The organism is Streptomyces sp. NPDC127038 (genome assembly GCF_042725875.1).
GTDB lineage: Bacteria > Actinomycetota > Actinomycetes > Streptomycetales > Streptomycetaceae > Streptomyces.
Map to the genome: position 1 here is coordinate 1 of NZ_JBHXDQ010000028.1, position 55,984 is coordinate 55,984.

Genomic DNA, 55,984 nt, shown 5'->3' on the forward strand with positions numbered 1-55,984 from the left:
GGAGTCCGCGGCGGCGGAACCGGTGGGCGGGCCCGGCGCGGCGAGCCCCCGGGCCTCACCCGCCCAGTCCGGCCTCACCGCCCGGTCCAGGAGCACCACCGGCAGCAGCGGGCCGTGCGCGTCGCGCGGAGCCGTCCGGGAGCAGGAGCCGGGCGAGCCAGTCGGTACGGGTCCGGCGGGCCGTCGCCGAGATGTCCGCCCGCGGATACAGGGCGTCGAAGCCGTGGAAGCCGCCCGCCCAGACGTGGAGTTCGGCCTGGCCGCCGGCCGCCCATATACGGGTGGCGTAGTCGGTGTCCTCGTCGCGGAAGACTTCGGCGGAGCCGACGTCGATGTAGGCGGCCGGCAGACCCGAGAGGTCATCGGCCCGGGCGGGGGAGACGTACGCGGGCACCTCGTCGACGCCGAGGCCGCCGAGAACGGCGCGCCAGCCGAACGCGTTCATCAGGTTTCCTTCGTGGATACCCCGGCCTTCAGGCTGGGGAGGAGACGAAGCTCCTGCGGAGCAGGGCAGGGCAGGGAAAGTCGGGTTCGCCCCTGGGTGGACCGGTGTTGTCGGTGGTGGCCGTTAGGTTGGTCGCGTGTATCTGCGGTATTCCTTCCGGCTCGAGCCGACGCCGGGTCAGCGCATCGTGCTGGCCCGTACGTTCGGTTGTGCCCGGGTGGTCTACAACGATGCGCTGGCCGCGAGGAAGGCCGCCTACCGGGCGGACGGGTCGCGGATCGCGACGGGTGTGCTGGCGAAGCGGGTGATCACCGACGCGAAGAAGACGCCTGAGCGGGCGTGGCTGGCGGAGGTGTCGGTGGACGCCTTGCAGTCTTCTCTGCGTGATCTCGATACGGCGTACGCGAACTTTTTCGCGTCGGTGTCGGGGAAGCGGCCAGGGCGCCGTATGGGGCTTCCGGTGTTCAAGTCGAAGAAGGACAGCCGGCAGGCCGTCCGTTTCTCCAGGAACGGGTTCCGGCTGCGGGACAGCGGGCGACTGAACCTCGCGAAGATCGGGGACGTCCGGGTCCGCTGGTCGCGTTCGCTGCCGTCGGCTCCGTCCTCGGTGACTGTGGTCAAGGACGCTTCGGGCCGGTACTTCGCGAGCTTCGTGGTGGACGTCGAGCCCGAAACGCTGCCGCCCGTGGATGCCGAGGTCGGTATCGACCTGGGGCTGATGCATTACGCCGTTCTGTCCGACGGCGAGGTGATCGACAATCCCCGCTTCCTGCGGCGTGCCGAGCGTCGGCTGAACAAGGCGCAGCAGGCGTTGAGCCGCAAGGCGAAGGGGTCGAGGAACCGGGCCAAGGCCCGGCTGAAGGTCGCCCGGGCGCACGCCCGGGTGGCCGATGCGCGCAGAAACTGGTGTCACCAGAACGCTTCGAGGCTGGTCCGCGACAACCAAGCGGTCTACCTCGAAGACCTGGCGGTCTCCGGCCTGGCCCGCACCCGCCTCGCCAAGTCTGTGCACGACGCCGCATGGGGCATGTTCCGCCGCGTGCTGGAGGAGAAGGCGGCCCGCTACGGCCGGCACATGGGCATCGTCTCCCGCTGGCTGCCCTCCTCCCGGACATGCTCGGTCTGCTGGGTCGTGGACGGGAAGAAACCGCTGCACGTGCGTATCTGGCGGTGCGAAGGCTGTGGCACCGAACATGATCGCGACCTCAACGCGTCGCAAGTGATCCTCGCCGCCGGGCAGGCGGAGAGGCTAAACGCCCCTGGAGGGCCGGTCAGTCCTGGAGTGGAAATCCCACGCCAGGCACGGCCCGGTGAACGGGGAACCCACCCGAAGGCCCAGCCGGTCACCACCGGCAGCCAGGCGGCAATCCCCGCCCTTTAGGGCGGGGAGGATGTCAAGGCGTGGGCCTTTCGCGGTGGGGTGCTGTACGAACGAGGACGGGGAGTCTGACCAGGCAACCAGGTGGCGGTTCGGCAGATCGGCAGTTCGGCGGATCTGTCCGGGGGTTCAGAAGGCGGTCTTGCCGAGGACCGGGACGTAGTCGGTGTACTCGGACTCCTTGGCCAGCAGCCCGGCGACCTGCGCCACGATGGCCTGGGCGGCCTCGCCGGCGAAGACCCGGTGATGCTCCTCCTCGCTGGTCCAGCCCTCGGTGACATGGACGACGTCGGGGTCGGAGGCGGAACGGGAGACGAGATAGACGACGCAGTGTTCGCTCGCGCCGGGGCTGCCCTCGTCCAGGCCGGTCAGCAGCAGATCGACCAGTTGGCCGCCCATCTCGGGCCTGGCGGTCAGGGTGGCGCTGAATCCGTATGAGGCAAGCACGACCATTCTCCTTCGCATCGATGAAGTGGACTGATGACTGACTCCATTCAATGCTTCTGACCTGCTGAAATGTTAGAACGATGCTCGCGAGCACTTGCACGATCCTCGCGACTTCGGGAGCAGGGCGGCACACGGGTGCTGCAATGGGCGCATGTCCCTGGAAGAGTTCCGAACCCTGCTGGACCGGCATGCCCGGCCCGACTGGACCACCGCCATCGACGGCGTCCTGATCTCGAAGGTCGACCGGCCGGATCCGCCGGCGCCCTCCACGTCCGGCACGGTCCTCGCCGTCATCGCCCAGGGCGCCAAGCGGCTCGCGCTGGGCGAGAGGGTCTACGAGTACGGTCCCGGCCAGTACCTGGTCGCGTCCGTCGACCTGCCCGTCACCGGGCAGTTCACCCGGGCCGACCCCGAACGGCCCGCCCTCGGCTTCGGCCTCACCCTGGAACCGTCCGCCGTCGCCGAACTGCTGCTGCAGGCCGGTCCGGGCGACCTCCCCCGCACCGGCGCGGGCGCACCGCCCGGGATCGCCGTCAGCGACGCCCCGCCCGCCCTGCTCGACGCGGTGGTCCGGCTCCTGCGCTTGCTCGACCAGCCCCGCGACCGGGCCGTACTGGCCCCGCTGGCCAAGCGCGAGATCCTGTGGCGCCTGATCACCGGCGAGCAGGGCGCGACCGTACGCCAGCTCGGCCTGGCCGACAGCGGCCTCAGTCACATCTCCCGGGCCGTGCGCTGGATCCGCGAGCACTACGCGCAGCCCTTCCGCGTCGAGGACGTGGCGCGGATGTCGGGCATGAGCGTCTCCGCCTTCTACCGCAGCTTCCAGGCGGTGACCGCGATGAGCCCCATCCAGTTCCAGAAACAGATCCGCCTCCAGGAGGCCCGGCTGCTGCTCGCCACCCACCCCGGGGACGTCACCGGCGTCGGACACCGCGTCGGCTACGACAACCCGTCGCAGTTCAGCCGCGAGTACCGCCGCCAGTTCGGCGAACCCCCGAGCAGGGACGCGGCCCGCCTGCGGAGCACCGCGCGCACCCCCGTGGGCGTCCTGCCCTGAACGGAACCGGCGCACGGAAGAGGATCGTGCAAGCACAAGGGAGAATAGTTCTACTGTTTATGCAGGTCACGGCGATTCACTGGGATGAGTAGTTCTTCCGCCGGGCAGGAAAATGCCTGCCCGTCGCGGATCCCACCCCATCGCGAGGATCGCAATCATGAATACAGTCATGAAGACAGCCGTGAAGACGGTTCTGATCACCGGCGCCTCATCCGGATACGGGCGGGAGACCGCCCTGCACTTCCACGCGCGGGGGTGGAACGTCATCGCCACGATGCGCACCCCGCGTACGGGAATCCTTCCCGAGTCGGACCGGCTGCGCGTCGTCGAACTCGACGTGACCAGGCCCGAGACCATCACCGCCGCGCTCGAGACGGCCGGGCCCGCCGACGTCCTGGTCAACAACGCGGGCGTCCCCTCGATCGGCGTGTTCGAGGGCACCCCCATGACCCGGGTGCGGGAGGTGTTCGAGACCAACACCTTCGGCGTGATGGCCACGACGCAGGCGGTGCTGCCCCAGTTCCGCGAGCGCGGCTCCGGCGTGGTGGTCAACGTGACCTCCAGCGTGGTGCTCGGCCACATGCCCCTCTCCGCCGTCTACAAGGCGAGCAAGATGGCCGTCGAGGGGTTCACCGCGTCCCTCGCGCTCGAACTCGCCCCCTTCGGCGTGCAGGCCAAGACGGTCGAGCCGGGCGCCTGCCTGACCACCAACTTCGCGGCCGGCGCGACCAACGGCGCCCCGGTGGACGAGCTGGTCCCGGCGCCCTACGCACCGTGGGCGAGGAAGACCATGGAGGACTTCACGGGCCAGGACCTGTTCACCAAGGAGAGCGACGTCGCCGAGACGGTGTGGCGCGCCGTCCACGACACGACCGGCCAACTGCGCTTCCCGGCGGGCCCCGACGCGGTCCGGCTCGCCCAGGCGAGGTGACCGACCGGCAGTCGGCCGCAAGTGTGTGCAGGTTCACCAACTTGCCTTCACCGTAGGGTGCTTCGAAACCGTCGGCGATTCGGGGAAGTGCCGCCGCATCACGGACGCGACGGCGGGTACTCGCGCATGAGCCCTTCCCGGGCGCCCACAGGAGGCTGAACCAGCCATGGTGACCCATTTTCTGGAGCGCGGCGTGCTGGTCCTGACCCTGGACGACGATCCAGGGTCCCGGGATCAGAACGATCTCCCCAGGCGCATCAGCGATCTCGTTCATGCTCACGACCCGAGGCCCGTCGTCATCATCGTCGGAGGCGTCGCGCCCGCCACGGCGACCAGCGCGGTTCTGCGCGCCCGCCGTATGTGCAGCGACACCGGCGTGCTGATGTCCGTGGCCGCCCACAGTGCCGCCGTTCGGCGCAGGCTCCAGGCTCAGCCCCCTGCCGTGGGCACACCTCTGGTCGTCCACGCCCGCACCGATACCGCCATCGCCACGGCCGTCACCGCCGCATGACCCTCGGATCCTGAAACCGGACGCACCGAACCCCAAGGGCCCGGCCCTGCGTCGGGCCCCGCGGTCTCCATCCCTCTTCCGGTACAAGGCGCGGCCGACGGCGCGACGCGAGCCGACCCGCCCCGGTCAGGGAGGCTGGTACGGGCCGGCCCACGCGTCTCGCTGAGCCGGCGCAGCGAGTGCCTCCTGGACCCGCTGTCCAGGAGCTTCCTCCACGGCCCCCACAGCCGCAGGGCATGAGTAGCCACCTTCCTGTCGGTAAAACCCGCTTCGCGGACTTTGCTCGCGGCGGGCAGTACCCGGGCGCGGAGCCGGACACTCACAACAGCGGGGCCCCGGAGGTTCGTTGCCAGGGCCGAGTCGCCCCAGGACCCCGCCGGGGGCACGCTGGAGAACGCGAGCAGTGCGCCCATCGTCGTGCACCCGCCGTCTCGTACAGGGGCAGAATGACGGCCCGCGCGCCTTGAGCGAAGCGCACCGGAGCAGCGGCGGGACGGGCAGGTTCCCCAGGTGTCGCGAACAGTGCCGAGGGACACGGGCCCCAGGACTGCCCCCGTGGGGCGCGAGGAGGACGTTCGGAACCGTACCCGCCCTTCGGGCAGGGGTGCCACGGCCGGCCCGAGCGGACTGCTTGTCTGCACATTCCGTGCCCCGGACCGCCGTCTCGCCCGAGGCTCGGAAAGCGGCAGGGACGGCATCCGTGTACAGACGTGGGGTCCGGGTACCCGGCCCCAGTGCTTCGGACTGGAGGCGCATGCCTCGCGGCGACGATCCTGTCGGCTGCGGCTGCCTCCAGCGGTCCGGCTCCTCCGCCCGGCACCCCCGACATCCTTCGGGGCGCGCTCGGATTCCTCGTCCGTGCCTGCCCCGAACTTGCCGTTCAGGAGTGGTAGTACGTGCCGACCGACACCACCGCAAACAACCAGCCGCCCGCGCAAGGGGGATCCGTTTCCCCCTGCTCCGTCTCCGCGCCTCGTACGTCAGCACGCCGTCCTTACGACGACTCACCGCGGACAGGAGGGCTCTTTGCCCGGCTGGCGCAGCTGGAGGACGGGCCGGAACGTGAGGTGGTGCGTGATGAGCTGGTCAACGCGTGGCTTCCCATGGCGTACCGGGTCGCGGGCCGGTTCCACGGTCGTGGCGAAGCGTTGGAGGACCTGCGGCAGGTCGCCGCAGTCGGTCTGATCAAGGCCGTCGACCGCTTCGATGCCGATCGGGGCGCGTTCGAAAGCTATGCGGTCCCGACCATCACCGGCGAGGTGAAGCGGCACTTCCGGGACCGGACCTGGGCGGTAAGAGTGCCCCGCCGGGTCCAGGAGTTGCGCAACCAGGTCCGGATCGCCCGCCGGGAACTCGCTGCTCGCCCCGGCCCCCATGAGCCCACCAACGCCGAGATCGCCGTGCACGCCCACCTCAGTGAGGAAGAGGTGGCTACCGGTATGGGAGCGCTGGAAAGCTACAGTTCTCTCTCCCTGGACGCGGAGCTGGCGGCGGCCGACGAGGGCTACAGTCTTGCGGACACGATGGGGGAGACCGACTCTTCTTTTGACCTTGCCGTCGATCGTGAAGCGACCAAGAAGGCTCTGAGCCGGCTGTCCGAACGCGAGCGGACCGTTCTGTACCTGCGCTTCTTCGAAGACATGACACAAAGTCGGATCGCCGAACGGTTCGGTATCTCCCAGATGCACGTCTCCCGCATCATCTCCCGCACGTGCGCCCGCGTCCGAGCGGATGTGATGCCGCCGCTTTGACTCCCTCTTTCGTCTGAAGATGCAGGAATTCCAGCGGTCGCACCGCTGGAATTCTCCCTTCAGCGACGGCTGGACCCGTCCGGGAGGACTCCCGCCGGGGCTTGCCCGCCTCCCGCGACAGCTTCGCTCTGGATCGCGGCGCAGGTTCCCTAGGCGAATCCGGCGGCGGGCGAGTGAAACGGGGCGAGGCGGGGACCCGCTGAATAGGCGAACTACTGAATCGTCCTGCGAGGAGCGTGGAGTCATGTCGACGGGAACTCTGCTGGCCATCGTCGTTCCGCTCGTCGTGGTGATCGCCCTGATCGTGGCGGCCGTCCTCGTGATCCGGCGCCGTCGCCTGCAGGAGCGTTTCGGGCCGGAGTACGACCGGACCCTCGAGCAAGCCGGCGGCCGGCATGCCGCCGAGCGGGAACTGCGGGAGCGTCAGCGCCGCCACGACGCGCTGGACATCCGGCCCCTGTCCGGCGGTGCGCGTGACCGCTACGCGCGCGAGTGGACGAACGTCCAGGACGAGTTCGTGGACCGGCCGGAGGACGCCGTGCACGACGCGGACCGACTGGTGACGGCCCTCATGCGGGATCGCGGCTACCCCACGGAGGGGTTCGACCAGCAGATGCAGGACCTGTCGGTCGATCACGGTCAGACCCTCCAGCACTACCGGGCCGCGCACCAGGTGGAATCCCTCAGCACCCGCCACCAGGCGACGACCGAGCAACTGCGCGGCGCGATGGTGCACTACCGCACGCTCTTCGACGAGCTCCTCTCCGACGGCAGCCGGGCACGTCCAGCCGCGTCCTGATCACGGTCATCACCACCCCGCCAGGAGGACCACGATGCACAGCAACCACGACAGGGGCACGATCCCCGGAAATCTGAGCACCGAGGATCTGGCCCGTCCCACCGGCACCCCGGCGGAAGCCGGCACCTCCCGGGCGCCGGTCTACCCCGGTGAAGCCACAAAGACGCCAGGGTCGGACGGCTTGGACGATCGGGCGGGCACGACCGCCGCCAGGGGCACGGGGACGGCCCGGGCCGACGAGGGGCCGGGCAACGACGCCTCTGCCACGGCCGAGGCCGGAACATCTGGCGGGACCAGAGCGCCGACGGGCGGCGCGGCCGACTCCGGACCGGGCCGCCCGCCTGCCGAGGCCGACCCGAACGGGCCCGCAGCGGGGGACGAAGCCCCCGAGTTGCTGACGGCCGACGACGACCGTCGCTTCCGGAACCACTGGCGTGCGATCCAGAACCAGTTCGTGGACGACCCGCGTGAGGCCGTGCACGCCGCAGACGCCCTCGTTGCCGAGCTGATGCAGACCCTGGCGACCACGTTCGCCCAGCACAAGCAGGGGCTGGAGGCACGGTGGGGGCATGACAAGCGAGTGGATACCGAGGAGCTGCGCAGGGCCTTGCGCAGCTACCGCTCCTTCTTCAACCGCCTCCTGAACACTTGATCGTGAAATGTGAGCGATGCGCAGGGGGCACCGGCAGCCGCCGCGGCACGGCCGCCTCATCCGGCGGACGAGGAACCGGTTCCATGGCGGGACCGGTCGCCCCGGCGGGCCGCTGCCTCCTGTGAACGACGGCGGCGCGAAGCGCGCGGCTTTCGACGGTGAGAGAGCGACGGCATGTGAGGCCGGTACGTATCCACGCGCGGCCTGCAGGAGCTGACCCCGCTCTTCCACCTGCCCGATGCGTTCGGCGGTACCGACCCGCGCGTAAGCAGTCGTACTTCATGCACCCCGAGGACGGCCAGGTGATGGTGCTCGCGCGGCTGTACGCAACGGGCCCGACCAGAGGGCCCAGCGGGACGACGACGGACTCGGGCGACCAGCCGGCTTGCAGACTTAAAAGGCGCAACATGTGACCAATGGGTTTGAATGCCGAAAATGCGTCTACGCGCTTGATATGGCTCGTTCTACGCGAGAGACAGAACGCAAGTACGCCGTGCCCGATTCCGGGATCTCCTGGCTGCCCGACCTGGCCGGTGCCGGCTGCGTGGCCGCCGTAGCGGATCAGGGAGTACAGGAGCTGGACGCCGTCTACTACGACAGCGGCGACCTGCGACTGACCCGCACCCGTGCCTCCCTGCGACGCAGGACAGGCGGCACCGATCCCGGCTGGCACCTGAAATTCCCCCTCCCGGGCGACAGCCGTGAGGAGATCCAGGCCCCTCTCGGCTCAAAGAACGTTCCTGAGGAACTGCGGGATCTCACGCTCTCCCGCACCTACGGCGCAGCGCTGCGGCCCGTGATACGGATCCGTTCCAGCCGCTCTCTGCACCATCTGCTCGACGGGAAAGGTGTCGTCCTGGCAGAACTGAGCGTGGACGACGTGTCCGCCGAAGCTCTCCTCGACGACGAACGGCGCACGACCTGGACGGAGATGGAGGTCGAACTTGTCCAGGGCAGCGACCCGGCTCTCCTGGACAGCGTCGAAAAGGCCGTGCGAAAGCACGGCCTCCATCGGGCGCATAACCCCTCCAAGGTGCTCCGCGCCCTGACGGAGACGACGTCCATCCTGCAACGCACGCCTGACGCGCACGCCGACACCGACACGGGAACGGCCGGCTCGTACGTGCTCGCCTACATGAACCGACTCACCGACGCACTCACCGACCTCGACCCCGCGGTCCGCCGCGACGCCCCCGACTCCGTCCACCGGATGCGCACCACAGCGCGCCGTCTGCGCGGCTGCCTGCGTTCCTACCGCTCCGTTCTCGACAGGGAAGCCACCGGCCCCATCCGGCGTGACCTGAAGTGGCTCGCCAACGAACTCGGGGCGGAACGCGACCACGAAGTGCTGCGCGAGCGGCTCACCTCGCAACTGCGGGAACTGCCCGGTGAACTGGTCCTGGGCCCGGTCGAGGCGCGGCTCACGGCCTGGGACGTGACGCGGCGGACCCAGGCCCGCCGCCGCACGCTCGAGGTGCTCTCATCGCGCCGCTACCTGAACCTGCTGCAGGACCTGAAATCCCTCACCGAAGCACCACCCATGCATGCCGCGAAGGCGGCCGGCAAGCCCGGGAAGGTCCTCGGCAAGGCACTGCGCAAGGAGTACCGCCGCCTCGCCGGGCGCATGGAACCGGCTCTCGACATGACGCCGGGTCACGAGCGCGACACCGCGATCCACAACGCCCGCAAGGCCGCCAAAAGGCTTCGCTACGCCGCGGAGGCGGCCCAGCCGGCACTGGGCGGGTCGGCGCGGCGACTCGGCAAGCGCGTCAAGGCTGTGCAGCAGGTGAGCGGAGCCCAGCACGACAGTGTGGTGACGCGGGAGGCCCTGCGTCGGCTCGCCGTCTCCGCACACGCGGCGGGAGAGTCCGGATTCACCTGGGGCGTCCTGCACGGTCGGGAGGGAGCCGCGGCCGGCGCCCGGGAACGACAGCTTCCCCATGCTTGGGCCAAGGCCCGCGCGGCGGCGCGCAGCAGGGCTCCCTGGTCCTGACGCGCCCGGACCGAGCCCACGCGAGAGCCCCCGGGACAAGTCCCGGGGGCTCATCTGCAGGCGACCTGACGAGGGAACGCTCCGCTGAAGTACGGGGTTGCCCTTCTGCCGCTGCTGAAACCCCGTGTCTCGCCTGCCAGGCACGCTGAGCCGCCCCGGGGTTCGACCACACACATCTGTGCGGTCACGGACGGCCAGGGGACCGGCCGCCGCGACCGCGCGGGCGCCCGGACCCCTGCTCGTATCAGGCCTTGCCCTGCATGCTCCAGCGTGCCGGGTTGCCCTGCTCCGAGGCCTTGGGGTCCTTCTCGCCGGCCTTGGCGCGCACCCCCTGCTCGATGCGTTCACCGATCGACTTGTCGATGTTCGACCAGTACTCGAAGGCCCGCTGCAGCACGGGCTCGGTGACACCGTTGAGCAGATGGCCGACGACGTTGTCCACGAGCCGGTCCCGCGCCGCGTCGTCCAGGACCTCACGCACCATCGTGCCTGCCTGGCCCCAGTCGTCGTCCTCACGATGGGAGACGTAGGCGGCGCGGGTGATCTCCCCGTCGGCGTGCCAGCTCGGAGTACTGCCGAACCGGACGGTGTCCGCCGCAGGGCCGCCCTTCGAGTTCGGTGCGTAGACGGGGTCGCTGGTCTTGCGGTAAGCCATCGCCCCGTCCTTGGAGTACGTGTGCACCGGACTGACGGGGGCGTTCACCGGCAGCTGCTGGTAGTTGGCTCCGATGCGGTAGCGGTGCGCGTCCGCGTAGGAGAACAGTCGCGCCAGCAGCATGCGGTCGGGGCTGGGGCCGATGCCCGGGACGAGGTTGTTCGGCTGGAAGGCGGCCTGCTCGATCTCCGCGTGGTTGTCCGTGGGATTGCGGTCCAGGGTCATCCGTCCGACCTCGATCAGAGGGTAGTCGCCGTGCGGCCACACCTTGGTCAGATCGAAGGGGTTGAAGCGGTAGTCGACCGCTTCCTCGTACGGCATGACCTGCACATACAGCGTCCAGCTCGGATAATCGCCGTCACGGATGTGCTCGAAGAGGTCCCGTGTGTGGTAGTCGGTGTCCACCGCCGCCATCTGGTCGCCCTCGTGCTGGGTGAAGAACTCGATGCCCTGGTCGGTCTTGAAGTGGTACTTCACCCAGAACCTCGTGCCCTGGGCGTTGATCCACATGTAGGTGTGCGAGGTGTAGCCGTTCATGTGACGCCAACTGCGCGGGATACCTCGGTCGCCCATCAGCCAGGTGACCTGGTGAGCGGATTCGGGGGAGAGGGTCCAGAAGTCCCACTGCATGTCGTGGTCACGCAGGTTGTTGTCCGCGCGGCGCTTCTGGGACCGGATGAAGTGCTGGAACTTCATCGGGTCCTTCATGAAGAACACGGGGGTGTTGTTGCCCACCATGTCGTAGTTGCCTTCGCTGGTGTAGAACTTCACCGCGAAGCCGCGCGGGTCGCGCCAGGTGTCCGGGCTTCCCCGCTCGCCGGCGACGGTGGAGAACCGGGTGACCAGCTCAGTGGTGGTACCAGGCTGGAAGACCGCGGCCTTGGTGTAGCCGCTGACATCCGCGGTGACCTCGAAACGACCGAACGCGCCGCTGCCTTTCGCGTGCGGCTGACGCTCGGGAATGCGCTCCCGATTGAACTGGGCCATCTGCTCGATGAGGTAGGAATCCTGCAGCAGAACGGGCCCGCCCGGGCCGACAGTGAGCGAATGCTCGTCGCTCTCCACCGGAATGCCCGCGTCGCTGGTGGTCGGTTCGGGTGTGGTGTCGGTCATTCTCGATTCCCCTTTTGACGGCGCGTGCGGGTACGGAACTGTGGTCTCGGCCGGGGCCCCTTGGCTCAGGACTCGGGACATCACCGCCGAGGACTGGACCTCACGACGACACGGCCGAGCCGCTGCCGCCCCTGATCCGACAGCGAGGCACGGGTAACCCGTCATCGACGCCGTAAAACGCCCATGAAACGGCTGAAAGTGTCATTTCGCCGCGTGCCGCTCCGCGATCCGGCGCCGGACTCCACGAACGGCCGTGGTGCCGGGACCGGACGGGCCCTGGCTCGGCGGCAGCGCGGTCAGCCGGCCCGCCGACGGCGGCCCCTACCCCGTCACCCGTTCGGCCGCCGGCGACGAAGGCAGGACCGGGTGCGGCATGGACGGAGCCGACGGGCTCCGTCCCAGACGGGCAGGCCGGCGCCTCGACGCAGAGTGACGGTCTGCAGGTCCGTCAACAAGCCGGTCTCTGAATCCTCAATCCGGGTGGCGAGCAGGCCAGTTTCCCTCACCTCAAGATCAGCGGCGATGACACTCGCGACGTGAACGATCCCGAACCTCGCCCCGTCACCAGCGAGCCGACCGCCGCGCCGGCGCGCGTCGGATTTCCGGTAGAACGCTGGATCCTCGCGCCGCGCACGACCTGGCGGGCCTGGCGTATCGCCGCCGCCTTCGGCCCTGGCACAGACGCGAGGACAGCGTGGGCGATGGCGCGGGTGCAACGGCATCCCGATGAGTACCCGTACATGAATCATCACCTGGACGGCGAGCGAACCTCCTGACGCGCGACAGCCGTGCCCGGTCTGGGCCACACTAGGGACGGCATTCGCATCCCAGGAGGTGGAGCACGTGAGCGTTGCCACGGATCACACCGGCCCCTGGACGATCGATGACGTTCTGGCGCTGCCTGAAGACCGCACCACCCGCTATGAGCTGCTGGGAGAGTCCCTGGTGATGTCGCCTGCGCCTGGGGTCCGCCACCAGCGGGCATCGTTCCGGCTCCACGTCATCCTCGAGGCCGCAGCCCGCGCGGCCGGCGCCCCGGTGGAGGTCCTGGAGGCCATCAACGTCGTCCTGCCGTCCGGGCTGGTCGTGCCCGACCTGGTGGTCACCGACGCGGGCGCCACCGCGGAAGACACCGTCAGCGTGGACGCTGACGCGGTCCAGCTCGTGGTCGAACTCGTCTCGCCCGGCAACAAGACCATGGACCGCAAGTTCAAGCCCTTGCTCTACGCCGAAGCCGCGATCCCGCACTTCTGGCGCCTGGAGTTCGAGCCCGCCCCGCGTCTGATCGTCAGCGAACTGCAGGGCGGCCGGTACGTAGAGACGCTCACCGCTCTCGCCGGCGCCACTACGCGCATCGACGCGCCGTTCCTGGTGGACATCGATCCGGCCGGCCTGGCCCGTCAGTAGACCATCGGCGGGTAGGGCCGGACACCGCCGACTTCGACGACCAGCACCCCGCGTTGCTCGACAAGAAGCTGCTCACCCGCTTCTACCGGCCCTCGACGCCGGCCGGTGACCAGGCCAGGCACGGATGGACCGAACCCGACCTCACCCCGTTCCCCTGGCAGCGGCGTGATGGGGGCCGGCGACCTCTTGTCGACGGGCCCGGGCGTGCCGGGGGCAGGGGCCGGCCGTCGTCCGCCCCCGTCCCCGGGCGCCCGGTCCGCCGTCAAGGCACCGCCCGGCCCGCACGCCCCTCGGGCCGGTCCGCTCAGAGCACCGCCGGTTTGACGGTGGGCTGGGGGGATCCCTGCGTGCGGGCTGCCGGCGGCTGGGTGTGCCCCGACTGCCCCGTGGTGGCGTTCGGAGAGGTGAGGCTCGCGGCGTTGGCGACGTACTGCACCTCACCGGACTGAACTTGCTTCGAGCCGCGCGTGGTGCCGTCCCTGGCCGTCATTCCCGCTTCGACCAGGGCCGTCCCGGCGTTCTCCCAGGTGTAGCCCTTCAGCACGTCGTGCAGTTCATGGGCGCCGATCTTGCGGTCCACCCAGTTGTCCTGGACGTCGCTGATGGCGTTCGCCCAGGCGATGTGCCGCTGCGAGGTGTCGTCGGGTGTGATGACCACGCTGTTCTTGCCGAGGTGGGCCGCACCACGGTCGGGGTCCTGGAGGAACGCGGCCGCGCCGCTGTCCCGGTTCACCAGGATCGGAATGCAGTGCGCGGCGGCCTCGGTGGCGACCAGGCCGAAGCCCTCGGTCTTGGACGGCATGATCACTACATGGTTGGTGTGCATGTCGTCGACGAGGTCCTGCTTCTCCTTGGTGAAGGGCTTGACCGTGACCCTGTCCGCTCCGCCGGCGAGCTCGGCCGCCTCGTCCTGCGTCGCCTGGAGCGTGGCCTGATCCGCGCCGCGGATGGTGAGATGCACCTTCCTGCCGTTGTCGTTGAGATGCTTCACCGCGGCCAGGGCGTCGCCGCCCCCCTTCATGGGGTCACTCATGCGCCCCATCAGCAGAACGTTGAACTGTTCCTTCGGCGAGGGCGGACTGAAGGTCTTGACCGTTTCGCCACCGGGCATGAGGTCGTGCCAGTTCTTGGCACCCTCGTTCATCGCCTGAATCCGCCGGACGTCCGCGGCCAGGGATCCGCCGACACCGACACCGACGTGGGCCGTCCTGAGAATGTCCTTCTCGATCTTCACCTTGGCCAGGCCTGCCTCCGTCCGGATCCTGACCATTTCTGCGTCGTCCGGCTTGGTGATCTTGGCCTGCTCCAGCTTCTCGGGAGAGGTGTGGAGAAAGTTCATGTGCACGGCGTCCGGATACCAGGCGGACTGCATGGCGGACGCCGCGGGCCCGGAGAACCGGCTGTGCCCGATGACGATGTCGTACTGGTTCTCTCCCCTGGCCGGGAGGCCGAACTCCTGCGGATCCCGCTTCGCCGCGTCGAGGATCGTCTTCATCTTGTTCTCGCCCTCGACCGGGGGAACCGTGTGAACGGTCGCGGCCCCGTGGTCCTGCTTTTCGTTCGCGTTCGTCACATAGAGCAGGTCCACTTTGTGGTTCGGGTTCGCCGCGAGCCCCTCGGTGAGGAGCTTGTTGAACACGGGCACTCCGCCGAGCCCCATGCCACTCTCGTTGGAGACGACAAGGATGCGTGCCATGCCGGATTCTCTTCTCTCGTGTGCTCGGAAGGTATGCGGTGGGGATCAGGATCCGGATCAGCCGTCGTACACGTCGACCCGTGGCGGGTCCTTGGGCCGGTGGTTTCCGGGCTTGCATCCCGAGAACGGGCCCGAGGGGTCGCGCAGAAACGTCATCGCCGGTATCAGGAAGTCGCGGTGCCACATGGCGGGCCCGTTCATGCCGGCCTTGACGGACGTCATCTCCTGCCAGGCCATCCACAGGCCGTAGAGGTGGGCCATCGCGTCGGGGTGCTCCCACCAGCGCGGGCACCACGGGGCGCGGGACGACTCCTCTCCGGCGTAGACCGGCAGCAGAAGGTTGTGCACCCAGATGGCGAGGCTGCGCCGAGCCGTCGTCAGGTCGTCACCCTGCTGGTAGAGGATGAACGGAGGCGGGCCCTGTTCCGTTTCCTCGCCGCCGGTGGTGTCGTCGTTCATCCGGTACGCCTCTCCTCTGTCGGCGCGGTACTCGCGATCCCTCGGGTTCGCGTGCCGCCCCATGTGGTGCGAGGCGCCCTCGAAGGATCACAACGGGGCCGTGGTACGAGGGGGTTCAACGCCCGGAGGGGATTTCTTCGGTCCTCCCGCACCCCGCGACGGCCGCCGAACCGGCATCCCGGCGGACCCGGACGGCCGGCCGGAAGGGCGGGGACAGCCGCGAGGCCGCCCGGGTGTCCGTCACCCGGGCGGCCTCGCGCAGAACTCTGGTTCAGCCGTCCGATCCGGCCGGGACCGTGGTCGTCGTGAAGCCCTGGGCCTTGTTGGCCTTGATGGCGAACTCGTTGGTGAACGTCTTGCCGAGGTCGACCGACGAGGTCGCGTGGCCGACCAGTTCCTCCGTCGCCAGAACGGTCTTGGGGCCGCCCGCCGGCATGATGCCGTCCGGGAGGAACTGACCCTTGTCCTCGGACAGCGCCTTGATGTAGTCGGCCTTGGTCACCAGCTGGTTCGACACGAACGACGAGGGCAGCTTGTCCGCGATGTCGGCCGCGCTGTGGGTGCTGATCCAGTGCATGGTGGCGACGAGCGCGTCGACGACCTTCTGCACGGCAGCCTTGTGCGCGTTCACCCAGTCGGTACGGGCGATGACACTCGCGGCCGGCCAGGTGCCGCCCAGCGCGGCCTTCGCGCCCTCCGTGGTGGCCAGGTCGATCGCCGAGGAGGCCACGCCCTTCTTCTGCATCGCGGCGACCGACGGCTGCGTCGTCATGACACAGGCGGTCTTGCCGTTCTGCAGCGCGGCGACGGCGGTGGAACCCGCGCCGACCGCGATCCGGTTGAACTCCTTGAGCTTGACGTTCTTCTGCGCGGCCAGGAACTGGGTGAGGGTGTCGGTGCCCGAACCCAGGTCGGTGACGCCGAGTGTCTTGCCCTTGAAGTCGGCGGCCGAACGCACACCGCTCTTCGCGGTGCACATCTCCCGCTCTCCCGGCGCGCCGGACAGCTGGACGACATCCTCGATCGCCTTGCCCTTCGCCTGGAGGTCGATCGTGTGGTTGTACCAGGCACCGGCCATGTCCACCTGGCCCGAGATCATGGCGTCCTCGGCGCCGACACCGCCGTCCTGCTCGGTGCTCAACTGGACGTCGACGCCGTACTTCTTGTAGAAGCCGAGGTTCTGGGCGAGCTGGTACGGCAGGTAGATCTGCTTGTCGATGCCGCCGACCATGAGCTTGACCGTCGGGGTACCGCCCGAGCCACCGGAGCCGGTGGAGCTCCCGGAACTGCTGGAACAGGCGCTGGCGCCGAGGGTGAGAACGGTGAGGACGGACACGGCGAGGGCAACGGATCGTCTGGACATGGAGGGCCACATTTCCTTTCGGGGGTGGAACAGCGGGAAGCGGAACAGCGCGGAGCGGAGCAGCGCGAAGGCGGGACGAGAGGAGAGGCGGGACGAGAGGAGAGGGGAGGGCGCGGCGTCAGAGGCTGTTCGCCTCGGACGGGGAGGGCGGGCGCCAGGAGAGCAGCCGGCGCTCGACCTTGCCGATCAGCCACTCGGCGCCGAGCACGATGACCGAGATGACGAGCATCGCGGCGAACACGCCGTTGGGGTCGAAGTTGTTCTGCGCGGTCTTGATGACCAGGCCGAGACCGCTCTGCGCGCCGAGCACCTCACCGACCAGCGCGCCCACGATGGCGAAGCCGAAGGCGCTGTGCAGACTGGCGATGATCCAGGTGAGCGCGGACGGGACGACGACGTGCCGGATGATCTGCGTCTGCGAGGCGCCGAGCACCTTGGCGTTGGCGAGGATGTTGCGGTCGACCTCCCGGACGCCCTGGAAGGCGTTGAAGAAGACGATGAAGAACACCAGGACCGCGGCGAGCAGGATCTTGGGGAGCATGCCGATGCCGAACGCGACGATGAAGATCGAGCCCAGGACGATGCGCGGGATCGCGTTCACCATCTTGATGTAGGGGCCGAACACCTCGGACAGGAAGCGGCTCTGGCCCAGCGCGACACCGACGACCACCCCGGTGGCGGCCCCGAGGGCGAATCCGGCGAGCGCCTCCTGGATCGTGGTCCAGATGTTCTCGTAGAAGGACCCGAACTCGGTGCCGTGCTGAAGGAGTTCGACCAGCCGCTTGGCGATGCCGGACGGCTGTCCGAAGAAGAACGGGTCGACGATCCCCCAGGTGGTGAACGCCTGCCAGCCGCCGACGACGAGGGCCGCCAGACCGACGCGGGCCGCCCACACCCGTGCGATGTGCCGCCGGCGGGCGCGCCGGGCGAGGACGGTGGCCGGGACCTGTGCACTGTCCTCGACCGGAACGGGGACGACGGTGGATGCGGTGCTCATGCCTCACCTCCGGTGGTGCGGGCGTAGGCGCGCTCCACCTCCTCGCGCAGGGTTTCCCAGATCTGGTGCTGGAGTTCGATGAAGCGGGGCTGGAAGCGGATCTCCTGGACCGAACCGCGCGGGCGGGGCAGGTCGATGTCGAAGACCGCCTTGACCGACCCGGGGCCGGACGTCATGACGACCACCCGGTCGGCCAGCGCCACCGCCTCGTCGAGGTCGTGGGTGATGAAGATGACCGTCGGACGGATCTGCTCCCACAGGCCGAGCAGTTCGGTCGACATGATCGCCTTGGTCTGCACGTCCAGGGCGCCGAACGGCTCGTCCATGATCAGGATCTTGGGTTCGTTGATCAGCGCCGCGGCCATCGCCACCCGCTTGCGCATGCCGCCGGAGAGCTGGTGCGGGTAGCGGTCCTCGAACCCGGTCAGGCCGACCCGGCGCAGCCAGTCGCGTGCGGAGGCATGAGCCTCCTGCTTGGGGACCTTGCGGAAGACCGGGCCCATGAGCACGTTGCCGAGAACGGTCTTCCAGGGCAGCAGCGCGTCGGTCTGGAACATGAAGCTGACCCCGTCGGTGACGCCGTCCACCTCGTGCCCACCGACCTTGACCGATCCCTCGCTGGGCCGGTCGAGCCCGGAGACCATGCTCAGGGTTGTCGACTTGCCGCAGCCGGTCGGGCCCACCACCGCGCAGAACTGGCCCGGCTCCACCGTGAACGAGACGTCCCGCAGTGCCGTGAACACCTCACCGGCGGGAGTCAGAAACCGTTTGGTGAGCCCTGAGATCTCGACTCGCGCGTCGTCCCGGCCGTCCCTGTCGGCGACCGGGCCCGTCGCGGTGTCGTTTCGTGAAGGCATCTGATGCCGTCTCCTTCCTGACCTCGGAGGTCGAGGAAGGCAGACGCTAGAGGCGGCCCGGTGTCACGTCGCTGTTTCAGATGTATCCCGCGTTAGCCGTGTAACCAGGGGTTCTGCTCATTCTGCTCAAGGGGCCCGGGGTGGGCAGAGCGTTTTCACTGGGGCACAATCACGCCACCACGGGTACGGCGAAGGGGCCGGGCCCGGCTGCACGACAAGGGCGAAAGCACCCGTGATGCCCCTCCGGATCGGCCGCGGCGCCAGGGGCCGGCTCTCCGCGCGGATTCTGGCCAGCCAGCTCGTCATCCTGGCCCTCACCGGAGCCATCGGCTTCGTCCTGTTCGCGTTCGCCCAGCGGGCCGGGATCGACCGCTCCTACGAGCAGCGGGCCCTGGCCATCGCCAAGACCGCGGCCGCCGAGCCGCGGATACGGCAGGCCGTGGAGTACGGCGGTGGCGGCGACATCGTGCAGACCGTCGCCGAACGGATCCGCAGGGCGTCGGGGGCGTCGTACGTGGTCGTCATCGACCTGAACGGCATCCGCCACTCGCATCCCCACGGAGGGCTGATCGGCGAACCGGTGGGCGATCCCATCGTCGTGCTCGACGGCCGGACACACGTCGGCTCCGACCAAGGCGCCACCGGACGGTCCGCCAACGGCAAGGCTCCGTTGTACGGGCCCTCGGGCAAGCTGGTCGGCGAGGTGTCGGCGGGCATCCCCGAACACGACGTGCTCGGCGAACTGTGGCGCGAGATGCCCACCTTCGGCCTGTACGCCGCGATCGCCACCGCGATCGGCTCCACGGCCGCGTTCGTACTGGCCGGGCGGCTCAAGCGGTCCACCTTCGGACTGGAGCTCGAGGAGATCGCCGGACTGCTCCAGGACCGCGAGGCGATGCTCCACGGCATCCGCGAGGGCGTGGTCGCCTTCGACCCCGACGGCAGGATCAGCGTGGTCAACGACGAGGCCCGTCATCTGCTCGGCCTCGGCACCGCGCTCGGCAGCAGGCTGGAGGACGTCCTGCCCGACGGGAGACTGCGCCGCGCTCTCGACGGCACCCTCACCGACCCCGACCTCAGCGTGCTGACCGACGACCACTGTCTGGTGGTGAACCGGATGCCGGTGGCCCTGCACGGCCGTGAACTGGGCGCGGTGGTCACCGTACGCGACCGCACCGAACTCGTCGGGCTGCTGCGCGAACTGGACTCCGTACGCGGACTGACCGACGCCCTGCGCGCGCAGCAGCACGAGTTCACCAACCGCATGCACACGGTGGCCGGCCTGCTGGACATCGGCGACCACGACGCCGCCTACGAGTACGCCGTGGAGTCGGCCGGCGCCGACCAGGCCCTGACCGAGTCCGTACGCGAGCGGATCGGCAACCCGCAGCTCGTCGGGCTCGTCGTGGCCAAGGCGACGGTCGCCGCGGAACGCGGGGTCCGTATCGAGCTGAGCGAGGACTCCGCGCTCGGCGACGATCCGCCGGACCTGCGGCGGCTGCTGACCGTCGTCGGCAACCTGCTGGACAACGCGATCGACGCCGCCGTCGGCGGACCGGCCCCCGAGGGCGGCCGCGAGGTGCGGCTCTGCCTGATCGAGGCCTTCGACCAGGTGCTGGTGCGGGTCGAGGACAGCGGCCCCGGCATCCCGCCGGGCTGCGCCGAGTCGATCTTCGAGGACGGCTGGTCGACACGGCCCGGACGGGGCACCGCGCGGCGCGGCCTGGGGCTGGCCCTCGTCCACCGGCTGGTGCAGCGTGACGGCGGGACGGTCACGGTGAGCGAGGGCCCGGGGGCGGTCTTCACCGTCGTCCTGCCGCTGCCGGCCACCCCTTCCGCCCCGCGGGGGACACAGCTCGCGACAGCCTCGCCGGCAGGAGAGGACCGAGGATGATCCGGACCCTGGTCGTGGACGACGACTTCCGCGTCAGCCACATCCACTGCGACTACGTCTCCCGCGTCGAGGGCTACGACGTGGTCGGCCGGGTGGCCACGGTGGCGGAGGCCCTGACAGCGGTACGCACCCTGAGCCCGGATCTGCTGCTGCTCGACGTCTTCCTGCCGGACGGCAGCGGCCTTGAGGTGCTGCGGCAGCTCAGCGGGGACGAGGGAGGCGCCCGCCCCGACGCCATCATGATCACCGCCGACCGCGACATCACCTCGGTACGCAGCGCCATGAAACTCGGCGTGGTCGGCTACGTGGTCAAGCCCTTCCGCTCCACCGACCTGGCCGAACGGCTCACGGCGTACCGGGAGTTCCAGTGCCGTATGGACGTTCTCGGCCGGGCGGCCGAGACCAGCCAGACCGACGTGGACGCCCTCTTCAGCGCCACCCGGCCGCCCACCGTGCCCCGGGTCCCGACCAAGGGCCACTCCGCGCCCACGCTCGCCCTGCTGCACGAAACCCTGCGCGCCACGGCCCCGGAGGCACTGTCGGCGGCCGAGGCCGCCGAACGCACCGGCGTCTCCCGCGCCACCGCGCAGCGCTACCTCTCCTACCTCGTAAGGGAAGGCGTCGTCCGCCTCGAACTCCGCTACGGCCTCGCCGGCCGCCCCGAGCACCTCTACCGGATCATCCACTGACCCCGAACGCCGCCGGAAGGGCCGGCGGTGCACGGTCGACTCGCTTTGCGATGAGCGGCCAAGACGCTGAGGCACAGAAGCATGACTGACCGGGATCAGTGATCCAGCCACTGCCGGGCCCCGCCGGGACTTCCGTCCCGGCGGGGCCTCCCACATCCGCAATCCGGTGCCGTTCGCCACAGCGGCAGAGGACTCGCCTCGGCGCCACCAAGACGGACGTGGGCCAGGGCTCAGACCGAAACTGGGTCGTCATGGCAGACCCCGAGGGCAACGAGTTCGACGTCCTGAGCACCCTGGCCCCGCAGACCCAGGCCGCACGCCGGGGGAGAGGCAAGAACCTCCCTGGCCAGGACCGGCGTTCGTTCCCGGAGACGGGACTCGTCGCCCCGCGGCGCGGTCGTCCGTACGTCAGCCGGTCACCTGTAGATCTTGCCTGGCTCGGCCTTCGACGGAGCGAGCAGCTGGGAGACCGTCACGAACGTGTAGCCCTGCTTGCTGAGCGACTTCAGGATGGAAGGCATGGCCGGCACGGTGCCCTTGTGCAACGGGTGGAGCAGGATGATCCCGTCGCGGCCGGCGCCCGCGAGCACGCGCCTGGTGATCAGCGCGGCATCGTCGGTCTCGTAGTCCTTCGCGGTCACCGTCCACAGCACCTGCGCCATCCCCAGCTCCTTCGAGACCTTGGAGACGCGGTCGTCGGTGCGGCCCTGGGGCGGGCGCATCAGCGTCGGCTCGGTGCCGGTGATACGGGAGACGGCCCGTGCCGTGCGGCGCAGCTCGTCGCGGATCTGCGCGTCAGAGACATCGGTCAGCACCGCATGCGTCCAGGTGTGGTCCCCGATCTCGTGGCCCTCCCTGGCCATTCGCCGCACCACGTACGGGAATTCATGGATCCGGCGGCCCTCGAGGAAGAACGTCGACGACGCCTTGTACTCCTTCAGGAGGTCCATCAGCCGGTCAGTGGGTTCGCCGGGATTGCCGTCGAAGGTGAGCGCGATGCACTTGACCTTCCGGCAGTCCACCTGCCCCGACGGTACGACGGCTCCCGACGCGGCACGGTCACGCTCCTCACGCGGGGAGAGCGTCTGCATCCTGTTCGCCTGGACGACCATGGCGGCGATCATCGTCACGGCCGCCACCACGGTCAGGAGTATCAGTAAGTGAGGCCGCCTCTTGAAGATCTTCATCTCAAGGAGAAGATCCCGACGCCGGAAGCGTTGCCCAGCGGGCTCAACAGTGAGGCAGGACACGCGTGTACAGCCTCACTTGGAAGTCCGGAACAGCGTGACCGCGCTCCTCACAATCTGAGCGAGCTGCTCATCGCAGAGGTGCGGCGTCTTCAGGGGGAGCGGATCGCGGCTCTCCTGGGCAGGGAGGAGATGGCCAAGGCGGAGAAGGAGACGGCCGCCGTCAAGCGGTCCGAGGCCGCCGCGCACAAGAAGAACGCCGAGTCCCAGGCCACGAAGGCGAAGGACGCCAAGGACAAGGCCGAGACCGCGGAGAAGACCGCCCAGGACCGGCGCGACGACGCGGTCAAGGCGAAGGACCACGCCAAATCCCTGCGCGACGACGCCTGGGACGCCGAGCAGAAGGCCGACGCCGCCCGTGCCAAGGCCGACGCCAAGGACGCCTACGCCGACTCCCTGGACTCCGGCGACGCGGCGACCGCGGCCCGCACCGCCGCGAACGACGCCGACCAGGCGGCCGACGACGCCGGGACGGCGGCGACCAAGGCCCGCTCCGAGGCCGACGCCGCCACCAAGGCGGCAGCCGACGCGGACGCCGCGGCCACCCGCGCCGAGGCCGCCGCCAAACGCGCCCGCTCCGACGCGGACGCCGCCCAGGCCGACAAGCTGAAGGCCGACGCCGCCGTCAAGACCGCCACCAGCGCGGTCGCCGACGCCATCAAGGCATCCCAGGACGCCTCCGACCAGGCCAAGACCGCGGTCAAACTCGCCGACGAAGCCGAACAGCACGCCAAGGACGCCAAGACCCAGGCCAACAGCGCCGCCACGGAGGCGGCCAAGGCACTCGCGGCATCCGCCAAAGCCGCCGGCTACGCCCACGTCACCGCCCAGGCGGCAGTCGACGCTGGCGCAGCCGCCCAACGCGTCGCCGACCCGGCCAACGACGCCGTCCAGCTCGGCTCCGCCTACCTCGACACCGACTCCGCCGCCGGCCTCGTCGTCCTGACCGGACAGGGCTCCAAGACGATCGCCGAACAGCAGCAGGCGGTCGCCCAGGCACACGCCACCAACGCCGCCGCCGAGGCCCAGGCCGCCAAGAACCTCGCCGACCAGGCCAAGGGCGACTCCAAGGAGGCCTACCAGCACGCGGCCAACGCCGCCGGATACGCCGCCGACGCCCGCACCTACGCCAAGGACGCCCTCGGCTACGCCGCGGACGCCGCCAAGGCCGCCTCCGCAGCCGCGTCCTCACTGGCCCGCACCATCGACTACGACACCCAGGCCACCACCGACGCAGCCGCCGCCGACACGGCCGCCGGCAACGCCGAGGGCTACGCCAAGGACGCCCGCGACGCCGCCGACGCCGCCGAACTCGACGCCTCCGCCGCCCGCTCAGCCGCCACCCAGGCCGAACAGGACTCCAAGGACGCCCAAGCGGCAGCCACCCGCGCCGACACGGCCGCCACGGAGGCCGAACAGGCGGCCAAGGACGCCGACAAGTACGCCACGGAGGCCCAGGACGCGGTGGACAGGGCCGAGAAGGCCGAGAAGGCCAAGCAGATCAACACCGGAACCGTCCCCGACGAGAACGGCCATCCGATCGGCAACGTCTTCCACGTCATCGACCACATCGAGAAGACCGGTGCCCCGGAGGTCGTCAACAAGTCCGACGGCTGCGACCACTGGTGGACCAACCTCACCTACACCGGCAACTGCACGATCACCTCGAAGATCAAGTACAAGGCCGTCGTCGACCTGTACCTGTGCAGCGCCGAGGGCATCGACCCGGAAAAACTCATGTGTCCCCCGGGCGCGACGCATTACCTCAAGACGGTCACAACCGACGAACTGTCCCAGGAGGTCACGCACACCATCACGATCGCCGAGTGGCAGGACGGCGTCGATCCCGTCGACATCCTCTTCGGCAGCTGGATCAAGTGCGCCCAGAAGTTCACCTCCGGTTTTCAGAGCGGCAGCTGGAGCGGCTGCGCCTGGGCATCCCTGGACGTCGCGAGCCTGTTCGCCGGCAAACTCATCCGACCCATCGCAGACGCCGTCAAGGCGGCGGACGCTTCTCTGAGGCTTGGCATCGGATTTGCCGACGCCTACAGGGCACTGCGTGTCGCCGGACTGTCGGAAGAGGTCATCGCTGGTATTACCGGTAGGGCGTTTCAAAAGCTGCGCGAACTCTGCGTGAAGGGTCGCGTCCCAGCCGGGGTGCCTGCGTCTCTGGTCGGTGGGAAAGGCACGTCGATCGCAGCGGTCGACGTCGGGAACCGCGCGTTCGTCACCGACTCGAAGATCAGCATCGCCGGCTTGAACCCAAGAAGCGATCCAGAGTGCGGTACGAAATGGATAGCGGCCGACAAGCTCCCTCATCACTACATGTGCGAGAGTAACCAGGGAGTCATGCACGCCGCGGACTTCGGCATAAACGGCCCTTACAACAAAATGAATGGACAGGCTTTCATCCTTGCTATTGAGCAGCTTGTGAAGAACCCGTCAACGAAGGTGATCAAGGGTGCATGGAGGAACACGCAGGAAGCTATTCACTACGTGGATGACACGGGACTCCATGCGTCATTCGCCGCGAACGGACCGAACGTTGGGGAGTACCTCGGCGGGTGGCGATCTTCTGGGGATCAGCTAACCTATCTGCTGCGCGACGGGAAGCTCTAGGAAAATGGGCGCCGGAGTGAAACCTGCGACCGAAGAGAGACCTCTGTGCAGATTGAATTGACAGACGACCAGGCGCTCGTTTTGTCCGACTGGCTGGACCGAGTTATGCATCGGAAGGATTTTTCGGCGGTGGTCGATGACCGTGCTGTCTGGTCTGCCCTATTTAAGATCAGCGGGGCACTGGAAACGCAATTGTCGTCAATCTTTGACCCTTCCTACTCTGGCCAGCTGGCGGCGGCACGCCAGCGGCTGATCGGTCAGCTTGGAGAATTCGGAGAGGAGTGATTTGGCGCGCGTTCTGTGATGCCCAAGCCTTCGGCGCCACGGCGGCTTCAGCGGGCGTCTGGTCGGCTCAGGCACGCTTGTCGTCCCCGAGGTCGTTCGTGAGGCAGTCGGCGCAGTCACCTCGCAGCGATCAAGAGAACCGCGGCCGGCGTGGACGCGGTCCAGCCTGAAGCGTCCCCCGGGTGTTTTCTACTTGTAGAAAACACCCGGGCGACAACCCAGTCCGTGGTTCCGCCGGAGAGCCCGCCGAGGGGTCTGAAGCATGATCACGCGGCGTCCCTCGCCGGGGCGGGGCGCACCCGGGGCACGTCACACCGCGAACGCCGGGACTCGGGGAGTATGGGTCACACCGCACGCCCCTCGTGCCCGCGAGGGCGCCGCGGCCGGCGTTGCGAGGGCCGGGCCGATCAGTGGCATGACGGCCGCCGGTATCTCCGCATCGCTCGCGGTCCCGTTTACGACCAGATCGGCCGCCGCCCGGGGCAGGAGCCGACACGTCAAACCGCCCTGCTCGCCGGGCAGGCGAGTCCTCCGCCGCTCCGTGGTGACCGCTTACCGGGCCGTGCGGCCATCGGTTCCGGGGCGGCTCCAAGGCATGTGAAGGGCCAGTGCGGCCGCACCGGCTTCAGGGACGAATGGGGGACGGCTGGTGTTCGCGCGTCACGCTGCGAGAAGGGGATCCACGACAACCCGGTACGGAAGTAACGTCACAGCGCGTGTCTGGGCTCCCGAACTGCCCACCTTTTTCGCAGGTGCCCAGGGGAGCGCCGAGAGGGCGCGTGCCCCGCGAAGCGCAACGTGATGCACGCCTGGTGCGCCAGGAGGCACGGAGGGTATGGCGCGGTGGGTTGGAGGTGCTCTGCTCAGGAGTTGGACGTCCGGTAGGGGTTGCTGAGGCTCATGGGTGTGTGTGCGGTGTCGAGGGCGTCTTGGGGGAATTGTGGTCCGGCGGTGTAGTAGCGGGCGCGGGTGCGGCCCACGGGTTGCAGGATGTGGGCGGTGGTGAGGTCGCGCAGGTCGCGCTGGGCCTGCTGGAGGCTGAGGGCTTCGGCGCCCTGGTAGCGGGTGCGGCGTACGCGTCCGGCCATGGCGACGTCGTGCAGTGCGGTGACTGTGCGTTCGTCAAGGCCGCTGGAGTTGGCGAAGTCGGCGAGGGTGCTCCACACGCGGCCGGAACGCGCCAGGCGGCCTTGGACGGTCTGGGCTTGTTGGTGGTAAGCGATCAGGCTGAACCGGATCCAACTGGAGACGTCCTGCTCGGGTTGGTAGTGGCTGCCGCGGTCGTTGAGTTCGCGGTAGTACTCCCAAGTGTTGCCCGGCCGGCCCAGCCAGCTTTCGATGGAGGAGAACTCGGGGGCCAGGACGCCTTCCCGGGCAATCATGAGGGTCTGCAGGGAACGCGACAGGCGGCCGTTGCCGTCGGCCCAGGGGTGGATGGAGACGAGGTGCAGGTGGGCCATCGCGGCCCGTACCAGGGGGTGGCTGGCATCGTCGCTGTTGAGCCAGTCGACGAGTTCTTGCATCAGGCCGGGCACCAGTGCGGGGTCGGGGGCGGTGTAGGCGGCGATGCTGGAGTCACGGGCGTCGGTTACATAGACCGGGCCCCTGCGCCACTGCCCGGCGGGCCGGCGGGGGCTGTGCCGGTGGCCTTGCAGCATCCAGTGCAGGCCATTGAGCAGTGCCTTGCTGTAGGTGAAGTCCTCGACATCGTGGAGGGTCTGGATGTAGGTCATCATCCGCTGGTAGGCAAGGGTCTCCTCCCGATTCTCCTCGGAGACCTCAACCTCGTTCTCTCCCTCCATTAGATCCTCGACGTCCACGGTGGCCACTTTGAAACCCTCGATGGAGTTGGAGGCCGCCACGGCATCTGCGGTGAGGAATTTCCGCAGCCCGGACGTCCATTTCGTGGGGGAGTTCTGCACCTGGTGGCGCAGGGTGGCACGCATGCTGTCGATCTCGTCGAGCACGCGGCAGTCGGCTTCGGTGAGGCCCGGCGTGGGGAAGAGCATGAAGCGACGATAGAATGACGCAATCATAGCGTCAAGCTCGGCTCTCTGTGAGACGAGGGCGGGCGGCCGCGAGACCTCCCGTTGAAACAGGGCACGCGAATCTGCTCGCGCTGGAGCACGTGCTGTCGACCGCGGACAACGTCGTCGATGACCCACCCACGCCGTTCCCCGAGTACGCGATGGACCTCCCGGGACCTTCTGATCGTTCTGGTCCTACGGCTTAACGATGGCTGCGAGGGGCGCCCGCCCCGGCGGACCATAGAGCCCACCGCGAAGCCTCGCCCGGCCGGCAGCCCGTGCCGCCATGGCCCCCTGCCACGTGGCTGCCGGGGCCGCGTAAGCGTCCGGCAGCTACGACCGCGGCCCTCGCGAACGGGGTCAGGACACCACGGGAGCGGTGTCCGTGACCTCGCTCAGCCGGACCGTGCACAGCCCGCGGGCCTCGCTCTTGACCTCCGTCACCTTGAGCTGGGTACCCGGCGTGAGGATGTACTCCTCCTCGCCGGTGAAGGCCGAGAACCGCTTGATCCCGACCGCCCGGGCCGGCGTCACCTCGAACAGCGTCCGCTTGCCCCGAGCGCCCAGGAACGCCCTGGCCACCTTCAGCTCGGAGGTGCAGGAGGAGACACCCCACCAGGTCACCGTCCGGCCCACCGGGTACTGCGACCGAAGGTCCAGCGACACCCCGCGCCACAGCGGCTGCGTGTAGGCCGGCAGCTTGGAGACCGCCGAGAACAGCAGCCGCAGATACGGCAGGTAGGGCGTGACCCGGGTGCGGTCGGGGGAGCGCAGAACGCTGTTGATCTCACGGTAGAAGGCCGACTCGCAGGTGTAGAGGTGCAGCGCGGCGATCGCGTCGGCGGACGGCCCGCCGTCGGCCACCTGGTCCGCACGCCGCTTGCCGAAGTCGCGGGAGCGCTGGATGTGCCCGGCGAGCCCGGACAGCGCCGCGGAGACCGGGGCGACGGCGTCGTGGAAGTCCATCAGCGGGGTGTCGAACACCCCGGTGATCGCGGGCAGGACCAGGCCCTCGTCCTTGACGCTGGTGAGGCGCTCCAGATACAGCTGGTGCAGGTTCATGGTCGACTCGATGAAAGCGCCCATGCGCGCCGCGGCACCCGCGTCCCCACCGCCCGCGCCGGCCGCCGTCTCGTTCCAACCCTTGCTCGGCAGCCAGTCGACGCCGTCGGCGCCCACCGACGCCAGAGCGTCGTTGACCTGCGCGAAATGCTCGCCCTCGCAGAAGAGGTCGCCCTGCGCCGCCGGGTTGGCGTGGTCCAGATGCCGCACCTCGACGTCCGGGTACTTCTGCTGGAGCCGCAGCACGACCCGCTTCAGGCTGCGGGCGTGCGCACCCCACCACGCGAACACGACCCCGCGGTCCTCCTCGGCTGCGTCCTGCTTGGCCCTGAGGATCTCCTCGACGATCCGCTCGGCGACCGGCCGCCAGAACGCCGTGTGCTGGTCGGCCCCCATCGCCCCGTCACCGCTCGCGGTCAGCGACGCGTTCAGCAGCAGCACACCCTGCGTCAGCATCGCCTGGAACCACTCCGGCGGCTGGACCGTGTCCCGCTCCTTCAGCAGCGCCCGCACCTCCGCGATCGGGGTCTTCTTGACGATGCCGTACTTCCACATCGCCGCCGCCTTGATGAGGCACCGGATGCTGACGACCCGGCCGAACTGGCTGTCCTTCCAGTCACTGAAGGTGTTGTCGAACATGGCGATGCCGGTGGCGCTCTCCGGCCGCGGATACGGGTTCTGACCGAAGACCACCACCTTCCACTTGTGCGGCGGGTTCGGCTTGAGCGCCTGGAACGTCAGCTCACGGACCGGGACCACCTCGGGACTGCGGCCCTTCCCGATGAACCGCGCGGCGTCCGGCTGCGCCTCGATGACCGGCTTCAGCAGCGGGAGCCAGGACTCCCCGCCGCCCTCGAAGAGCCCGGTCAGGGCGAGGGGGTCGTCCGCACCGGGCTGGGGCTGCGACGGCTGCCCCGCAGCCGGGACACCGGCCGTCGACGCAGCCGGGACACCGGCCGTCGACGCAGCCGGGACACCGGCCGTCGATCCGGGCACCGGCACGGCGGCCGCCGGCGGCACGATACGGACCCGCTGGTCCAGGGGCGCGTTCTCGATCCCGTGCAGCTGGGAGACGATCGTGGAGCGCAGCTCGTCGTCGTCCTCGAAGCAGTGGTCCCGGAAGAGCGTGTAGCCGGTCCACATCAGATTGGCGCACACCCGCGCCGGCACCTGTCCGGTCTGCGCCCCCAGCCCGACCAGCGCCACGGACCGGATGCTGCCCGGCTTCTTCCGGTTCTGCCGGTGCACGGCCTGGAAGGCGGCCGCGCACGCCAGCGCCACGTTCAGCGTGGCACTCACGTTCTGCGAGGAGCGCACCATCGTCGGCGTCGATATCAGGTACCGGGGAACGGTCGCGCCGGAGGGGACGCAGACCGCGCTGCCCACCGGCAGGGGCCCGGCGAACCGGTCCCGGATCGCCCGCTGGACGCGCACTTGGATGCCGGACCCCAGATACCGCTTGATGACGGCGTCGACCCCGCCGTCCATCCGGCCAAGGGAGTTGGTGGGGGTGACCCAGGCGTCGACGTCCTCGTCGAGGATCGAGCCCTTGCGGATCTCGATGCCGGGAGTGTCGGCGAACGCGGCGCGCCACGCCTCCACGACACGCTCGTTGACGTCCGTCAGCACCACCCTGAGCGCGGGCAGCACATTGCTCTCGGTCATCGTCCACTCCTGTCGTGCTGTCGTGCACCAGCGGTTCCAAGACCTCGAACGTATCGCCCACCACTGACAACGCAGCCCCGCCAAGGGGCCCATGACCTGCCGTCATGTTCTGTCCGGACCCGGCACCGACCGAAGGGACGGACGGCAGAAGGGACTTGAGGTTCCCTCACTTCCCCGTGACAAACCCCACCGTGCACCAAACACGATCGCAACAGAACAAAACGCCCGCCAGGTGATGTGTCCGCACCAGCCAGGCACTACCTTGACGACTCCTTGATCACTACCAGGCCGTCCGGCCAAAGGGTCGGGCTCCGCCCGAAGGCGAGGTCCTGACCATGACACGCAAGACAAGACGCACCCGCATCACCCTGGCCGCCGTCGTCGCGGCCGGACTGCTGACGGGCTGCACGTCGGACGACGAATCCCTGACCTACCAGACGGACTACAGCAATCACCGGCCGCTGCGGGTCGTCGGCTACCCCTCCACGGGAAGCCTCGAGGCGGTGCAGAAAGCCGTGTGGCGGCTCGCCGACAACGACGCCGACGGACTGGCCGCGCTCGCCGTCGACGACACGGACGCCGACGCCACGGCCCGCAACTGGGTCAAGGCCTTCGGCGCCGCCGCCAGGGGAGAGGTGACGGCGGACTTCTACGACGAGGGCTCCGTACGGCAGGTCGTGGTCCTCTACTTCGCCGAGAGCGGCCAGATCAAGGAGATCGAGGCCCGCATGGGAGACCACGACTCCTGGGGACTCACCCTGGCCGAGCCCGACCTGGCCGAGGCGACGGCCAAACCGACCTGGGCCCCGTCGAAGCCGGGCCACTCCAACTCCCGCACCTCCGGCACCTCGTCGTCCCAGGACCAGCACTCACGTCGAGATCCCCGGCAGAGTCGCCTCAGAGATACGACCTGACCACCACGACCGAGACGAACTCGCCAGCGGCAGAGCGGCCCAGCCACACCGGCCACGTTCCGTCGCCGCCCGTGTAGAACAACACCAGGCCGGCGCCGGTGGCCTCGTCGACTGCGCGCACGTAACCGTCGCCGACCGGCTCGCACGCTTCCTCGTCCCGATCCTCGTAATAGCGCCTGACCCTGCCGGCCAGCGTCTCCCAGGCCGCGGCGTCCGCGAAACCGCCGGCCGCCCCGTCGGTGCCGAAGCCGTAGGCGTGGCCGTCGAGGAGCAGGCGGGGGTCCTCGTCCTGGCTCAGCGCCAACTCCCAGGACACGGCGGGCTCTTCCCGGATCCGCAGGCGTACGGCGGGCTCCTCGGCGACCGGGAATCGGCGCCCCTCGTACTCGCCGGAGATCACGGCGCTCTCCAGCGGGTATTCACCGGGGGGTATGCGCTCGGCGAGCTCGCGGGGCTCGTCCTGCAGCGGGTCCGAGACGGCCAGGCGCCCGCTCGGGATCCGTATCAGGGCGATGTGCCGCGGTTCGGCTGTCTCCGTCTTGGTCCAGGGTTCCATGGGGATGGAATGGCCGGGCTGGAAAAGGGCGTTGAGCGACACCTTCGGACGCATGGGCTTCGGCGGGCGCCACAGGGTCGAAGACTCCTCACCGCCCGCGAAGGCCGCCTGCGCCGTTATGACCTCATCGGCCATGACCTCATCGGCCGTGACCTCATCCGGCTCGGGCGCCTCCGGCTCGGGTGCCCCCGACAGCCCGGACGCAGGGTCGACTGCCCTCACTCCGAACCCGGACCGATCGTGCCAGCGCAGATCCTCCGGTACGTCGGCCGGGGAGTGGAGCGACCCGCCGCCGTCGCCGCGTTCCTCCAGGATCTTCCTGCCCGCTCGCCCCGGGAGAAGTTCCAGCGTGACCCGCCAGGCGTCGGATGCCAGGTCCGGTTGCTTCGGCGAGACGTAACGCCGTTCCATGTACTGCCGCAGGAACAGGCGGCCGTCCTCCAGCAGCCGCAGGTCGACGTCACGGACGCGCCGCCCCAGCTCGTCGTAGACCCACTGCCCGACGAAATGGTCACGCCAGGCGACGAGATGCACCTCCGCGGGGACCGCGCGCCCCGGAATCCGGTGCAGCACCACGTAGGGCTCCCCGGCTCCGTCCCGTTCCTCCGCCTCGGCCCGGCTCAGCGGCCCGACCGCGCGACGGGAACCGGCGTCCCACCCTTCGGCGTACGAAATCACCACCGCGTTCTCGCCCACGCCCCGGCCCCTCCGCCGCCCCTCAAGATCCACCGATCGCCGGCCACGATACGTGGGCGCGTGCCGCCAGCGGCGTGGGACCCCTGGGTGTGAGGGGTCAGGGGCGCGGCGGCAGCCAGCCCTGCTGGACGGCGCGTACACCGGCCTCGAAACGGCTGCGGGCGTCGAGGCGTTCCATCAGTTCGGAGGCGATCCGGCGGGCCGTGCGGAGCACGCCTGGCCGATGATCAGGGACACGGCGCAGGGGACAGCGGCGCACCCCCACTGACATCGCGCAGGCGGCCAGACGCACGGGCGCATGGGCGGCCGGGCAGCCAAGTGGCCAGGCAGAAGGCGTCCGCATCGCCCGCCGGACGGAGCATCCGCCACCACACTGCCGGGGCCGAGCGCAACGTTTCAGCCCGTGACGTCGGCGCCCGCCCGCCCGTGATGCCTCCTGCGATGCCGGGACGCGAGGCCGCGGTGCGACGCGGCCCGTCCGCGCAGGAGATGGCCGCCCAGGAGCACCAGCTTCGCCAGGACGAGGACCAGGACGGCGGTGACGGCCCAGCCGGTCCACTTCGCGCCGGCCAGCGCCGCGCCGCCGATCCCGAGGTGTACCGCGACGATCAGCGCCCCGCCTGCCGCCATGGCCAGGGCGGTTCCCCGCGGACCGTGCCTCCCGCCCGCCTCGCCGGTACGGCCCTGCGTGGCGGCCCCCGCCTGCGGCGGCTCGCCAGCCGCGGCCGGTCCCCAGTGCACCCGCAGCCCGTCGCGCCGGCCGATCTTCTCGATCCGTGCGGCGATTCCGTCCTGGAGACGCCGCAGGGCCTCGTCGTCGTCGGCGTCGACGCGCAGCGTGAGAGCGTCGGCCGTGGCGTCCAGGGTCCACACGCCGTCGGCGAAGCGGACGGTGCCGTGGGTGTCGGTGAACTCGACATGCCCCACCTCGGGCGGTGTCCTTCCCTCGCCGTGACCGCCGCCGCCGGGCGGGCGGTGGCCGATGCGGGGCATCTGACGCAGATGGCGGCAGAGCTGGACGAGGTAGCGGCTCGCGCGGTCGGTGGTGAGGCGGGTTTCCGCGGTCGGCATGACCGCTCCTTTCTCAGGTACGGGCTGTGTCACGGGCGGGCCGGGCCGGTGCGCCGGACATCGGTGCCTCTCTTCCCCGCCCGGAGCAGCACGTCAAGATTTATCGATACAGAGTGTCTCTGTCAATACAGAATGTCGCACCCTCGTCGTTGCGTATCCTTGAGTCATGCCGAAGCTGTGGGACGAGACGATGGACGCGCATCGCCGCGCCGTGCAGGACGCTGTTCTGGAGGCCGCCGTCGCACTCGTGGGCCGGGACGGTCTGGCGTCGGTGACGATGTCGCAGATCGCGAAACAGGCCGGGATCGGGCGCGCGACGCTGTACAAGTACTTCCCTGACGTCCAGTCGATCCTGATCGCCTGGCACGAGCGTCATGTCGCAGCCCATCTGAGCCGGTTGACCCTGGCCCGGGACCACGCTGACAGTCCCGCGGCACGGCTCGAAGCGGTCCTGCGCGGGTACGCGCACATCACGTACCAGCGGCGCCGGGACGGAGAGGTCGCCGCCTTCGTCCACCGGGACCAGCACGTCGTCGAGGCGCAGCGGCAGCTGCGCGATCTCGTGAGCGGTGTCATCACCGAAGCCGCCGAAACGGGCGCCGTCCGCGACGACATCTCCCCGGACGAGCTGGCCGACTACTGCCTGCACGCCCTGTCCGCCGCCCTTGGGCTGTCGTCCGAGGAAGCCGTGGACCGCCTCGTCGACGTCACCCTCTCCGGCCTCCGGCCGCCGCACGCAAAAGGCCGAGCGTAAGCCGCCGCCGACGGCCGGTCGGCGCGGGTGTGTCTGTCCCCGAATTCAGTCACGTTCCTTCAGGAATTCGAGCCAAGCAAGCTTCTTGAGCCGCGCACTCTGAAAAGGACGGATGGCCGGAGGTGCCGTGTCGGAGGGCCATGGTTCCTGGCGTCACGGCCGCCTCCGGCCATGACCTTCCGGCTACCCCGAACCGGAGGGATCACCACTTTCATCCTGCGGTCACCGGGACGAGACATGGGTGGGGCCCGACGCCATGACGTCGGGCCCCACCCATGATTGCGCTGCTGTTGTTGCTGCTGTCTACCAGCGGTACCAGCGGCCGCGCTTGCCGCCGCCTGACGTCGGGCGGATCACGAAGCCGAGAACCCAGACGACCAGCACGATGACGGCGATCCACCACAGTGCCTTGAGTGCGAAACCGGCACCGAAAAGGATCAGGGCGAGCAGAAGAACAAGAAGAATGGGAACCATAGTTATCAACCTCCGGACCGTCGTGTGCCCTGCGGTCCGATCTTCATTCCTGCGGAACTTATGTAGGTCTTAGGCGGCCCGCGGCCGCGAAAGCGTGGCGGTCATCGTGCTGGTTTGAGGATGCGTTCCGTGGTGACACGGAGGACGTACGTGAGTTCCGATGCGAGGCAGGGGTGAATGGTTGTGGCTGCGGACGAGAAGGCACAGGCCAAGGGCGAGCAGATCGAGGGCAAGGCCAAGAAGGTCGTCGGCGGTGCGGTCGACAACGAGTCCCTGAAGGCCAAGGGGCAGGCCGAGGAGTCCAAGGGCGACCTGCGTGAGGCCAAGGAGAAGGCCAAGGACGCCATCAAGCCCAAGTAGGCGCATCACCCCGGATCCCGGCAGTCGGTCGGCTGCCGGGATCTGTGCTGTCCGGCCCCGCAGCCGTCCGCGCCGCGCACTCGAGGGTGCCTCCTGGTGAGTTCGGGAGTCGCTGTGCCGTCGTGTCGGATGCCGCCGTCCTGGGTTCGGGTGATGCAGGTGCCGGGGGCGCGGCCCGCTCGACCCGGCGATGACAGCTCTGCTCCTTGTTCCGTAGCTGTCCGGGGCCGACTGTCTCTCCCTCCGACACACGAAAATCTATGTTGGACAGAGTAGACATTGGGTGGTGGCGTAATTATGGTTTCTCTCGTAGCCAGAAGGACTGCAGGGTCCGGCAGACACGAACTGCCGGTAGCGGTACACGCAGTTGCAGCGCGCAGGACGGTGCGGTGGTGGAGTTTCGAAGCCAGGGCTGTTGCAGGACGGCGAGGGGACTGACAACCGGACCGGGTGGCCCGCGGTGATCAGGGGCCACCGGAGCAGGACCGCAGTTGACGCAGTGGTAGTACCCGCACGTGCAGTTCGCGGTACCCGGCAGTGAAGTCAGTGAGCAGTACCTCGGTAAAGGCGCCGGCTGCGGGCGCGCGTACCGGGAAGTTCGGCAGTGGGGTTCCAAGCCAGAGCAGACGCAGGACGGGCGACGGGGCTGGCTGCCGAAGCGCGGCGCTGTCACAGGCCGCCGAGCAGTTCGTAACACCAGCAGGCCGCAGTTGAGCAGTATCAGCAGTGCGCAGTCCCCGCTCAGCAATAGTTGACCAACGAGGGAAGAACGGAGGGGCCAAGCGCCATCAGGATCGCCCGGGCGCAAGTGTCGAGCCCGGGTACCGCAGGACATCGATAGTGAGGTGGTCTCCGGTCAAGCAACCGCGATCCCCGCGCCCCCGACAGCATCTCGGTCGGGTCCGCGGAAACACGAGCCCGGCGCAGTATCAGAGCCGGCAGATGGTGTAGCTGTTCCTTCGGGGCCCTGGCGCTACTGACGCCAGGGCCCCCTCCATGCGTTTCACAGAGAGGTGCAATGACCGCAGACGACTCGTTCGGCCGTCTCGATGACGACGACTACCCCGCCTACACCATGGGCCGGGCCGCCGAGATGCTCGGCACCACCCAGGGCTTCCTGCGCGCCATCGGCGAAGCCCGCCTCATCACCCCGCTGCGCTCCGCGGGCGGACACCGCCGCTACTCCCGCTACCAGCTGCGCATCGCCGCCCGCGCCCGGGAACTCGTCGACCAGGGCACCCCCATCGAGGCCGCCTGCCGCATCGTCATCCTCGAGGACCAGCTGGAAGAAGCGCAGCGCATCAATGCCGAATACCGCCGCGCCGCGGACAGCGGACCGGCTGCCGGGACCTGAGGCGGCTTCGGCAGGGTGGCCCCGACCGGCGCGTACCGGTGGGGCCCGCACTGCGTGTGCGGCGGATTCCTGCCGCAGTGGTTGCTCAGTGGTCGGAGTAGCTGAAGTCGCCCATGGTCCAGGCGCCGACGTCGGCGATCGCGACGCGGTACATCCCGCCCGTCTCGGGGATTCCGACCGTGCCCTGCAGGATGCGGGCGACATGGAAGTGCAGATGCGTGGGCGGTCCGTCGTTCTTCGCGGGGGTGTCGAAGACGGCGGAGAACTCGCCCAGGTGGGCGGAGTCCGTCAGCACGTCCGACACCCTCTGCCTCCACACTGCTTCGGGAGCCAGCCGGCCGGTGATGACCGCACCACCGGTGACCACGGTCAGGGACATCTGGTTGCTCTGCCCGGACTCCACCACGGTGGCGATGTCAACGAGCAGCTCGTCAGGCTTGGACATGGGAAAGATTGTATTGAGTGGCCGTCTGGCCCTTTGAGCGGTGGCGGCTGCCGGATCGGCGAACCCGACAGTCCTGGCATGAGGCGGATGGGTCCTGCGCCTTCCCCGCGGGGATTCGCGGCTGCCGCCCCTGTGCGGGACTGCCCGGAACGCAAGCGTTCCGGGCAGTCCCGCCTGCCAAAAGATCTGGGGTCGGTCGGGAGCGATCCGAGGTACGGAGAGTTATGCTCACCGGAATCCGCTGCTGTACCGCTGGGGCGCCATGTGCTGGCGTTCGTGATGCCGCCGTACTGCTCGGGCCGGCACGACGGCCACTCGGACGTGCGGGCCGGGTCCTTGTCCGGCAACGGTGCTGGATTCCGGCCCGGTTGTCAGGCGGCCCGGGCGAGCTGCGCCCGTCCGAACAGCAGAGCGTATCCGTCAGGGAGCTGGGCGATGATCCGGGCGATGAGGTCGTCTCCGGCCAGGCGGGCGACGACGCCAAGGACCGAACCGGTATCCCAGCGGGTGGTCGCCGGAGTGTCGCCGGTCCGTTCGGCGAGGTCCTTCACGAAACCCCAGCCGGTCAGTGGCCTGCCGGCGGGGGTCTGGGAGACGAGGTAGCCGGCTGCTTCCCGGGGCAGGCGGGCGGCCAGCTCCGCCCGTTCGTCGTCCGTCAACTGGCGGCCCAGGGCCTCGAGCACCCGGCGTACGACGTTGTGCGCCTGGCGGCGAGTGGGGTAAACGCCTTCGTATCGCACCTTCTCCAGCATCTGGTCGAAGGTGACTGCCGTCGGAACAGAGGGCGCGGGGGGAGAGAGAAGAGTCATCGTGACGACTTTCCTTACGTGAACCGTTATTCCTGCTGCGGTGAACCGATTGCCCCGTGCGAACAGCGCGAACCGTGCACCTCGCGGAATCAGTTCTCCGGTGTGGATGTGGGAGCCGGCGCCGCCGGGGCCCAAGGCGGAAGGCGTGGGCGAACAGGCCCTGGGCTCCGGTCGGCGGACGTGCAGCCGGAGAATCAGCTGTCGAGCTCTCTGCGGTCGCCGGTGCTGTTGACGCTGATCTTGCGGGGCTTGGCCCGCTCGGCGATCGGGATGCTCAGAGTCAGGACGCCGGCCTCGTAATCGGCGGCGATGCGCTCGGTGTCGAGGGTGTCGGCCAGGACGATCTGGCGGGAGAAGAAGCCCAGAGGCCGTTCGGACAGTTCCGTCTGGGCGTTCTCGGACTTCGGCAGGGGGCGGCGCTCCGCCTTCACGGTGAGCATGTTCCGCTCGACGTCGATGTCGAGCGCGTCGGGATCGATGCCCGGCAGGTCGAAGGCGATGACGTACTGGTCGCCGTCACGGAAGGCGTCCATCGGCATCGCGGAGGGACGGGACCACGTTCCCGGACCCATCAGATGCTGGGCCAGGCGATCGAGTTCACGGAACGGGTCGGTGCGCATCAACACGGGAAACACCTCCAGATGAGTTCAGGCAGTTGCTGCCAATGCGCTTCACCTGACTCCGTTGTAGCATGTCATCCGAACGACGACAAACTCACACGTCATCCAAACGATGACAAACGCACCGCCCGGGAAGGAGAAGGGATGAGTGACGACCCGCCCGCGGCACCGACTTCCTTCGCGGCAACAGCCAGCGCGCTCGAGGCCATTGCCCAGGCCATCCAGACGGCACGAACCGCCGACGCCGCCTCCACCGATGTCCCGGAGTCGGCCATAGCCGCACTGCTGCTCCTGCGCGAAGTGCGGGAACAACTGGCCCACTGGGAGCCCGCGCTGATCGAGACGGCCCGGGGGGCCGGCGCAAGCTGGTCCGACCTGGCCCACCCCCTCGGCGTCTCCAGCCGCCAGGCCGCCGAGCGCCGCTATCTGCGCGTGCGCCCCGGAGAAGCCGGCACCACCAAGGAACAGCGCGTGCAGGCCACCCGAGGCCGACGTGCCGCGGACCGGTCCGTCATGTCCTGGGCCAACGACCACGCCGCCTCGCTGCGCCAGCTCGCCGGGGCCATCACTGCCCTGCCGGATCTTCCCGCCACCGCGACGGACGCGCTCGCGGCCCTGCACTCCGCACTGGGAGACAGCGACCCGGTCCACCTCCTGGGCCCCCTCTCCGAGACGGCCCCTCACTTGCGGCCCGCTCATCCCGACCTCGCGGACCGGGTCACCGACATCGGCCGCCACACCGGCGAGATGCGCGAGAGCGAGCAGCGTCAGCGCTCCAGCGGGCAGTGACGGTCCTCGCGGAACGCGAACGTGCGTGAACGAATCCGTCCCGGCTGACGATCGAGCCCATCCGGCCCAGAGGAAAGACGTCGTCGTCGGCCCCGCACGTAGTCCGGTCTCATCAGGAGGCCGCGGGACCACGCTCGGGACATACTTCCGCGATGCCGGCCGATGCCGGTGGAACGGTACCGCTCATGATCACCTCCCGACCTTCACCACCTCTCGGGAAAGCGCTGCGCGCCACGGCGTCCGGCCGGTCGCTCAACCGCCCGTCCTGGAGCGGGCGCAGGCCACCCGATGCCGCGAACGATGGCCTATGCACCGATCCGCGCGAGCGTGACGGGTAATCCAGCTCCCTGGGGGTACCTGCTTGCGGCGGCGGTCGGCCACGGCTCGCCAGGGGCATCCGCCCCTCGACGCAGTGGGAGAGGGAAATGAGGCTTCGTGACTCGGCCCGGGCCGTCGCGTCCCGGTGCTCCGCCGACATACTCAACGGCCGGTACCGCCTGGACGCCCTCCTCGGATCGGGCGGCGCCGCTGATGTCCACCGAGGCTTTGACCTGCGGCTGAGGCGGCCTGTGGCGGTCAAGGTCTTCCGGCCCGAAACCGGCTTCGACACGCAGGAGACCTCACAGGGCGAAGCTGCGATCCTGGCCCGCCTCAACCACCCAGGACTCGTCACCGCCTTCGACGCCGGACAGCACGACGGACGGGTCTTCCTGGTCATGCAACTCGTCGAAGGCACCACGCTCAAGCGCCGCATCACCGCAGGCCCGCTGTCCTTCGAGGAAACCGCCGCACTGGGCTCCGGTCTCGCCCATGCGCTGGCCCACGCCCACGAGGCGAGCATCGTCCACCGGGACGTCAAACCGTCCAACATCCTCCTCGACGCCTCTCACCAGCCTTACCTGACCGACTTCGGCATCTCCCGACTGCTGGACGCCACCACGCACACCGCCACCGGGACACTCATCGGCACGGCCGCCTACCTCTCACCCGAGCAGGTCCTCGGACAGCCCGTCGGCCGGCCCGCCGACATCTACGCCCTGGGACTGGTACTCCTCGAATGCCTCACCGGCCGGCTCGAGTACGACGGCGGTCCGCTGGAAGCGGCGATCGCACGACTGCACCGGCCACCCGCGCTGCCCCGCCATCTGCCGCCACAACTTGCCGACCTCGTACGGGCCATGACAGCCCTGAACGAAAGCGACCGCCCGACAGCCGACGACTGCGCCCGGGCACTGGCGGAGTCGACCGCGACAGGGCGACTTGCCGTCGACCCCTCGCCGCACGCCGTGAGTTCCGTGACCAGCCACACGCGATCTCGCACGAGGGACCGTGCGCACGGCACCCCACTGCCCGGCGGCGGAGAACCGGTGGCTGCGCACGCCAGGGCCGTGCGGAAGCGTCCGTTGGCCGTCGGTGCCGGCGTCGCTCTGGCCGCGGCCCTGGTCACCGGCCTTGCCGTCTCCGGCAACTCCCCATCGCGCGGCGATGACCAGAGCAGGACCAGGATCACCGGCGTCCCCGACGCAGGGCGGGGTAGGAAGACCCCGGCCCCCGCCGGGAAGATCCCTTCCCAACGTAACGGCGCCGACAGTGCGGCTGACGGTGTGCCCGGGCGAAGCGACGGCCACGCATCTGACGGCCCGGACGACGCATCAGGCGTCGATGCGGTCCCACGCTCGTCTGCGGCCTCGGTACACGCAACGCCAGGCAGCGTAGGTCCGCCCGGCGCAGCAGGTCACGGCGGTGCGAAGGCGGAAACTTCACACCGACCGCCCGGCCAGGCAGGCAAGGCTGCGAAAAAGGCGAAAGGCAAAAAGGAGTTGAAAGCGGTTACGGGTCCGTGAGTTGCCGCTGCGTCCCAATGCTCCGTTCACACCGACAGGCCCTGCCGTGCCGAGGCGTGCTCCGGCGACCAGGGGGAGGAGGTTAAGCAATTCTGCGGCCGGTGTGCGTACGGCTCGTGGGCGGTTACCTCTCAGGTGTCGCGGTGCTGCCGGTTGTGGGTGAGCGCGACGATCCGGTCGACGGGCACCGCGGTGAAGGGTGACCGCAGGCGGGGGGAGATGTGCCGTTGCAGCAGTTCGACTGCCAGGTCATGGCGGGAGTAGGCGGCCTGCCCCATGGACGTCAACCCATCGGGTCCCGGGAGCTGCGGATCGGCTCCGAAAGCCAGGAGCGCTGCGGTGGTGTGCACGGTCAGCGGCCTTCCGCTCTGCAGGGCGCCGTCGCCTTCAGTGTCGATGGCGTGCGCAAGGAACGTCATGTCGCGGCACACCCGCCATGCCAGCCTGACCAAGCCATTCCCGTCAGGGCATCACCCAGGAACCGGGTCCTCAAGACGGGAGCGGTGAGCATGCGGCGTCCGCCGCCGACAGCGATACCTGGCAAGCACTCGCTGACGGCAAGCCGTCGAGGGCAGGGCCGGTGCGGGGCACACTTCACGCTCGCACCAGGAGCGGGGCCCCGGCCCCGCGGTGTCCTGGTCGGCATCCGCATCCAGACAGGGGCAGCCGCGCAGCAGCACCCCTCCGTCCTGCTTCACCCGGCAGATGAAGGTAACGCTGTGGCCTTACCCATGCTGTCCATCAGACCAGGCCGATGCGGTGGGCCGTGTCTTCGACGTGCTTCATGTGCTGGTGGGCCTCGTTTCCCATTGCGGTGATGAGGCCGGCGACCACGGTCTCGATGACAGCGAGAGTGGGGACGAGGCTGTCGTACGGGGAGGGGGTGGTGACCTGGCTGGGAAAGACGACTTCGGCGTGAGATGCGGTGGGCGAGAGCCAGGTGTCGGTGAAGACGATGACCTTGCCTCCGCACTCCTGGGCCAGCTGTGCGATGGCGAGCTTGTCGTGCTCGTAGCGACGGTAGTCGAAGATCACGAGAACGTCCCGGCGCGTGAGCGCGGCAAGTACAGCGGTGCGCTCGACGGCCCGTTCCGGAAGGAAGCGGACGTCCTCGCGCAGCTGCATGAGGTGGAGGCCGAGGTACTGGGCCAGGAGACGGGTGAAGCGGCCTCCGGCCAGGGTGATGCGCCGTTTACGGTCCGACAGAAGGGCGATGGCGTGTTCGAGGTCGTGCGGCGGGGTCTCGGCGAGTGTCTGGGTGACGGCGGCGGTGAACAGCTTGCTGCTGCGGGCCATGAGGCCGGCGGCTGAGTCGGTGGAGCTGGCGTCGTCGGTTGCCTCGTAAAGGGAAAGAGGTGAGGCGTTGCGGGTTTCGAGTTCGGCCCGCAGGGCCGCCTGGAAGTCCGGGAAGCCGCTGTAGCCGAGGCGATTGACGAAGCGCAGGACGGTGGGGGCGCTGACCGCTGCGCGCTCGGCGAGGGTGGCAACCGTCTCGAAGCCGCTCGAGGGGTAACTGGCCAGCAGTACCCGGGCGACTTTCCGTTCGGCAGGGCTGAGAATGCCCAGCTTGAGCCGGATGTCGTCGGCGAGGGTGCTGGAGGCCATATCGGGTCCTTTCCGATGATGTGCTGCGCAGTGGCCGAGCCTAGTGCTCGCTGAAGGGAGGGGGCCGACCGGTCGCCGCTGTGGGCCGGCCCCGAGCCGCCGGAGTGTTCGTCGGGGGACGGCTACTGCGGCGCGACGGCGATGTCCATGCCGACGAGGGTCTGCGCGGAGGTGCCGTCGCTGCTCCAGGCGGTGAAGCCGGGCCTTTTGGTGAAAGTGACAGTGAAGCGGGGCCCCGTTTCGAAGGTGGAGGCGGTCGCGGTGTATTGGGCGCGGGTGGAAGCGAGCGCGCGGGCGGTGGCGCGGAAGGAGTAGGGGGTGCCCTCAGGATTGGCTACGGAGTAGAAGACGTCGGTGTTGGCGGGCACGGGGCTGTCGGTGGAGGGGATGAGGAGGTGCTTGTCGTGGGCCGGCAGCGGGAGCCAACGTCGTGCGTCGTAGCGGTCACCGTCGCTGAGGTAGGTGTAGCGGGCTCGGCTGAGGCTCCAGCCTGCCTGAGTGGTGCGGGTGCCGGCTGTGCGCAGGTCGAGTACGCCGACGCCGCCCGGCCCCAGAACGGTCAGGGTCTCTCGTGTGGTGCCGGGGTGGTCGACGACCAGGGCGGTGTTCTCGTCGAGGGCATAGACACGGTTGTGTCCGGTGTCGGCGGCGAGCCGCAAGGCCCGGCCTTCACGGCCGTAGGTGCCGGTGTGCGTATCGATGAGGCCGGATCGCAGGAAGCTGAACCCTCCGGCGGGGAAATAGCCGAGGCGGGTGGGGTCGTCGAAGTATCCAGGCGCGCTGCCGTCGCGCAGGGCCTGGTAGGAGTCGCCGCCGCTGACCATGTCGGGGCCCGAGGCGATCTGCGCGCCGGCGGAGGAACCTGAGACGACCGCGCCCTGAGAGAGCTTGTGACGAATGGCGGCCAGAACCTTGGAATCGCTGTGTGCGTCGCCGTGCATCAGGGTGCTGAGGTAGCGCTCCTGGTCGCCGCCCCCGAAGAAGAACCCCGTCATGGAGTTCACCTGGCTGACGACCGTGTCGGAGTCGGCGTTGGCGATGTGGTCGAGGTCGACGGGGATCCACTGGGCGTCAGCCGCGCCGTGCTTTTTGAACAGGGCTGCGTAGTAGTCACCGTTGCATGCGGAGTTGCTGCAGCGCTCCGGATCGGTTGCGTCGGGGTCCTGGCTCTGGGGGATCGAGGCGGCGGTGAGAACACCGATGCGGGCCTTGGATCCGCCGGCGCGGCGGATGATCTCGCCGTAGACCTGAGTGTTGTTCTCCTTCAGTCCGCCGCCTACGAGCACGAGAGATCCTTGGTGCGCCGGGGGGATGTGGCTGCTTGCGCGGGCGGCGGGGGATGCGGTGAGTGCGAGGACGAGCGCTGTAGCGCCGGCGAGGACGGCGCGGTGGCCTGGTCCGGAGGGAACGCGCATGGGTACCTCCCTGTGATGGGGTGAAGGATGATCTGGCGGGGTTGTTTTGGGCCCGGTTGGTTCGAGCAGCGCGGCGGACACGCCGGAGGATGGGGTGCAGACGATTCCTGGGGCGGCTACTGCGGGAAGGAATGTGAAGCGTTCTCGTCAGCTCAGGGCTCCTGGGTGCTGTCGCCCAGTGCGACGATGAGTGCGCCCAGGAGTGCGACCCGCTGAGGAACACTGGCCGCATCCAGCCATTCCTGCGGTGTGTGGTCGGCACCCCCGATGGGCCCCAAGCCGTCCAGGACGGGTAGGCCCGTGCCGGCGATCAGGTTCGCGTCGCCGACTCCGCCGGTGGAGGTGGCGCCGATCTCGAAGCCGAGTGCGCCGGCGGCGGCCTGCGCTTTGGCGAGCATGCTCCGTGAGGCGGGGGTGTCTTCCATCGGGGGACACAGGTCGAGCTGTTCGATCGCGACCGTGGTGCCGGGGACTGCGGGACGGCTTGCGGCTTCCTGGATGGCTTCCTTGGCGCGCTTCACGCCCGCAGCGGTGGCTGAGCGGACTTCGACGTGCAGTTCGGCTTCCGGGCAGACGATGTTGGCGCGGGTTCCCGCCCTGAGGACGCCGACGTTGACGGTGACGTCGTCCCAACGGCCGTTGAGGTCTTGGAGAGCCACCACGAGGTGGGCTGCCGTGAGCGCGGCGTTGGCCCCGCGCTCGGGTTCGATGCCGGCGTGCGCGGCCCGGCCGGTGACGGTCAGACGAAAGTCCGCGACGCCCTTCCGCGCGATGACCAGGTCCCCGTTCTCGCGGGCGCATTCCAGGCCGAGCCCGTAGTGCATGCCGCGGGCCGCTTCCTCCGTCACGTTGCGGCTGGAGGGGGAGCCGATCTCCTCGTCCGGCGTGGCGAGGAAGACAAGCTCCGCATATTCCTCGGCCCCCCTCTCCTGGAGGATCGTGAGGGCGGTCAGGCCGGCCACGAGGCCGCCCTTGTCGTCGCTCACGCCGGGGCCGTGGGCGATGCAGCCGTCGAGACGGAACGGGCGCTGGGCTGCGGTGCCGTCGTCGAAAACGGTGTCCATGTGTGCGGCGAGCAGAATCCTGCGTCCGCCGTCGGCTTCGGTCAGCCTGCCCTGGCGCCGGGCGACCAGTGCGTCGCCCGGCCGGTGGCCCTGGGTGCCGGGCAGGTGGACGCGGTCCACGGTGAAGCCGAGGCGGTCCAGACGGGCCTGGACCCAGTCGGCGACTTTGTTGACGCCGTCGGCGCTGTAGGAGCCGGAGTCGATGGCCACCAGTTCGGCAAGATCGGCCAGGTATGCGACTTGGTGGGCGCGGGCGGAGGACAGCAGCTCGGAGGTGCGGGGCCGCTGGCGCATGGGGGCGCTCACAGGACCTTGGACAAGAACGCGCGCGTACGCTCCTGTTCCGGTGCGACCAGCACCGTGCGGGGGTCGCCGGCCTCGACCACGACGCCGTTGTCCATGAAGACGGCGGTGTCGCCCACCTCGCGGGCGAAGCCGATCTCATGGGTGACGACGACCATCGTCATTCCGTCCGCGGCCAGCTGCCGCATCACGTCGAGGACCTCGCCGACGAGTTCGGGGTCGAGGGCGGAGGTCGGCTCGTCGAAGAGCATCAGCTGCGGTTTCATCGCCAGGGCTCGTGCGATGGCCACACGCTGCTGCTGTCCGCCGGACAGCTGTGAAGGATAGTTGTGGGCCCGGTCGCCGAGGCCGACCTGTTCCAGCAACTGGTGTGCCTGTTCGCGTGCTTGGGACTTGGAAATCTTCGCGACCTTCAGGGGGGCCTCGCTCACGTTCTCCACGGCGGTCATATGCGGGAAGAGGTTGAAACGCTGGAAAACCATGCCGATATTGCGGCGCCGTTCGGCGACCTCGCGCTCGCGCAGCTCGTAGAGCCTGGTGCCTTGCTGCCGGTAGCCGACCAGGTCTCCGTCGACGGTCAGCTTTCCGCCGTCGACCTTCTCCAGATGATTGATGCAGCGGAGGAAGGTTGACTTGCCCGAACCGGAAGGCCCCAGCAGGCAGCACACCTGGCCTCGTTCGACCGTCAGGTCGATGCCTTTGAGGACCTCGAGCTTCCCGAAGTGCTTGCGCACTCCTTCGGCGCGCACCATGGGGGCGCTCATCGGCCCGCCTCCTTGCTTGTCTTGCGGAGCAGACCGGCCACTCCGCCGAGCATCCGGTTCAGGAGGGAGACGTGTCCGGTTCGGGTGGTACCGCGACCGTAACGGCGTTCCAGCCAGGTCTGGGGGATGCTCAGCAGCGTCACCAGGGCGAGGTACCAGATGCTGGCGACGACCAGCATGGGGATGACCTGGTAGTTCTGGGCGTAGACGTCCTGGATGTTGGACATCAGGTCGTGGGCGGAGATGACCGAGACGAGCGCTGTCATCTTCAGCATGTTGATCGTCTCGTTGCCCATGGGCGGGATGATGACCCGCATGGCCTGGGGGAGCACGATGCGTCTCATGGTCAGTGCCGGGCGCATGCCCAGCGAGTGCGCCGCCTCGGCCTGTCCGGTGTCGACGGACTGGATGCCCGCCCGCACGATCTCGGAGGCATACGCGGCCTCGTTCAGACCGAGCGCGAGCAGCGCCGCGACCGCCGGTGTGAGCAGGGCGTTCGTTTCGGCCTGGAAGAAGGTGATGTGGGTGAACGGAACGCCGATCTTCACGTACTTGTACAGCGCCGCGGCGTAGCCCCAGAAGACGATCTGCACGAGCAGGGGGGTGCCGCGGAAGATCCAGACGAAGAAGGTGGCCAGCCCGTACAGGACGGGGCTGCCGGACAGACGCATCACCGCGATCAGCGTTCCCGCCCCGAGGCCGATGGCCATCGCCGCTGCGGTGAGCCACAAAGTGGTGGCCAGGCCGTCGAAGATCAGAGGGGCGAACAGGTAGTCGCCGATGATGTCCCAGTGGAGGTTGCGGTTCTTGGCGAGCGAGCCGACCAGACCGGCCAGGGCGAGAAGCGACAGGGCCGCGGCGATCCACCGGCCGTAGTTGCGGACAGGGACGATTTCGAGGTCGTGGGCGATCGGCTCGTGGGCCCGGTTGGCCCCGACCGGAGCCTTGGTGCCGATCATCTCTAGTCCACCGCCGCGTTCTTGGTGGCTTCCTTCACGGCGATGGAGGCCACGCCGTACTTGTTGTAGATCTTGGTGAGGGTGCCGTCGTCTATCAGGGCCTGGAGGGCCTTCTGGATGGCGTCGGTGAGTTCGGGCAGCCGCTTGGCCACGGCGATGCCGTTGGGGGAGGCGTTGTAGCCGCCGGGAGCGGCCGGGTCGTCCACGAGGTCGAACGCCTTGCCGGAGTCCGCCTTCTTGGCGGTCCAGCCCGCCGCCGGCTTGGTCAGTACCTGTGCGACCGCCTTGCCCGAGCGCAGGGCCAGCTGCGCATCGGAATCCTTGGGGAAGGACTGGATGTCGATCTGCCCCTTGCCCACCTTCTTGCACACCGTCTGGTGGGACTTCAGCAAGCCGAGCTGGTTGGTCGCGGCCTGCACGGCGACCTTCTTCCCGCAGAGATCGTCCAGGGTGCCGATCTTGTCCGGGTTGCCGTGGGCGACCATGATGCCGGAGCCGGACTGCGAATAGTCGACGAAGTCGACGACCTGCTGCCGCTCCTTCTTGTCCGTGATCGCCGACATCGCCGCGTCGAACTTGCCCGCCTGGATGGCCGGGACGATCCCGTCGAACTTCTGCGGGGTGAATACGAACCGCACGCCCAGCTTGCCCCCCAGGGCCTGGCCGAGGTCGTAGTCGAGGCCGGTCAGCTCCTTGTCGCCCTCCTTCACGAACATCTCGAAGGGTGGATAGGGCACATCGGTGGCGACCCTGACCGTGCCTGCCTTCTTGATCGTGCCGGGCAGCGCATCATGCAGCGCCTGGTCCTTCTTGATCTTCACACCGGCGACGGAGACGGAGCCGACTGCGGCGGCAGAGTCGTCGCCGTTCCCGCAGGCGGAGAGCGTCGCAAGAGCCGTGGCCGCCGCAGCGGCAGCCGCCATGCGGCGGGTGAGACGAGCGTTCATCGCGGTCGAACCTCTCAGGGGATCTCTGCCGACGGGATCGTGCCGTCGGCCGCACAGCACGGAAGTTACAGATCGATAGAACATCTGGCTAGATGTATCGCCTATTACGTTCGATCTGTTCGAGCTGGACTGCCCTGGTTGCCGTGGACCAGGAGCCTGAACAGGCATCTGATGGCCCGTCTCCTCGGTATGCGGAAAAATTGGCCGTACATCTTCCTGAAGCTGTCGACGGCTTGTAAGTTCCGCTACCGCACATCACGCGATCGCTGCGGTGCCTTACGAGGGCGAGGCATCCCGTCCGGCTCTCACAGGGCCCGCTTGCGCGCCGTCTCGCACTTCCAGGAGGACCACATGATCGTTCCCATGCTCCGCAGGCCGGCGGCGCCCGCCGCGACCGCACTCCTGATGTTCGCGGCCACCTTCGCCGCCACCGAGCCCGCACACGCCGCGGCCGACCGCATCCGCCTCGGCAATGCCAGCGACGTCAGCCGCGCCACCTGGAGCGGTCCCGCCTTCACGATGAACGGCGACGGCTCCGTCGTACCGGCCTCCCTGACCAGAGCCATCGACGCCATCCGCGGCAACACCGGCACCCTCGACGTGGTCGTCCTCGCCGGATCCGCCCCCACCTCGGGGAGCAGGACACCCGAGTGCGACACCGTCATGACCCTGACGGGAGTCAACTCCTGTACCACCTGGACCCTGACGGCCGCCGCCGACGGCAACAACAGCCAGGTCAACACCGACATCCGCAACGCAGAGTTCGTCTACTTCGCCGGCGGCAACCAGTGCCGCTACACCGCTTGGAAGGGCACCACACTCGAAGCGTCCGTGGAGTCCGTCGTCGCCAAGGGCGGTGGATCCGGCGGCGGGAGCGCCGGGCACCACATCAACAGCCCCATCGTCTACGACGCCTGCCAGGGCAGCGTCACAAGCTCCGAGGCGCTCGCCGACCCCTACAACCCCTACATCACCTTCACCACGGGCATGTTCACCTGGCCCAACTACACCGACGTCATCAACGATTCGCACTTCGTCACCCGCGACCGCATGGGGCGCACCATGGCCTTCGTCGCCCGGGCACTGAAGGACGGGCTGGCACCCGGCGGAGCGGCGTGGGGAGTCGGTGTCGAAGAAGGGGGCGGCTCCCTGTTCATCGACAAGAACGGCCTGGCCACCCAGTACGGCAAGGACGCCTATGTGGTCCTCGGTGACCACACGCCGGAGCAGACAGACCCCGGAAAGCCGCTGACGTTCTCGAACTACAAGATCTGGCAGCTGAGCCCAGGCGCGACGTTCGACTTCAAGAACCGGCCCGCCTGCGGCTACTACCGGCGCAGCGTCACCAACGGGGTCGCCGACGCCAACCTCTACAGCGGCACCCCTGAGACGAACTGCGGATCGCCGAGCGGAACCACCCTCAACGAGAGCGAACCAAACGACTCCCGCAGCACAGCCGACGACGCCACCACCCTCGCGTCCCCCGCCACCCTCACCGGCAGCATGAAGTCTTCCTCGGACGCCGACTACTTCAAGGTCACCCTCGCATCAGGCCAGCGCGCCACCGTCCGATGCGCCGTCCCCCCGGCCTACGACGCCGACCTGTACTTCATGGACTCGGCCGGCAGCACCTTGGAGCGCTCCGTCAACGGCGGCGCCGGCACCGATGAAAACCTCGCCCTCACACGCACTGCTTCCGGTACCGGCACCTACTACATCGACATCGAGGCCTACAGTGGCGCGGGGACCGCCGCCTATTCCTGCACCATCGCCAAGAGCTGACACGGAAACTGCCCGCCGGTGAGCGATGGCCGGATGCGTCCAGTGCGTGCGGCCATCGTGTCGTCGATGGAGCCGCTGCGGTCGTTGCGCGCGCTTGAGTTCATCAGGTTTCCTTCGTGGATACCCCGGCCTTCAGGCTGGGGAGGAGACGAAGCTCCTGCGGGGCAGGGCAGGGAAAGCCGGTTCGCCCTTGGGTGGTCCGGTGTTGTCGGTGGTGGCCGTTAGGTTGGTCGTGTGTATCTGCGGTATTCCTTCCGGCTCGAGCCGACGCCGGGTCAGCGCATCGTGCTGGCCCGTACGTTCGGTTGTGCCCGGGTGGTCTACAACGATGCGTTGGCCGCGAGGAAGGCCGCCTACCGGGCGGACGGGTCGCGGATCGCGACGGGTGTGCTGGCGAAGCGGGTGATCACCGACGCGAAGAAGACGCCTGAGCGGGCGTGGCTGGCGGAGGTGTCGGTGGACGCCTTGCAGTCTTCTCTGCGTGATCTCGATACGGCGTACGCGAACTTTTTCGCGTCGGTGTCGGGGAAGCGGCCGGGGCGCCGTGTGGGGCTTCCGGTGTTCAAGTCGAAGAAGGACAGCCGCCAGGCCGTCCGTTTCTCCAGGAACGGGTTCCGGCTGCGGGACAACGGGCGGCTGAACCTCGCGAAGATCGGGGACGTCCGGGTCCGCTGGTCGCGTTCGCTGCCGTCGGCTCCGTCGTCGGTGACCGTGATCAAGGATCCGTCGGGCCGGTACTTCGCGAGTTTCGTCGTGCAGGTCGAGCCCGAGCCGCTCGCGCCCGTCACGTCCGAGGTCGGCATCGACCTGGGGCTGACCCTCCCCCAGACTCCGTCCGGGGGGACCCCCATCGCCGTTCTCTCCGACGGCGAGGTGATCGACAATCCCCGCTTCCTGCGGCGTGCCGAGCGTCGGCTGAACAAGGCGCAGCGGGCGTTGAGCCGCAAGGCGAAGGGGTCGAGGAACCGGGCCAAGGCCCGGTTGAAGGTCGCCCGTGCGCATGCCCGGGTGGCCGATGCGCGCAGGGACTGGTGTCACCAGAGTGCTTCGAGGCTGGTCCGCGACAACCAAGCGGTCTACCTCGAGGACCTGGCGGTCTTTGGCCTGGCCCGCACTCGCCTGGCCAAGTCTGTGCACGACGCCGCGTGGGGCATGTTCCGCCGCGTGCTGGAGGAGAAGGCGGCCCGCTACGGCCGGCACGTGGGCATCGTTTCCCGCTGGCTGCCCTCCTCGCAGACGTGCTCGGTCTGCTGGGTCGTGGACGGGAAGAAGCCGCTGCACGTGCGTTTCTGGCGGTGCGAAGGCTGCGGTACTGAACATGATCGTGACCTCAACGCGTCGCGAGTGATCCTCGCCGCCGGGCAGGCGGAGAGGCTAAACGCCCCTGGAGGGCCGGTCAGTCCTGGAGTGGAAATCCCACGCCAGGCACGGCCCGTTGAACGGGGAACCCACCCGAAGGCCCAGCCGGTCACCACCGGCAGCCAGGCGGCAATCCCCGCCCTTTAGGGCGGGGAGGATGTCAAGGACGGCCCGGGATCTGAACCACCGCCGCTGCGCCGCCCGTCCGCCGGGCCCGGTGTGTTGCGGGCCCGGACGGATGTGCGGGGTTCTGCGGCGACGAACGTGCTGTGGCCGGGCCCGGACGTCTCAGTGACTGGGCTGATTGGGCCGCGAGCCGGGAGACCTGGTCGCTCCCTGCAGGGCTGTCCGGTCCGTGCCGGTCGGCAGTGCCGCTGCGGGGGCCGACTGCCGGCGCTGGGCGAGGGACTCCCGGGCGGCCTCGCGCGGGTGACGGCGCTGCCAGTACGGGTTGTCGTGGGGCAGCTTGCTCGACACGCGCCCGTACATGCCGAACGTGAGGATCACCAGCCCCATGACGAAGCTGAAGATGACGTTGGTCATGCCGAAACCGAGAATGTTGGCGGGCCGGTCGAGGATGAAGATGTGGATGAAGCCGCTGAGCAGGAACAGCGTTCCCACCGTCATGTTGAGCGTGGAGGCGAGGTTGCCTCCGACGACGGCGCCGGCGATCAGGAGCGCGCCGACGGCGACGGAGATCAGGCTCAGGGCGCCGTTGGACGACATGCCCGCAACGTTTCCGTTCGTGTCGAACGGGCTGAGCTCGTCGGCGAAGCCGAGGCTGCCGAAGCCGAGCAGGACCACCCCGCAGAACGCGGAGCCCCAGCGGTAGACGGTGGCCAGATGGTGGTCGAGGGGGAGTTCGTCCTGGAGCTTCATCGCCCGTCCCTTCTCTTACCGGGAGTCAGGCCCGCGACAGCGGCGCCTTTTCTTGCAGTTCGTCCCTTCATTCCCTGGAAAGTCGCCAAGTGGTTGCACCGCCTTTCTACGGGGCGGGATCAAGCGGCCGAGCCACTTCCGGATCCGAAGTCCCTGCCACGATGTACGAGGAGACATTCCCCGCGAGCAACGCCGTGGAAGCGGCGGACGCTTGAGCGCGATGGGGTGAGGATGGTCAGGAAGGGCAGGTCCCCGCCTCCTCTGCCGCCGCGAGAAGGCGGGGCAGCAGCTGGTCACGGATCGGTCCTGTATCACCCGAGAGAACCAGCGGAGGGGCTCAGCAGCGGCTGTTCTCCCCCACGTCCTGGAGACAACGGTTCAGCCCGTGCAGCCCGCGACGGGTGTGGCTCTTGACCGTTCCCAACGGCAAGCCCGTGACCTGGGCGATCTGGGTCTGTGTGAGGTCGTCGTAGTAGGCGAGGCTGAGCACGCGCCGCTGAGTCGCAGGCAGCTTCGACAATTCGTGGCTGATCAGAACGCGGTCCAGCACCGCATCGGGCTCACCGGCACGATCCTGCGTGGATACGACGGCACCCGCTGCCGCCACCAGGTCGGCCCGGCGTGTCCGGGCGTGCAACGCGTCGGCGATCTTGCGCCGGGTGATTCCGACGATCCACGCCGCCAGGGCGCCACGTTCGCGTGCGAAGCCGGCCCGTCCCCGCCAGGCGGCGAGGAACACCACCTGCGTGACGTCCTCCGCCTCGGCCGCGTCCCCCAGCGAGCGTCGGGCCAGGGTGTACACCAGACGCCCCCATCGGTGGTAGACCCCGGAAAGGGCCTGCTCGTCGCCCCGGGCGAACGCGGCGGCGAGCTCCTCCTCGTCAAGAGACTTCTGAACGGGAGCCGTGAGCGGAGCACCCTTGAGGGGCTGCTCGGTCAGCTGCTGTGAGGTCATGACGACTGCTCCTCGGACAAAGGCGGACCGCGTGTCTCCGAAGGCGGCCACTGCTGCGGGGTCGTGCCGTCTGCGGTGTCCGGCGCATCGATTCGCGCGGAGCGATTCCGGCTCTGCCACCCTCCGAGAAATCGATGCAGCGGGCAACCTGCATCGACTGTGCGTCGTATTGGCTGACCGTTTCGTGGGCGGCCCGCATGCCGGCCATCGGCGACGGGCACGGACACGCGCGGGTCGACAGCTGATCCGCGGACGGCGGAACGGACAGGCTGCGCCGCCCGCGCGTGGCTCGGGCGTCAGCACCGGTCAGGGCTGGTCAGCCTTCCTCCGCGCCGTACTGCCGGGCCAGCGCGTTCGCCATCACATCGATCGAGTAGCGCGCGGTGACCAGGTCGCGTCCCGCACGCGCGAAACGCTCTCGCTCCCTTTCGGGCAGGGCCGCCATTGTGCGCAGTCCGCTTTCCAGCCCTGCCGCACTCGACGTGTCGAGCAGGATGCCGTTCACGCCGTCCCGCAGGTAGTGCGTGACCCCGCCCCGGCGGGGCCCTGCCGCGGGCAGCCCCGCCTCCATCGCCTCCAGGACGGCGATCCCGAACTCCTCTTTGACGCTGGGGCACACGTACCAGGCCCGTATGCCGTTCGCCGGGTCCGCGAGGGCTCGTTGCAGTCGGCGGACGCTCTCGTTGGGCAGCGCCGGAAGGAGCGCGAAGCGGGACCGCGCTCGCGGGTACCCGAGCAGAAGGGAACGGATACGAGCGCGCATGGCGTTCTCGGCGGCCGTGCCCGGAGGCGGACCGCCGCCGACCAGCACCAAGGTGGTCGTCACATACAAACCTGAGGCCAGCCAGGCTCGGACCAAGAGGTCCTGCTGCTTCACTGGATGTAGCCGGCCCACGCTGACCAGCAACGGGAGGCGGCGGTCCGCAGGATCCAGGGCGTGCGGCCGATGCCCCCCGCCGAACAGCGCGGACAAAAGCGCGTCACGCCGCTCGTCCTCGTCGGCAGCAGGGCGGTAGGGGGCGATGCCCTCGGGGATGGCGGAGGGCCCCGCACCGTCGTTCAGCCCTGCCAGCACCGGGAAATGGCGTACGAGTTCCTGCGTGCCGCCCTGCCCGGGAATGGCCACGACCGCATCCGCGCGGTCGACCAGCCGGTCCGCGGCGAAGATACGGTGCACGTCATGCCGGAGTTCCTCCGCGGCCTCCGCGTCGAGGGGGGAGCGTTGGGCATGACGGTCGGCCAGGTACCGGTGCGGGTCGGGGGCCGCGGTGAATACCAGGCGAGCGCCGACCCGTGCGGCAGCCTCTGCCATGGCCAGACTTCCGTCATCCGCGTAGCGCACATGCAACACGTCGAGCGGTCGCGTCATGCTCCCCAGCAGCCGTGCTGCCCACCAGGTGAGCCCCGGGCGGTGAAGGTGCAGGCCGGATGGTGAGAGTGGACCCGCCGCGTCGACGGGAAGCCGCAGTATCCAGTGTCCGGGACCGCGCTCGTGGACCATGCGGGGATCCCGTTCGAGATCGTCGTGTCCGGCGGCGACCAGGGTGACGACGCCCGCAATCCCTTCCGTGACGGCGAGCCGGTCGCCGAGCCCGCCGAGCAACACCGAGAGCCCGCCGCTCAGCCCCTCGCCGGGCCTGTCCAGCCGGCCCAACAGCATGGTCTGCGCGACGAGCTTGCCCGGGCGGGCGTCGTCCCAGTCGATGGGCACCGCGGGAGGCGCGATCAGCAGCCGCTCGTAGACGTCCTCCGCCACGGAGGGATCGGGAAGCCGCGCGGGGCCGTCGGGGAGCAGATATAGATAGCGCCAGGCGGCGTGGCGTGCTGCCCGGTCCTTCGTCGAGCCCGCCAGCTCGGCCGCCTCGGCGGCCGTGAGGGGACACAGACCGGCCGCTGTCGCCAGGTTCAGGAGGAACGCTGAAGCGGCCATGTCCGGATCAGTCGTCACCAGGGTCCGCAACAGCGCCTCGGCGTGTTCTCTGCCGTGCCATTGCACCGCACCTGGCCACATCTCGGCGACGACCGCCTCGAGGCGCGGGCCACCTCGGGTGTGGGCCAGGAGCGCCTCCGGACTCAGCGGTACGGCGAGTCTGCACGCTCTGCGCAGGGACGCGACGGCCGCGTCGTTCCGGTCGAGCACCGGTTTGCTGCCCGCCACCGTGGACCAGGGCTGCGGCCCGTACTCGGCCTCCAGCAGTTGGAGCAGTTCGCCGCGCTCGGAGGCCCGTATGTCAGCGCTCCGGTATCCGCCGGTGCCGACGGAGCCGGCGAAGAACCGTGCCCGAGCCGCCACCAGAGGATCGGCGTCGACGGGTGCGACGACGCCGACCGGTCCCAGAGGGGCCACGGTGTGTGCGGAGGAGACGGTGGACATGGTCATCCCATCCCTGCCTGGATCTCTGAGAGCTGACCAGGGTGTTTCACCGTCCGACTACTGCGCGGATGCACCCTTGGGCGACGGCTCACGGCACGCGGACGTCCTACCGGGAGCGCGGTTACGATGCTGTGCTCCGCACCCGGGCCGCTCGGCGCGGCGGGGGACCGAAGGGGATCTCATGCCGCGCATCGTGGTCGTCAGCCCACCCTTCCTGTCGCATGCCCGGCCGCTGGCCGAGCTCTGCCGGGCATTGCGGGAGAACGGTGCGGAGGTCTGGTTCGCCTGCACCCCGTCCTTCGAGCAGTTGGCCCTGGACGCGGCTGTCCATTTCGTGCCTCTGGTCGTGACCAGGAACGCCAACACCGGTGTCGCGGAGGCGACGCGGCAGGATGCCGAGGAGGCGGCCCGGCTCGTCGAATTCCTCGAAGCGACACGCCAGGGGCCGGTGCGCACCCTGGTCACTCAGGCGCGTCACCGGCGAAGCGACATGCTGGCCGACCCGGACGGTGTCCTCGACGAACTGGCCGCCCTGGACGCGCGGCTGAGGCCCGACTGGTACCTGGTCGACCAGCTCAGCTATCCCGTGACCCTCGCGCTGCACTGCCTGGGAGTGCCGTACGCGACGTTCTGCCCGGGGCACCCCAGCTATGTCCTGTCCGGACCGGACGCCTACTTCGGGGTGCCCTACGACTGGCCCGAGGCGCTGCGTCCCGATCCCGTGGAACTGACCGGGCTTCTGTCCGCCGCGCGGGAGAACGACGCGCTGTTCACCGTGCTGTTCGACGAATTCGTCCATCGGCGCGCCCCGGCCCGGCCGACCCCCGCCAGGGCGTTCGGCCTGACGTCGCCCTACGCGGTCCTCTACTCCTATCCGGCGTTTCCATGGCTTC

At 69.0% G+C, this 55,984-nt stretch carries 49 protein-coding genes and 4 pseudogenes (1 of these 53 cut by a window edge); 25 read left to right on the forward strand and 28 right to left on the reverse strand.

What is annotated here, in order from left to right; all coding sequences use genetic code 11:
* Positions 1-55: 55 nt before the first annotated feature.
* Positions 56-445 (reverse strand): annotated as a pseudogene (locus ACFWI4_RS20370) (alpha/beta hydrolase); the annotation flags it as partial.
* Between the two features lie 136 nt (positions 446-581).
* Here ACFWI4_RS20370 and ACFWI4_RS20375 point away from each other — a divergent pair.
* Positions 582-1,826, forward strand: coding sequence for an RNA-guided endonuclease InsQ/TnpB family protein (locus tag ACFWI4_RS20375; RefSeq protein WP_387198023.1), 1,245 nt, complete (start codon positions 582-584; stop codon positions 1,824-1,826).
* 126 nt (positions 1,827-1,952) lie between these two features.
* Here ACFWI4_RS20375 and ACFWI4_RS20380 read toward each other — a convergent pair whose 3' ends face one another.
* Positions 1,953-2,270, reverse strand: a complete 318-nt coding sequence (locus ACFWI4_RS20380) for a putative quinol monooxygenase (protein ID WP_387198026.1) — start codon at positions 2,268-2,270, stop codon at positions 1,953-1,955.
* Between the two features lie 151 nt (positions 2,271-2,421).
* Here ACFWI4_RS20380 and ACFWI4_RS20385 point away from each other — a divergent pair, with 151 nt between their 5' ends.
* The 7 genes from ACFWI4_RS20385 to ACFWI4_RS20415 all read left to right on the forward strand — a co-directional run bounded on the left by ACFWI4_RS20385 (position 2,422) and on the right by ACFWI4_RS20415 (position 9,964).
* Positions 2,422-3,327: an AraC family transcriptional regulator N-terminal domain-containing protein gene (locus tag ACFWI4_RS20385; protein WP_387198029.1), complete on the forward strand. Its 906-nt coding sequence runs from the start codon at positions 2,422-2,424 to the stop codon at positions 3,325-3,327.
* Between the two features lie 181 nt (positions 3,328-3,508).
* Positions 3,509-4,258 (forward strand): SDR family oxidoreductase, encoded by a 750-nt coding sequence (locus ACFWI4_RS20390; protein ID WP_387198244.1) that lies wholly within the window; start codon positions 3,509-3,511, stop codon positions 4,256-4,258.
* A gap of 166 nt (positions 4,259-4,424) precedes the next feature.
* Entirely contained in the window at positions 4,425-4,769 is a 345-nt protein-coding gene (locus ACFWI4_RS20395) for a hypothetical protein (RefSeq protein WP_387198032.1), read from the forward strand.
* Between the two features lie 896 nt (positions 4,770-5,665).
* Positions 5,666-6,520: a SigB/SigF/SigG family RNA polymerase sigma factor gene (locus tag ACFWI4_RS20400; RefSeq protein ID WP_387198034.1), complete on the forward strand. Its 855-nt coding sequence runs from the start codon at positions 5,666-5,668 to the stop codon at positions 6,518-6,520.
* Positions 6,521-6,764: 244 nt separating this feature from the next.
* Positions 6,765-7,319: a hypothetical protein gene (locus ACFWI4_RS20405; RefSeq protein ID WP_387198037.1), complete on the forward strand. Its 555-nt coding sequence runs from the start codon at positions 6,765-6,767 to the stop codon at positions 7,317-7,319.
* A 34-nt stretch (positions 7,320-7,353) separates the two neighbouring features.
* Positions 7,354-7,971 (forward strand): hypothetical protein, encoded by a 618-nt coding sequence (locus tag ACFWI4_RS20410; protein ID WP_387198040.1) that lies wholly within the window; start codon positions 7,354-7,356, stop codon positions 7,969-7,971.
* Between the two features lie 454 nt (positions 7,972-8,425).
* Positions 8,426-9,964, forward strand: a complete 1,539-nt coding sequence (locus ACFWI4_RS20415) for a CHAD domain-containing protein (RefSeq protein WP_387198042.1) — start codon at positions 8,426-8,428, stop codon at positions 9,962-9,964.
* Positions 9,965-10,208: 244 nt separating this feature from the next.
* Here the strand turns inward: ACFWI4_RS20415 and ACFWI4_RS20420 are convergent, their stop codons facing one another.
* The gene (locus ACFWI4_RS20420) at positions 10,209-11,732 is read right to left on the reverse strand and encodes a catalase (protein ID WP_387198045.1); all 1,524 of its coding nucleotides are present in this window, start codon (positions 11,730-11,732) and stop codon (positions 10,209-10,211) included.
* A gap of 536 nt (positions 11,733-12,268) precedes the next feature.
* Between ACFWI4_RS20420 and ACFWI4_RS20425 the strand changes: the two genes are divergently transcribed.
* Both ACFWI4_RS20425 and ACFWI4_RS20430 read left to right on the forward strand, forming a co-directional pair.
* Positions 12,269-12,508, forward strand: a complete 240-nt coding sequence (locus ACFWI4_RS20425; RefSeq protein ID WP_387198047.1) for a hypothetical protein — start codon at positions 12,269-12,271, stop codon at positions 12,506-12,508.
* Between the two features lie 67 nt (positions 12,509-12,575).
* Positions 12,576-13,139, forward strand: a complete 564-nt coding sequence (locus tag ACFWI4_RS20430) for a Uma2 family endonuclease (protein ID WP_387198049.1) — start codon at positions 12,576-12,578, stop codon at positions 13,137-13,139.
* Positions 13,140-13,443: 304 nt separating this feature from the next.
* Here ACFWI4_RS20430 and ACFWI4_RS20435 read toward each other — a convergent pair whose 3' ends face one another.
* The 5 genes from ACFWI4_RS20435 to ACFWI4_RS20455 all read right to left on the reverse strand — a co-directional run bounded on the left by ACFWI4_RS20435 (position 13,444) and on the right by ACFWI4_RS20455 (position 18,511).
* Complete coding sequence (locus ACFWI4_RS20435) at positions 13,444-14,835, reverse strand: glycosyltransferase family 4 protein (protein ID WP_387198052.1); 1,392 nt, start codon at positions 14,833-14,835, stop codon at positions 13,444-13,446.
* 57 nt (positions 14,836-14,892) lie between these two features.
* Positions 14,893-15,294, reverse strand: coding sequence for a DUF4913 domain-containing protein (locus tag ACFWI4_RS20440; RefSeq protein WP_387198055.1), 402 nt, complete (start codon positions 15,292-15,294; stop codon positions 14,893-14,895).
* Positions 15,295-15,565: 271 nt separating this feature from the next.
* Positions 15,566-16,657 (reverse strand): ABC transporter substrate-binding protein, encoded by a 1,092-nt coding sequence (locus ACFWI4_RS20445; RefSeq protein ID WP_387198057.1) that lies wholly within the window; start codon positions 16,655-16,657, stop codon positions 15,566-15,568.
* Positions 16,658-16,775: 118 nt separating this feature from the next.
* The gene (locus tag ACFWI4_RS20450) at positions 16,776-17,654 is read right to left on the reverse strand and encodes an ABC transporter permease (protein ID WP_387198060.1); all 879 of its coding nucleotides are present in this window, start codon (positions 17,652-17,654) and stop codon (positions 16,776-16,778) included.
* Positions 17,651-18,511 (reverse strand): ABC transporter ATP-binding protein, encoded by an 861-nt coding sequence (locus tag ACFWI4_RS20455; protein WP_385392629.1) that lies wholly within the window; start codon positions 18,509-18,511, stop codon positions 17,651-17,653. Before ACFWI4_RS20455 ends, ACFWI4_RS20450 begins: the two co-directional genes overlap by 4 nt.
* A gap of 235 nt (positions 18,512-18,746) precedes the next feature.
* Here ACFWI4_RS20455 and ACFWI4_RS20460 point away from each other — a divergent pair, with 235 nt between their 5' ends.
* From ACFWI4_RS20460 to ACFWI4_RS20470, 3 genes and pseudogenes are all read left to right on the forward strand, one after another.
* Complete coding sequence (locus ACFWI4_RS20460) at positions 18,747-20,405, forward strand: ATP-binding protein (RefSeq protein ID WP_387198063.1); 1,659 nt, start codon at positions 18,747-18,749, stop codon at positions 20,403-20,405.
* A complete protein-coding gene (locus tag ACFWI4_RS20465) occupies positions 20,402-21,094 on the forward strand; it encodes a response regulator (protein ID WP_387198066.1) in 693 nt (230 codons plus the stop codon). The genes ACFWI4_RS20460 and ACFWI4_RS20465 overlap by 4 nt, the downstream gene beginning before the upstream one ends.
* 197 nt (positions 21,095-21,291) lie before the next feature.
* A pseudogene (locus ACFWI4_RS20470) lies at positions 21,292-21,396 on the forward strand (VOC family protein); the annotation flags it as partial.
* A 114-nt stretch (positions 21,397-21,510) separates the two neighbouring features.
* On the opposite strand, the gene ACFWI4_RS20475 reads toward ACFWI4_RS20470, so the two are convergent.
* Positions 21,511-22,281 carry a polysaccharide deacetylase family protein gene (locus tag ACFWI4_RS20475; RefSeq protein WP_387198069.1) on the reverse strand — a complete coding sequence of 257 codons (771 nt, stop codon included), beginning with the start codon at positions 22,279-22,281 and terminating at the stop codon, positions 21,511-21,513.
* A gap of 135 nt (positions 22,282-22,416) precedes the next feature.
* On the opposite strand from ACFWI4_RS20475, the pseudogene ACFWI4_RS20480 reads away from it, so the two are divergent.
* From ACFWI4_RS20480 to ACFWI4_RS20490, 3 genes and pseudogenes are all read left to right on the forward strand, one after another.
* Positions 22,417-23,907 (forward strand): annotated as a pseudogene (locus ACFWI4_RS20480) (virulence factor); the annotation flags it as partial.
* Between the two features lie 783 nt (positions 23,908-24,690).
* The gene (locus tag ACFWI4_RS20485; protein WP_387198247.1) at positions 24,691-24,960 is read left to right on the forward strand and encodes a colicin D domain-containing protein; all 270 of its coding nucleotides are present in this window, start codon (positions 24,691-24,693) and stop codon (positions 24,958-24,960) included.
* Between the two features lie 45 nt (positions 24,961-25,005).
* Positions 25,006-25,245 (forward strand): hypothetical protein, encoded by a 240-nt coding sequence (locus tag ACFWI4_RS20490; protein ID WP_387198072.1) that lies wholly within the window; start codon positions 25,006-25,008, stop codon positions 25,243-25,245.
* An 863-nt stretch (positions 25,246-26,108) separates the two neighbouring features.
* Here the strand turns inward: ACFWI4_RS20490 and ACFWI4_RS20495 are convergent.
* Both ACFWI4_RS20495 and ACFWI4_RS20500 read right to left on the reverse strand, forming a co-directional pair.
* Positions 26,109-27,254: a Fic family protein gene (locus tag ACFWI4_RS20495; protein WP_387198075.1), complete on the reverse strand. Its 1,146-nt coding sequence runs from the start codon at positions 27,252-27,254 to the stop codon at positions 26,109-26,111.
* A 378-nt stretch (positions 27,255-27,632) separates the two neighbouring features.
* A complete protein-coding gene (locus ACFWI4_RS20500) occupies positions 27,633-29,999 on the reverse strand; it encodes an ADP-ribosyltransferase domain-containing protein (RefSeq protein WP_387198078.1) in 2,367 nt (788 codons plus the stop codon).
* Between the two features lie 335 nt (positions 30,000-30,334).
* Here ACFWI4_RS20500 and ACFWI4_RS20505 point away from each other — a divergent pair, with 335 nt between their 5' ends.
* Positions 30,335-30,913 carry a hypothetical protein gene (locus ACFWI4_RS20505; protein WP_387198081.1) on the forward strand — a complete coding sequence of 193 codons (579 nt, stop codon included), beginning with the start codon at positions 30,335-30,337 and terminating at the stop codon, positions 30,911-30,913.
* Here the strand turns inward: ACFWI4_RS20505 and ACFWI4_RS20510 are convergent.
* The 3 genes and pseudogenes from ACFWI4_RS20510 to ACFWI4_RS20520 form a co-directional block, all read right to left on the reverse strand.
* On the reverse strand, positions 30,897-32,165 hold the full coding sequence (locus ACFWI4_RS20510; RefSeq protein WP_387198084.1) for a DUF4241 domain-containing protein: 1,269 nt from the start codon (positions 32,163-32,165) through the stop codon (positions 30,897-30,899). The two genes, ACFWI4_RS20505 and ACFWI4_RS20510, sit on opposite strands and share 17 nt — an antisense overlap.
* 97 nt (positions 32,166-32,262) lie before the next feature.
* A pseudogene (locus tag ACFWI4_RS20515) lies at positions 32,263-32,373 on the reverse strand (helix-turn-helix transcriptional regulator); the annotation flags it as partial.
* A gap of 188 nt (positions 32,374-32,561) precedes the next feature.
* Positions 32,562-33,236 carry a DUF2218 domain-containing protein gene (locus ACFWI4_RS20520; protein WP_387198087.1) on the reverse strand — a complete coding sequence of 225 codons (675 nt, stop codon included), beginning with the start codon at positions 33,234-33,236 and terminating at the stop codon, positions 32,562-32,564.
* Positions 33,237-33,402: 166 nt separating this feature from the next.
* Here ACFWI4_RS20520 and ACFWI4_RS20525 point away from each other — a divergent pair, with 166 nt between their 5' ends.
* Positions 33,403-33,990 carry a TetR/AcrR family transcriptional regulator gene (locus ACFWI4_RS20525; protein ID WP_387198090.1) on the forward strand — a complete coding sequence of 196 codons (588 nt, stop codon included), beginning with the start codon at positions 33,403-33,405 and terminating at the stop codon, positions 33,988-33,990.
* Between the two features lie 303 nt (positions 33,991-34,293).
* On the opposite strand, the gene ACFWI4_RS20530 is transcribed toward ACFWI4_RS20525, so the two are convergent.
* A complete protein-coding gene (locus ACFWI4_RS20530; RefSeq protein ID WP_387198093.1) occupies positions 34,294-34,464 on the reverse strand; it encodes a hydrophobic protein in 171 nt (56 codons plus the stop codon).
* A 183-nt stretch (positions 34,465-34,647) separates the two neighbouring features.
* On the opposite strand from ACFWI4_RS20530, the gene ACFWI4_RS20535 reads away from it, so the two are divergent.
* Entirely contained in the window at positions 34,648-34,824 is a 177-nt protein-coding gene (locus ACFWI4_RS20535) for a CsbD family protein (RefSeq protein WP_387198096.1), read from the forward strand.
* Between the two features lie 1,018 nt (positions 34,825-35,842).
* Positions 35,843-36,178: a MerR family transcriptional regulator gene (locus ACFWI4_RS20540; RefSeq protein ID WP_385409066.1), complete on the forward strand. Its 336-nt coding sequence runs from the start codon at positions 35,843-35,845 to the stop codon at positions 36,176-36,178.
* Between the two features lie 85 nt (positions 36,179-36,263).
* Here the strand turns inward: ACFWI4_RS20540 and ACFWI4_RS20545 are convergent, their stop codons facing one another.
* The 3 genes from ACFWI4_RS20545 to ACFWI4_RS20555 form a co-directional block, all read right to left on the reverse strand.
* Entirely contained in the window at positions 36,264-36,623 is a 360-nt protein-coding gene (locus ACFWI4_RS20545) for a hypothetical protein (protein WP_365736689.1), read from the reverse strand.
* Between the two features lie 371 nt (positions 36,624-36,994).
* Positions 36,995-37,432, reverse strand: coding sequence for a DUF2267 domain-containing protein (locus ACFWI4_RS20550; RefSeq protein WP_387198100.1), 438 nt, complete (start codon positions 37,430-37,432; stop codon positions 36,995-36,997).
* 194 nt (positions 37,433-37,626) lie between these two features.
* The gene (locus tag ACFWI4_RS20555) at positions 37,627-38,058 is read right to left on the reverse strand and encodes an Hsp20/alpha crystallin family protein (protein WP_387198103.1); all 432 of its coding nucleotides are present in this window, start codon (positions 38,056-38,058) and stop codon (positions 37,627-37,629) included.
* 138 nt (positions 38,059-38,196) lie between these two features.
* Between ACFWI4_RS20555 and ACFWI4_RS20560 the strand changes: the two genes are divergently transcribed.
* Positions 38,197-38,841, forward strand: a complete 645-nt coding sequence (locus ACFWI4_RS20560) for a type III effector protein (protein ID WP_387198106.1) — start codon at positions 38,197-38,199, stop codon at positions 38,839-38,841.
* A 425-nt stretch (positions 38,842-39,266) separates the two neighbouring features.
* Positions 39,267-40,685 carry a serine/threonine-protein kinase gene (locus ACFWI4_RS20565; RefSeq protein ID WP_387198110.1) on the forward strand — a complete coding sequence of 473 codons (1,419 nt, stop codon included), beginning with the start codon at positions 39,267-39,269 and terminating at the stop codon, positions 40,683-40,685.
* Between the two features lie 131 nt (positions 40,686-40,816).
* On the opposite strand, the gene ACFWI4_RS20570 is transcribed toward ACFWI4_RS20565, so the two are convergent.
* The 7 genes from ACFWI4_RS20570 to ACFWI4_RS20600 form a co-directional block, all read right to left on the reverse strand.
* A complete protein-coding gene (locus ACFWI4_RS20570; protein ID WP_387198113.1) occupies positions 40,817-41,104 on the reverse strand; it encodes a hypothetical protein in 288 nt (95 codons plus the stop codon).
* A gap of 322 nt (positions 41,105-41,426) precedes the next feature.
* Positions 41,427-42,290, reverse strand: a complete 864-nt coding sequence (locus tag ACFWI4_RS20575) for a MurR/RpiR family transcriptional regulator (RefSeq protein WP_387198116.1) — start codon at positions 42,288-42,290, stop codon at positions 41,427-41,429.
* A 122-nt stretch (positions 42,291-42,412) separates the two neighbouring features.
* Positions 42,413-43,705, reverse strand: a complete 1,293-nt coding sequence (locus tag ACFWI4_RS20580; RefSeq protein ID WP_387198119.1) for a cyanophycinase — start codon at positions 43,703-43,705, stop codon at positions 42,413-42,415.
* 152 nt (positions 43,706-43,857) lie between these two features.
* On the reverse strand, positions 43,858-45,063 hold the full coding sequence (locus ACFWI4_RS20585; protein ID WP_387198122.1) for a M20 family metallopeptidase: 1,206 nt from the start codon (positions 45,061-45,063) through the stop codon (positions 43,858-43,860).
* Positions 45,064-45,071: 8 nt separating this feature from the next.
* Positions 45,072-45,836 (reverse strand): amino acid ABC transporter ATP-binding protein, encoded by a 765-nt coding sequence (locus ACFWI4_RS20590; protein WP_365736770.1) that lies wholly within the window; start codon positions 45,834-45,836, stop codon positions 45,072-45,074.
* Positions 45,833-46,795, reverse strand: coding sequence for an amino acid ABC transporter permease (locus ACFWI4_RS20595; RefSeq protein WP_387198125.1), 963 nt, complete (start codon positions 46,793-46,795; stop codon positions 45,833-45,835). The genes ACFWI4_RS20590 and ACFWI4_RS20595 overlap by 4 nt, the downstream gene beginning before the upstream one ends.
* Positions 46,796-46,797: 2 nt before the next feature.
* Positions 46,798-47,742, reverse strand: coding sequence for an ABC transporter substrate-binding protein (locus tag ACFWI4_RS20600; RefSeq protein WP_387198128.1), 945 nt, complete (start codon positions 47,740-47,742; stop codon positions 46,798-46,800).
* A 351-nt stretch (positions 47,743-48,093) separates the two neighbouring features.
* On the opposite strand from ACFWI4_RS20600, the gene ACFWI4_RS20605 reads away from it, so the two are divergent.
* Entirely contained in the window at positions 48,094-49,524 is a 1,431-nt protein-coding gene (locus ACFWI4_RS20605) for a pre-peptidase C-terminal domain-containing protein (protein ID WP_387198130.1), read from the forward strand.
* A gap of 234 nt (positions 49,525-49,758) precedes the next feature.
* The gene (locus ACFWI4_RS20610; RefSeq protein WP_387198133.1) at positions 49,759-51,030 is read left to right on the forward strand and encodes an RNA-guided endonuclease InsQ/TnpB family protein; all 1,272 of its coding nucleotides are present in this window, start codon (positions 49,759-49,761) and stop codon (positions 51,028-51,030) included.
* A 141-nt stretch (positions 51,031-51,171) separates the two neighbouring features.
* Here the strand turns inward: ACFWI4_RS20610 and ACFWI4_RS20615 are convergent, their stop codons facing one another.
* The 3 genes from ACFWI4_RS20615 to ACFWI4_RS20625 all read right to left on the reverse strand — a co-directional run bounded on the left by ACFWI4_RS20615 (position 51,172) and on the right by ACFWI4_RS20625 (position 55,091).
* A complete protein-coding gene (locus tag ACFWI4_RS20615; RefSeq protein ID WP_387198136.1) occupies positions 51,172-51,762 on the reverse strand; it encodes a DUF4383 domain-containing protein in 591 nt (196 codons plus the stop codon).
* A gap of 337 nt (positions 51,763-52,099) precedes the next feature.
* Positions 52,100-52,717 carry a sigma-70 family RNA polymerase sigma factor gene (locus ACFWI4_RS20620; protein ID WP_387198139.1) on the reverse strand — a complete coding sequence of 206 codons (618 nt, stop codon included), beginning with the start codon at positions 52,715-52,717 and terminating at the stop codon, positions 52,100-52,102.
* Between the two features lie 316 nt (positions 52,718-53,033).
* The gene (locus ACFWI4_RS20625) at positions 53,034-55,091 is read right to left on the reverse strand and encodes a glycosyltransferase family 4 protein (protein ID WP_387198142.1); all 2,058 of its coding nucleotides are present in this window, start codon (positions 55,089-55,091) and stop codon (positions 53,034-53,036) included.
* Between the two features lie 181 nt (positions 55,092-55,272).
* Here ACFWI4_RS20625 and ACFWI4_RS20630 point away from each other — a divergent pair, with 181 nt between their 5' ends.
* Positions 55,273-55,984 carry the 5' portion of a glycosyltransferase gene (locus tag ACFWI4_RS20630; protein ID WP_387198145.1) on the forward strand. The gene runs 632 nt beyond the window's last position, so only the first 712 of its 1,344 coding nucleotides appear in the window; the start codon lies at positions 55,273-55,275; its stop codon lies beyond the right edge, outside the window.

Bases quoted from the DNA above. Each gene is read 5' to 3' on its own strand.
- ACFWI4_RS20385 (WP_387198029.1), top strand. From the start codon at position 2,422: ATGTCCCTGGAAGAGTTCCGAACCCTGCTGGACCGGCATGCCCGGCCC.
- ACFWI4_RS20395 (WP_387198032.1), top strand. From the start codon at position 4,425: ATGGTGACCCATTTTCTGGAGCGCGGCGTGCTGGTCCTGACCCTGGAC.
- ACFWI4_RS20405 (WP_387198037.1), top strand. From the start codon at position 6,765: ATGTCGACGGGAACTCTGCTGGCCATCGTCGTTCCGCTCGTCGTGGTG.
- ACFWI4_RS20410 (WP_387198040.1), top strand. From the start codon at position 7,354: ATGCACAGCAACCACGACAGGGGCACGATCCCCGGAAATCTGAGCACC.
- ACFWI4_RS20415 (WP_387198042.1), top strand. From the start codon at position 8,426: ATGGCTCGTTCTACGCGAGAGACAGAACGCAAGTACGCCGTGCCCGAT.
- ACFWI4_RS20420 (WP_387198045.1), bottom strand. From the start codon at position 11,732: ATGACCGACACCACACCCGAACCGACCACCAGCGACGCGGGCATTCCG.
- ACFWI4_RS20435 (WP_387198052.1), bottom strand. From the start codon at position 14,835: ATGGCACGCATCCTTGTCGTCTCCAACGAGAGTGGCATGGGGCTCGGC.
- ACFWI4_RS20440 (WP_387198055.1), bottom strand. From the start codon at position 15,294: ATGAACGACGACACCACCGGCGGCGAGGAAACGGAACAGGGCCCGCCT.
- ACFWI4_RS20445 (WP_387198057.1), bottom strand. From the start codon at position 16,657: ATGTCCAGACGATCCGTTGCCCTCGCCGTGTCCGTCCTCACCGTTCTC.
- ACFWI4_RS20450 (WP_387198060.1), bottom strand. From the start codon at position 17,654: ATGAGCACCGCATCCACCGTCGTCCCCGTTCCGGTCGAGGACAGTGCA.
- ACFWI4_RS20455 (WP_385392629.1), bottom strand. From the start codon at position 18,511: ATGCCTTCACGAAACGACACCGCGACGGGCCCGGTCGCCGACAGGGAC.
- ACFWI4_RS20460 (WP_387198063.1), top strand. From the start codon at position 18,747: ATGCCCCTCCGGATCGGCCGCGGCGCCAGGGGCCGGCTCTCCGCGCGG.
- ACFWI4_RS20465 (WP_387198066.1), top strand. From the start codon at position 20,402: ATGATCCGGACCCTGGTCGTGGACGACGACTTCCGCGTCAGCCACATC.
- ACFWI4_RS20475 (WP_387198069.1), bottom strand. From the start codon at position 22,281: ATGAAGATCTTCAAGAGGCGGCCTCACTTACTGATACTCCTGACCGTG.
- ACFWI4_RS20485 (WP_387198247.1), top strand. From the start codon at position 24,691: ATGCACGCCGCGGACTTCGGCATAAACGGCCCTTACAACAAAATGAAT.
- ACFWI4_RS20495 (WP_387198075.1), bottom strand. From the start codon at position 27,254: ATGCTCTTCCCCACGCCGGGCCTCACCGAAGCCGACTGCCGCGTGCTC.
- ACFWI4_RS20500 (WP_387198078.1), bottom strand. From the start codon at position 29,999: ATGACCGAGAGCAATGTGCTGCCCGCGCTCAGGGTGGTGCTGACGGAC.
- ACFWI4_RS20505 (WP_387198081.1), top strand. From the start codon at position 30,335: ATGACACGCAAGACAAGACGCACCCGCATCACCCTGGCCGCCGTCGTC.
- ACFWI4_RS20520 (WP_387198087.1), bottom strand. From the start codon at position 33,236: ATGCCGACCGCGGAAACCCGCCTCACCACCGACCGCGCGAGCCGCTAC.
- ACFWI4_RS20525 (WP_387198090.1), top strand. From the start codon at position 33,403: ATGCCGAAGCTGTGGGACGAGACGATGGACGCGCATCGCCGCGCCGTG.
- ACFWI4_RS20530 (WP_387198093.1), bottom strand. From the start codon at position 34,464: ATGGTTCCCATTCTTCTTGTTCTTCTGCTCGCCCTGATCCTTTTCGGT.
- ACFWI4_RS20540 (WP_385409066.1), top strand. From the start codon at position 35,843: ATGACCGCAGACGACTCGTTCGGCCGTCTCGATGACGACGACTACCCC.
- ACFWI4_RS20545 (WP_365736689.1), bottom strand. From the start codon at position 36,623: ATGTCCAAGCCTGACGAGCTGCTCGTTGACATCGCCACCGTGGTGGAG.
- ACFWI4_RS20550 (WP_387198100.1), bottom strand. From the start codon at position 37,432: ATGACTCTTCTCTCTCCCCCCGCGCCCTCTGTTCCGACGGCAGTCACC.
- ACFWI4_RS20560 (WP_387198106.1), top strand. From the start codon at position 38,197: ATGAGTGACGACCCGCCCGCGGCACCGACTTCCTTCGCGGCAACAGCC.
- ACFWI4_RS20565 (WP_387198110.1), top strand. From the start codon at position 39,267: ATGAGGCTTCGTGACTCGGCCCGGGCCGTCGCGTCCCGGTGCTCCGCC.
- ACFWI4_RS20570 (WP_387198113.1), bottom strand. From the start codon at position 41,104: ATGACGTTCCTTGCGCACGCCATCGACACTGAAGGCGACGGCGCCCTG.
- ACFWI4_RS20575 (WP_387198116.1), bottom strand. From the start codon at position 42,290: ATGGCCTCCAGCACCCTCGCCGACGACATCCGGCTCAAGCTGGGCATT.
- ACFWI4_RS20580 (WP_387198119.1), bottom strand. From the start codon at position 43,705: ATGCGCGTTCCCTCCGGACCAGGCCACCGCGCCGTCCTCGCCGGCGCT.
- ACFWI4_RS20585 (WP_387198122.1), bottom strand. From the start codon at position 45,063: ATGCGCCAGCGGCCCCGCACCTCCGAGCTGCTGTCCTCCGCCCGCGCC.
- ACFWI4_RS20590 (WP_365736770.1), bottom strand. From the start codon at position 45,836: ATGAGCGCCCCCATGGTGCGCGCCGAAGGAGTGCGCAAGCACTTCGGG.
- ACFWI4_RS20595 (WP_387198125.1), bottom strand. From the start codon at position 46,795: ATGATCGGCACCAAGGCTCCGGTCGGGGCCAACCGGGCCCACGAGCCG.
- ACFWI4_RS20600 (WP_387198128.1), bottom strand. From the start codon at position 47,742: ATGAACGCTCGTCTCACCCGCCGCATGGCGGCTGCCGCTGCGGCGGCC.
- ACFWI4_RS20605 (WP_387198130.1), top strand. From the start codon at position 48,094: ATGATCGTTCCCATGCTCCGCAGGCCGGCGGCGCCCGCCGCGACCGCA.
- ACFWI4_RS20615 (WP_387198136.1), bottom strand. From the start codon at position 51,762: ATGAAGCTCCAGGACGAACTCCCCCTCGACCACCATCTGGCCACCGTC.
- ACFWI4_RS20620 (WP_387198139.1), bottom strand. From the start codon at position 52,717: ATGACCTCACAGCAGCTGACCGAGCAGCCCCTCAAGGGTGCTCCGCTC.
- ACFWI4_RS20625 (WP_387198142.1), bottom strand. From the start codon at position 55,091: ATGTCCACCGTCTCCTCCGCACACACCGTGGCCCCTCTGGGACCGGTC.